Consider the following 42,946-nt stretch of genomic DNA (forward strand, 5'->3'; position numbering starts at 1 on the left):
AATCACAGTTACCCACGCATGGGAATCCCCCGCGATTCCCTCAAGGACGGAAATGCTCTAGAACCTGCGCATGACCGACGAGATTTCCCAGCCCCGCATGATCCTCTACGGGCGCCGGCGCGGCCGGCCGCTGCGCCGCCACCGCAGCGACCTGCTGGAGACGCTGCTGCCCGCCCTGCGGCTGGAGGTGCCCGCCGACGGGACCGCGATCGACCCGGCCCGGCTGTTCCCGCGGCCCGTCGCCGATCTCTGGCTGGAGGTCGGCTTCGGCGGCGGCGAGCATCTGGCGGCGCAGGCGGCGGCGAACCCCGGTGTCGGGCTGATCGGCTGCGAACCCTTCGTCAACGGCGTCGCCAGCCTGTTGCAGCATGTCGAGGCGCGCGGGCTGGAGAATGTCCGCATCGTGCCGGACGATGCCCGGCCGGTGCTGGACGCGCTGCCCGACGCCAGCGTCGGCCGTGTCTTCGTCCTGTTCCCCGATCCGTGGCCGAAGCTGCGCCACGCCTTCCGCCGCTTCATCGGCCCCGACAACCTGCCGCGGCTGTCCCGCGTCCTGAAGGACGGGGCGGAACTGCGGCTGGCGACCGACGACTGGCAGCTCTGCCGCTGGATGCTGGAGCACACCTGGCGGCATCCGGACTTCGAGTGGCTGGCCCGCCGCCCGGAGGACTGGCGCGTCCGGCCCGACGACTGGCCGCAGACCCGCTACGAGCAGAAGGCGGTGGAGGCCGGGCGCAAGCCCGTCTTCCTGCGCTTCCGCCGCCGCCCGCGCTGAGCGGCCCGCCCGACACCCGTCCTGGGTAGCCCGCCGGAGCGCATGCCCCGCGCGGCAGGGGTGTCCCGCTTGACCGGACCCGTCCCGCCGCTACCTGCGTTTTCCCGATCATCCGGCATCCCGGAACACCCGCGGACACCGGCCTCTCGGAACGGGGGAGACGCGATGGGTCACGACAAGGCGACGGCGGAGCACGACGGGGACGGGTCGCCCTACAGCGGCTTCCCATCCAACGCCGTCGGGCTGACGGTCCCCGACATCGACGTGGACCGCCTGCCGCCCGCGCTGCTGCGGGAACTGCGGGCGAGCCATGTCGGAGAGACGGTGGCCGTCGCCCTTTATGACGGCGTCGCCGCCGGCAGCCGCGACCCCGACCTGCTGACCTTCGCCCGCAGCCACCGCCTGGTGGAGCAGGTCCATCTCCGCCTCTGGTCGGCGCTGCTGCCGCCGGGACGCCGCAGCCGCATCATGCCCGTCTGGCGCGCCTCCGGGCGGCTGATGGGCTGGCTGCCGGCGCGGGCCGGACCGGAGGCGTTCTACGCCGTCGTCGGGGCGGTGGAGAGCTGGGTGGACGGGCACTATGCCGGGCAGATCGCCCTGTCCCGCCGGCTGGGTGCCCCGGAAGGGCTGATCGCCCTGATGCAGGCCTGCCGGGAGGACGAGGCCCGCCACAGCCGCGACGCCGCCCGGCTGGCCTGCCGGCCCGGCGTGGTCGCCCGGCTGCTGGCCGCACTGGCCGTCGCCGGCTCGCGCGCCGGGGTCGCCGTGGCGCGCTGGGTGTAGCCGCTACCGGCCCGTCGTCGCCCCTTCCCAGGCCAGCAGGGCGCGCTTCGTCACGGGACCCCAGCGGTAGTTGTCCAGCACGCCGGTGCCGCGGATCACCCGGTGGCAGGGGATCAGGAAGGACACCCGGTTCGCCCCCACCGCATTGCCCACGGCGCGGGCGGAGGTCGGGTGGCCGATGCTGCGCGCCACGTCGGCATAGGTGGTGACCCGGCCGAAGGGGATTTCCAGCAGCGCCTGCCAGACCTTGATCTGGAAGTTGGTGCCGCGCAGATGCAGCGTCAGCGGCCCGCCGGCGCGGCCGACGGGCGCCGTGCCGGGAGCCGCGCCGTCAGGAGCCGCACCGTCATCCGCCCCGCCATGGACCGGGGCGAAGATGGCGGCGGCGGCCGGCGCGGTGGCGGCCGGGTCCTCCGCCAGCGCAGCCCCCGGCCAGTCCTGCCGCAGCTCGGCCAGCCCGCGCGCCTCCTCCCCCACCGGAACGAAGCCCAGGAAGCAGAGGCCGCGACCCGTGGCCGCCAGCAGCACCCGGCCCAGCGGGCTGTCGTGGAAGCCGTAGCGGATCGCCACGCCGGCCCCGCCCGCCTTGTACTCGCCGGGGGTGGCGGCCTCGGCCACGACGAACAGGTCGTGCAGCCGCGACGGGCCGGACAGCCCCAGATCCAGGGACGCCCCCAGCAGCCCGCCCGCAGCCCCCTCGCGCAGCAGCCGGCGGGCATGGCCCAGGGTCACGAACTGGGCGAAGCGCTTGGGGCTGATGCCGGCCCGGCGCTTGAAGACCCGCTGGAAGTGCCCCGGGCTCATCCCCGCCTCCGCCGCCAGCGCGTCCAGGTCGGGCGGCGCCTGCCAGTCCCGCGCCAGCCGTTCGATGGCGGCGGCGACCAGCCGGTCGGCGGCCGGATCGTCCTCCGGGGCTGGCGGCAAGGGCATGGGGTCGGCGCAGGAGGGGCCGGCGCAGGAGGGGTCGGCGAGCGGGGAATCGGCGGCGGGGATCATGCGCGAGCGGGGGATGGGCTGCGGGGGGTCGATCATAGCGCAGGGCACGGGCGGGGTCCTCCCTGGGGTGGGGCCGAAGCGCCAGGATGGCCCCGGCGGCACCCCCGGCCCACCCGGAAGCTGCGCTCCGGCGCTACTCCTTCCGGTACCACCGTTGACGGACCAGCGGGGGCACCCGACACTGGCCGCCGGGGCATGTCGGGGGGTGTCGCGTGAAGGAGAAGGAACTCCGCATCGCGCTGGTCTGCTACGGCGGGGTCAGTCTGGCCGTCTACATGCACGGGGTGACCAAGGAGCTGCTGGCGCTGGTCAAGGCCTCGCAGCGCCGGCACGCCCCCGGTTCCGGTTCCCCGGGCACCGGCGGCCCGCCGGCCGGCAGCGGGGCGGTCTACCGGGACCTGCTGGACCGGATCGGCCGGCGGCTGGACCTGCGGGTGGTGGTGGATGCCGTGGCCGGGTCCAGCGCCGGCGGCATCAACGGCGTCTTCCTGGCCCGCGGACTGGCGCACGACCTGCCGCTGGACCCGCTGACCGACCTCTGGCTGGAGAATGCCGACGTCACCCGCCTGCTGGCCCCCGACCGGCGGGCGCGGGCCTGGAGCAAGTGGTTCCTGCGGCCCCTGCTCTGGCTGGCCCTGGGCCGCTCGCGCAGTCTGGCACCGGACGCGGAGGCGCGGGGCAAGCTGTCGCTGTTCGTCCGCTCGCGCTGGTTCCAGCCGCCCTTCAGCGGCGACCGGCTGCTGGAGATGCTGCTGGAGGCCGCCTGCGCCATGGGCAGGCCGGCCACGCCCGCGGCATCGCTGCTGCCGCCGGGGATGCCGCTGTCGCTGCTGGTGACGGTGACGGACTTCCACGGCTTCCGCCAGACCATCGCGGCGCACGACCCGCCCCTGATCGAGGAGCGCGAGCACCGTCGGCTGTTCCGCTTCGAGTACCGCCGCCCCGCCGAGGGCGAGGGGGTCACGGACTTCGACCTGGACAGCGTGCCGGGCCTCGCCTTCGCCGCCCGCGCCACGGCCTCGTTCCCCGGCGCCTTCCCGCCGGCGCAGCTTCCCCAGCTCGACCGGGCGCTGGCGGCGGCCGGGCTGGACTGGCCGGCCCGCGCCCGCTTCCTGGAGGCGTGCTTCCCCGCCCCGGAGGCCGGCGGCGATCCCGCCCAGGCCAGCCTGATCGACGGCAGCGTGCTGAACAACAAGCCCTTCGCGGCGGCGCTGGCGGCCATCGCCGGCCGGCCCGCCTTCCGCGAGGTGGACCGGCGCATCGTCTATGTCGATCCCAACCCGGCCCCGCCGGGCGACAACGGCCGGCGCGGACCGCCGGGCTTCTTCCGCACCCTCAAGGGGGCGCTGTCGGACATCCCCCGCAACGAGCCGGTGCGCGACGAGCTGGCCGCCATCGCCGAGCGCAACGCGCGGGTGGCGCGGCTGCGCGGCGTGCTGGAGGGGGCGCGACCGCGGGTGGAGGCGCTGGTGGCGCGGGTGCTGGGCGGCACCCCGCCGGAGGCCCCGACCTATGCGCAGATGCGCGCCTGGCGCGACGCGGCCGGCAGTCTGGCCGCGGCCGATGCCGGCTTCGCCTACGAGGCCTATCTGCGCCTGAAGATCGGCCGCGTGCTGGACGGGCTGGCCGCCCTGCTGGCCCGTCTGGCCGGGCTGGAGCATGACGGGGAGGCGGTGCCGCGGCTGCGCCGGGCGCTGGACGCCTGGGCCGCGGCCCGCGGCATCAGCGCGGACGCGACCGGCGACGGTGCGGCGGGGGGCGGGAGCGATGCCGCCGGGGCGGAGCCGCCCTGGGTCGGGTTCCTGCGCGACTTCGACGTGGAGTTCCGCCGCCGCCGGCTGCGCTTCGTCGTGCGCGAGGTCAACCGGCTGTACGGGCTGGCGGGGGACGGCGGCTTCGCCGAGACGCGCCCGCAGGACCTGGACGAGCTGAAGTCCGCCCTGTACGGCACGCTGGAGGGGCTGCACGCCCTGGCCGAGGGGCTGCCCCTGGGGCCGGAGGAGCGGGCGCTGGCGGCCCGGGCCGTGGTCGCCGCCAACGGCCCGCCGGACCCCGACCTGCTGGACCGGGTGCTCCGGGCGGTCGCCGCGGCGCTGGACCTGGAGGGGCAGTCGCGCCGGACGGACGAGCTGTTCTGCCTGATGGGTCTGAACTATCTGGGCGCGGCGGCGCGGGCGGAGCTGTTCACCGCCTATGTCGGCTTCGCCTTCTGGGACGTGCTGGCCTTCGCCACCAGCGGCTGGCGGGAGCTGGAGGAATTCCACGAGATCAAGGTGGACCGCATCGGCCCGCCCGATGCCCGCCTGCTGCGCGCCGCCGGGGCGCCGCTGCGGCTCCAGGGGGCGCGGCTGAACAGCTTCGGCGCCTTCTTCAGCCGCTACGACCGCGAACACGACTATCTGCTGGGCCGGCTGCACGCGGCGGAACGGGCCATCGACCTGCTGGCCGACGCCGCCGGGCCGGGCGTGCTGGACGCGGGCACGGTCGCCGCCGCCAAGCACCGTGCCTTCCGCGCCGTGCTGGAGAGCGAGCGCTGCCGCCTGGGCCGCCGGGTGCTGGCCCTGGCGGAGGGCTGGGTGGCGGGCTGCCGGCCGGACTGACGACGGCCGGGTTTCAGCTCACGGCGCGGACCTTGACCGCCGAGTGGCTGAGCAGCTCGACGATCTCCCGGCCGTCGTCCTCGGCCGTGGCGTTCGGGTTGACCAGCCGGTTCGCCGCGTCCTCCCCCGTGGCGGGGGCGAAGCCGGTCGGCAGGGGGATGTGGTCGGGGCGCCCGTCCGTGCCCGGCACCACCCGCCAGCCGGGCGGCAGGTGGTAGCAGGGGGTCAGCAGATACCAGCCCCCGTCGGGTTCGTCCGGGACGACCGGCACCGCCCGGTAATGGGCCGGGATTTCGATCCGGGCGGGGGCATCGCCGTCGCCGGGGCGGACCGTCAGGTCCGGCGGCACCCGGATTTCCGCGCCGCCGCCCTGGCGGTTCTGGAACGTCCAGGCGTCCTCAGTGCGCCAGACATCCTGCCGGGAGGCGACACCCAGCAGGGCCGGCCGGTCCACGATCTGCTCGAAACGGCCGAGGCTCAGGCTGACCATCTCGTTGCTGCCGGTGACCTCGACACCGAGGAACCCCCGCTCCCGCAGGGTCTCCACCGCCACGGCGACGGCGGAGTTGGGACCGGGATTGAGCGCCCCCGCCCCGTTCGCACCGCCAGACCCGTCGCCGCGGCCGGCGAAGCAGAAGCTCAGCGCCAGGGTGGTCAGCCCGGCGGTCAGGCGGCCCTCGACCGGGGTCCCCGTCTTCAGCCCGTTCATGGCGAGCCAGGCGACCAGCCGTTCCGCCCCGGCCTGCTCCGGCTGCTGGCGCCGGGCGTTCCGGGCCTCCATGCCGCCCCTGCCGTCGCCATGGCCGTTGATGCGGATCTTGCCGACATGGCCGCCGGCGCAGACCCATTCGACGGCCAGCAGGGCGTCGCCCGGCAGCGCCTTCGCCACCCGCGGCACCGGCACGGCGATGGCGACGTAGCCGGTATCCTTCCTGATCCTCGACCATTTCGGGGCGACGACCCCGCCGCCGTCCTGGACCATCTGCGGGATCGTCAGCAGGCACTGCGGGACCAGCCCGTGCCGGTCGCGCTGGTGGACCGCCATGGGCGCGATGTCCCGGGCCATGTCGTACCAGCCGCTGGAATGGATCAGGTGGATGTCCAGGAAGCGGGTATAGGCGGGCATCGCGGCTCGGCGTCACGGCGGGCTGGGCAGTCCTGTCGATGACGGTCCGGCCCGCCCGCTGTGAACCCGCCCGGCCAAGCCCGCGGGTCGGTCAGCCCGGTCAGTCGGCCCCGGTCAGTCAGCCACGAACAGCAGCCCGCGCCCAGCCGTCGCCGCATCCGCCGCGAAGCCGTCCAGCGCGCGCAGGAAGTCCGTGCCCTCCCCTGCGCTCTCTCCCGCTCCGGCCCCTGCCCCTGGCGCGAGGGCGGCCAGCAGCGCCGCCGTCTCCGCACGCAGGGCGGACAGGTCGTCCGGGTCGATCCGGACATCGCCCTCCGGCCCCCACTGGTCCTGCCAGACCCGGCGCAGCAGCGGCAGGCGGGGATCGTTCATCACCCGGTCGTAGAGGTCCGACCAGACCGGGGTCGGCAGCCAGATCTCCCCCGCCTCCGGCACCGGGGTCCCGTCCGCGTCCGTCTGGCACACGCCGCGCGCGCCCATGCTCCGTCTCCTTTCCCGCGTCTTCTTCCGCCCCGTGATCTTCCGCCCGTCGATGCTCCGGTGTCCGCTCAGGGATCGCCCGGGAACTGGGTGACGACGGTACGCCCGTCCTTTTCCAGGATCACCGTGGCCCGGCGCGTGTCGGTGCAGCCGCGGCGCTGCTTGCCGGCCACCCGGTCCAGGGTGGCGGTCGCGGCGATGCGGCCGTTGCGCTGGGTGGATGCGGTGCAGTCCGCCGCCGCCAGCACCGCCCGGCAGAGTTCCAGCGCCTCGTCCGCCCCGCCGCAGTAGGCGCCGGCGAACTCGCTGTTCTTCGGGGTCAGGCTGTCGCAGGTGCGGCAATGCCGGGCGTCGATGTGCGCCCAGGCGCGCTTGCCGATGGCGCAGGACAGGTCGGCGCAGCGTCCGTCCGCCGCGGCCACGGCCGGCGCCAGCAGCAGTGCCGCCCCGGCAAGGACGGACAACATCCGGACAGGGCGCCGGGTGATGGGCCGTGTCATGGCATGTAAAGGGGCCAGGACATGTACAGGAACAGTGTTCATGAACGACCTTTGCTGCAATGCACCTGTAATGGGATCCGCCCGCAGGGCGGGGTGCGGCAATTCTAGCGGTGACAAGACGGCCCGCCTACTCCAATCGACCGATCCGACACTTGCCCGGCCGGGTTGAGAACGGCATTTTACGGCACCTCGAAAGGCGCCCGGCTGTTCCGGCAGAAGAGTGACGCCGAAGAATGGAGAGATCCGCCAGGAGTGAACCGCATGCCGGTCGTACCGCGTTTTGAGCAGTGGCCCACGCTGCCCGCCATGTTCTTCGACCAGGCCGCGCGCATGGGCGACAGACCGATGCTGCGGGTCAAGCGTGACGGACAGTGGGAACAGTTGTCCTGGAGATCGGTGGCGGACCAGGTGGTGCGCGCCGCGCGGGGTCTGGCGGCCCTGGGCGTCCGGCGCGGCGACCGCGTCTGCCTGGTGGCGGAGAACCGGCCCGAATGGCTGATCGCCGATCTGGCGATCATGTCGCTGGGCGCGGTGACGGTGCCCGCCTACACGACGATTTCCGTGCCCGACTATGTGCACGTCCTGAAGAACAGCGGCAGCACCGTCGCCATCGTCTCCGGCCAGCAGCTCATGCGCCGCGTCTATGCCGCGGCGGCCGAGGTGCCGGGCTTCCGCACCCTGGTGGCGCTGGGCTGGAGCGAGGTGCAGCACGAGCCGCAGGTGGACCTCGTCCCCTGGGAGGAGATGCTGGCCGCGGCCGATGCCGCCCGGCCGCGCCCGCTGGCCCGGCCGCTGGCCCGCCCCGACGAGGAGGGGGAGGCGGCGATGGCCGATCCCCGCCCCACCGTCCCGCCCGCCGCCGCCCGCGAGGCCGTGGCGGCTGCCGAGGCGCAGGCCGACCCGGACGAGAGGACGCAGGCCGACCCGGACGAGAGGACGCAGGCCGGCCCCGACGGACCGGCACAGGCCGAAGCGGCCGGGACGGACCCGGAGGACGGGGCGCAGGCTGACGCGGCGGCGCAGGCCGCACCGGCCGAGGTGGTCCGGGCCGCCCCGGAAGCCGCCCCGGAATCCGCGGCCGATGCCGGCCCGGGCGCCCCGGCCGGGGAGCACTGGCCCGAGGACCCCGGCGCCCGCGCCGACACGGACGGCCCCGTGGACCCCGACGCCGATCCCCTGACGATGCCGCTGGCCGCCCCCCTGTCGGAGACGGGGCGGATGGCCGTGGCCCGGGCGGAGGCCGCCGCCGGCAGCGAGGCCGATGCCGCCGGGCCGGAGGCCGCGGCCGGGCCGGCGCCGGTCGATCCCGTGGCGCTGGCCATGGACGGTGCGCCGGACGACCTTGCCTGCATCATCTACACCTCCGGCACCGGCGGCGCGCCCAAGGGCGTCATGCTGAGCCACCGGGCGGTGCTGGCGAACTGCATCGGCGCCTATGACGTGCTGGCCGAGATCGGGCTGGAGGAGGAGGTCTTCCTCTCCTGCCTGCCACTGTCGCACGCCTACGAGCATTCCTGCGGCCAGTTCTTCCCCATCAGCCTGGGGGCCGAGATCGCCTATGTCGAAGGCGTGGAGAAGATCGGCACCAACCTGAACGAGGTGAAGCCCAGCATCGTGCTGGTCGTCCCCCGCCTGATGGAGGTCGTCCAGCAGCGCATCACCCGCGAGGTGGAGCGCCAGGGCGGCGTCAAGGAACGGCTGTTCAATCTGGCGCTGGCGCTGGGCAAGGAACGCTACCGCAACGGCGGCACCCTGCCGATCTGGAAGCAGCCGGTGGACGACCTGATGGAGACCATGGTCCGCGCCAAGGTGCGGGAGAAGCTGGGCGGCCGGATCAAGGCGCTGGTCTCCGGCGGTGCCGCGCTGAACCCGGACGTGGGGCTGTTCTTCCACGCCCTGGGCTTCCCGCTGCTGCAAGGCTACGGCCAGACGGAGGCGGCGCCGCTGATCAGCGTCAACCGCTTCGGCATGACGGCGCACCACACGGTCGGCCCGCCGGTGAAGGGCTGCGAGGTGACCATCGCCGAGGACGGGGAGATCCTGGCGCGCGGGCCCAACGTCATGCTGGGCTACTGGCAGGACCCGTCCTCGACGGAGCGGGCGCTGGCCGACGGCTGGCTGCACACGGGTGACGTGGGCCACCTGGACAGCCGCGGCCGCATCGTCATCACCGACCGCAAGAAGGACATCCTGGTCACCTCCGGCGGCGACAACATCTCCCCCGCCCGGGTGGAGGGGTGCCTGATGCTGGAGCCGGAAATCGCCCAGGCCGTCGTCTGCGGCGACAAGCGGCCCTACATCGTGGCGCTGCTGGTGCCCGATGCGGAGATCGCAGCCGAGTGGGCGCGGCGGCGCGGGCTGCCGCCGGACCTTTCCACCCTGTGCGCCGACGCCGGCTTCCGCCGGCTGATCTCCGCCGCGGTGGACCGGGCGAACAGCCAGCTCTCCTCGATCGAGCGGGTGCGCAAGTTCCGCCTGCTGCCGACCCCGTTCACGATCGAGAACGGGCTGATGACGCCGACCATGAAGGTCAAGCGGACGCTGGTCGTGCAGCAGTGCCGGGAGATCGTCGAGCAGCTCTACGACTGACGAAGGGATCGGGGCCGGGGTCTTCCCCCGGCCCCCGCATCCTGCCGCCCCGCATCCTGGCGGGGAAGGTCCGTCCGGGTCAGGCCAGCAGCGCGCGCAGCACGCCGTTCAGCCGGGTACGGCCCTCCGCCGTGGCGCGCAGGCGGCCGTCCGCCATCTCCAGCAGCCCGTGACGCAGCAGCCCGTCCAGCCTGTCCCGGTCCAGCGCCTCGGCTGCGGGCCGGCCGGACTCCGCCGCGATCCGGTCCAGCGGCACGCCCTCGCGCAGGCGCAGCCCCATCATCAGCAGCTCGACCAGCCGCTCCTGCGGCCCGATCGGCTCGAAGGGCTTCGCCGCCGTGCCGTCCCGCTCCACCCGCTCCAGCCAGACGTCGGGGGCGCGGTGGGTGCGGGTGCCGACCTTGCCGTGCGCCAGGGTCAGGCGCCCGTGCGCGCCGGGGCCGACCCCGACATAGTCGCCATAGCGCCAGTAGGTCAGGTTGTGCCGGCTCTCCTCGCCGGGGCGGGCATGGTTCGACACCTCGTAGGCGGGCAGGCCGGCCGCCTCCAGCAGCGCCTGCGTCTCCTCGTACAGCTCCCCCTGGGTGTCCTCGTCGGGCAGCACCAGCTCGCCGCGTTCGTGCAGCGTGTGGAACTGCGTCCCCTCCTCGATGGTGAGCTGGTACAGCGACAGGTGCCCCACCGCCTCGTCCAGGGCGCGGGCCAGCTCCTGCCGCCAGGCGGCGACCGTCTGGCCGGGGCGGGCATAGATCAGGTCGAAGCTGAAACGGTCGAAGGCGGCCCGCGCCAGCCGGATCGCCCCCAGCGCCTCGGCCGCGGAATGCCGCCGGCCCAGCCGGCGCAGGTCGGCGTCGTCCAGTGCCTGGATGCCCAGCGATACCCGGTTCACCCCCGCCGCGCGGAAGTCGCGGAAGCGGCCGGCCTCCACGCTGGTCGGGTTGGCCTCCAGCGTCACCTCGGTCCCCGCCGGCAGGCCCCAGTGCCCGTCCGCCCGGCGCAGGACCGCCGCCACCGTCGCCGGCGCCATCAGCGACGGCGTGCCGCCGCCGAAGAAGACGCTGGTCAGCCGCCGGCCCGGCGCCAGGGCCGCGAAATGGTCCAGCTCGCGCAGCAGGGCCGCGCGCCAGCGCTCCTGGTCGATCCCCTCCCGCACATGGGAGTTGAAGTCGCAGTACGGGCACTTGGAGGCGCAGAACGGCCAGTGGACGTAGAGCGCGAAACCGGGATCGGGCGGAACGGACATGCTCTCACGGCAGGCAGGAACGGCGGGGCGGCCAGGGCGGGCGGCCAGAGGGGGCCTCTGGGCGGACCGCGCTCCGGCCGGACCAGATGGGCATCGCCCGCGCCGCCGGCCAGGGGTCAGTCCACCAGGCTCCAGTCCACGGTGGAGACGACCCGCACGGTCTTGTCAATCTCCCGCCCTTCGAAGGTGCCGGGCACGTCGTTGCTGGCCAGGATCTGGAAGACGCCCTGGTTGGCGCGGCGGATGCCGCCCAGCCGCGCGCCGCTGTCGGCGGCGAACTGCTCGGCCGAGGCGCGGGCGTTCTTCGTCGCCTCCGCGATCATGTCGGCCTTGATGTCGTTCAGCCGGGTGAAGGCGAAGGTGGGGCCGTTGCCGCCGCCCGTGTCCCCGCCCAGCACGACGCCCTGGTCCAGCAGGCCCGCCATGTCCTGGCTGGCCTTCAGCACGGTGTCCACGTCGGCGGTGCGGACGGTCAGCGTGCGGGTGACGATGAAGCGGCTGTCCACCGGGCCCTGGCGGTACTGCTGCGCCAGCAGGTCCACCACGTCCAGCCCGCGGCTGACCACGGCGTCGGCCGGGATGGCGTGGCGCTCCAGGAAGGCCATGACGGCGGCCTCGTCGCGGGCGGTCTTGGCCTGCACCTCGGCCAGATCGTTGCCGGTGGCGACGAAGCGCAGCGGCCAGATCGCCAGATCGGCCCGCACCTCCCGCTCGGCCAGCCCCTTGACGCTGACCACCCGGTCGGCCAGCCGCATGCGGGCCACCTGCGTCCCGGCGAGATAGCCGCCGGCGGCGATGCCGAGCGACAGGAACAGGGCGGCGGCGAGAAGAACGGGGGTACGCATGATCGCCTCGAAAGGGAAAGGAACGGAGGGTCCCGATCGTGCGGGGGGATCGTGTCACCCGGATGGCGCGGCCGTGTCGGTCCCCAGGCATGGCAGCGCCGGTCCCGGGGCCGCAGGGGGTGATCCGCCGGAAGACGGAACTGCCGTCCGTGATCTTCAGGTCCGGCGGTCCCCAAGGATGCCGGTTCCCGTCGCCGCCGGATGACGCCCCCGCCGGCCGGGTGCCCCGCCGTCAGGCGAAGCAGCGGGCCAGGAGCTGGCGGAAGGCGTCGGCGCGGTGGCTGATGGCGTGCTTCTGCGCCGGGTCCAGCTCCGCATAGGTGCAGGCGTGGCCGTCCGGGATGAAGATCGGGTCGTAGCCGAAGCCCTTGCCGCCGCGCGGCGGGAAGCTCAGCGTGCCGTGGGCGGTGCCTTCCACCGCCTCGACATGGCCGTCCGGCCAGGCCAGCGCGAGGGCGCAGACGAAGCGGGCGCGGTCGCCGCGGCGGTCGGCGGCCGCCTCCAGCTCCCGCCGCACCCGCTCCATGGCGGCGGCGAAGTCCTTGGCCGGCCCGGCCCAGCGGGCGGAATAGATGCCCGGCGCGCCGTCCAGCGCATCGACCCAGAGCCCGCTGTCGTCGGCCAGCGCCGGCAGGCCGGAGGCGAGTGCCGCCGCCCGCGCCTTCAGCGCCGCGTTGCCGACGAAGGTCGCCTCCGTCTCCTCCGGCTCGGGCAGGTCCAGCTCGGCGGCGGAGGGGAAGTGCCGGACATGGGCGGCGAGCAGATCGGCGATCTCCCGCACCTTGCCCCGGTTGTGGCTGGCGATGACCAGCGTATCCCCGGCGAAGCGGCGCGGCGCGGTCATCGGGCCAGCGCCGCCGCCTGGAGCGCCGTCAGCTCGCCGATGCCCTTGCGCGCCAGCGCGAGCAGCGCCAGGAACTCGGCCTCCTGGAAGGGCGTCTTCTCGGCCGTGCCCTGGATCTCCACGATGCCGCCCTTGCCGGTCAGCACGAAGTTGGCGTCGGCCTGGGCGCTGCTGTCCTCGGCATAGTCGAGGTCCAGCACCGGCGCGCCCTGGTACAGCCCGCAGGAGACGGCGGCGACGCTGTCGGTCAGCGGCTGCGCCTTCAGGAAGCCGATCGAGGTGAGGTGCCGGAAGGCCAGCGCCAGCGCGACATAGCTGCCGGTGATGGCGGCCGTGCGGGTGCCGCCGTCGGCCTGGAGCACGTCGCAGTCGATCTTCACGGTGATCTCGCCCATCGCCTTCACGTCGGTGACGGCGCGCAGCGAGCGGCCGATCAGGCGCTGGATCTCCTGGGTGCGGCCGGTCTGCCGGCCCTTGGCCGCTTCGCGGTCGGTGCGCTCGGCCGTGGCGCGGGGCAGCATGCCGTATTCGGCCGTCACCCAGCCCTGGCCCTGGCCGCGCAGGAACGGCGGCACGCGGTCCTCGACGCTGGCGGTGCAGAGGACATGCGTATCCCCGAACCGCACGAGGCACGAGCCCTCGGCATACTTGGAGACGTTCGTCTCCAGGCTCACGGGGCGCATCTGGTCGAGGGAACGGCCGGAGGGGCGGGACATGGCAGGGTCTCGGGATGGGGAACGGGCCGACCGTGGATAGGCCACGCCCGCCCCGCTTACAAGTCCGAAAGCCCCGTGATCCGGACCGGCGGCCGGCCGGGGAAACGGACCGTCAGTTCCAGCCGGCCCCCCATGGCTTCGACATAGCCGGACAGGGTGGACAGCAGCATGTCCGTCTGGCGCTCGATGCGCGACACGGTGTCCTGCCGCACGTCGAGGCTTTCCGCGATCTTCGCCTGCGTCAGGTCGAGCGCCTTGCGCAGGCCCTGGAGGGTCAGTTCCTCCGCCTCCAGCGCGTCCGCCCTGGCCTCGATCCGCTCCCGGCGGTCGGGCGGCAGGGAAGCGAGCCAATCGTCCAGCGTCCTGGTTCCGCTCATCGCCGTCGTCCTTTCCCGGCCGTCAGTTCGTCCTGCACCGGGGTCCGGAGGTCCAGAAACTCCGGCCAGAACTCAGGATGGAACAGGACGGTCCAGGGCATGACGAAATATGGATCGGAATCCATGCCGGCGCAAGCGGACGCCCTTCATCGCCCGCCCGGGCCCCTGGCGTCGGGCCCCTGGCGTCGGGCCCATGGCGTCGGGGTGGGGGGCCTCGGAGCCACGGGACACGGATGGACACGGATGCCGGCTGCGCCGGCCCACGGATGGCACAGATCAGGGAAGGCATCGGAAGACATCATCCGTGGTCATCCGTGGAAATCCGTGTTCATGGCAGTTCCGCCCCGTCCGCCCCCCGTTCCCCCGGTCGAGCCGGCTGCCGCAGCAGCCGGCATCGTGCGCCCTGTGGTCGAAGCTTCGGACGCCAGACGCTGCTCGGGCCGGCACGGAACGGTGGGCGAGACTACCGCCCTCGCCGGCCAAGCCGTCACTCTGGCTTGGCTACGCTTCGGCACGCTCCAGGACGCTGATCTGGCCAGGACGCTGATCCGGCCAGGACGCTGATCCGGCCAGGACGCTGATCCGGCCAGGACGCTGATCCGGCCGCCCAGCGCATGGTTCTTCCCGGTCAGCGAAGACGCCAACCTTGACCGGCACAGGTGCGCGATCGTATAGTGATTTCACTATAATCGGTTGGCCCCGATGACCTCAGACCGCAGCCTGGATATCCGCGTCGTGCGCTTCCTGCCAGCGGGCACGGCGGCCGAGTATGACGGGATGCCGGAGGAGGTGCGCGACCAGGCCGATGCGGCGACGACGCTGTTGCAGAACAACCGGATGCCGGCGGACGCCGAACCCCTGAAGGGGCGCTGAAAGGCATCACGGAGATCCGGATCGATCACGACACCAACACCTACCGGGTCTACTACGTCGCCGAGTTCGAATGCTGTCTCTACATCATCGATGCCGGCATGAAGAAGTCGCCGCGGAAGGGAGAGATTCCGCGGCCGCAGGTGGAGCGGCTGACACTGCGCCGCGCCCAGGCCGAGGCACATTACCGGGCCAATGAATCCTGGTTCCGGAAGACCTACGAGGCCCGTAAGGCGGCACGCAGGCTGCTGGAAGGCCGCGACCCCCGCGAGGAGCCGAAGCAATGACGACCGATCGGACGCCCGCCGGAGTTCCCGGCGTGGATCATGAGATCACCGAGGTGGACGGCGTGGTCACTGCCGGGTCGGACAGTTTCCTGGCCGACAGGGGGCACAGGAACCCGGCCGAGCATCGCGCCAAGGTGCTTCTCGCCGACGACTTCCGTCGGCTCATGCAGGCGCAGGGGCTGACACAGGCCGAAGCCGCCATGCAGGCCGGCCTTGCCCAGACCGACATCTCCCGCATCGTTCGCGGCCTGGTGCGCGGCTACTCGGTCTGGAAGCTGGCAAAGGCGCTCAACGACCTGGGCGCGGCCACCGAGATCGTCGTCCGCCTGCCGGAAGGGGAAACCCACGCCATCGCCGTTGGATGAGCATTGCCGCGGTCACCGACGACCTCGACGGCTGAAGGCGGCAGCCGCGCCGTGGGACCGGTTGTCACCCTGCGCCGCGGGGACCCGGCTGCACCCGTGGTCCCCATGCAGCCCCCCCTGATCCGCCTTTCCCCGGCCCGGCGCGATCCGCCCGCCCCGCCCGCATTGATTAGACCCGGACCAGACACTAGACTCAGGGAAGCAAGGGCGGCCGGGGCCGCCCGGTGGAGCGAAGGGCGAAGCGTCCGCACGCGGCATGATCGTCGAGCTGAACCAACGGACCCGCGATATCTTCCGCCATATCGTCGAGGCGTATGTGGAGACGGGGGAACCCGTGGGCTCCCGCACCGTCTCGCGCCGGCTGGGCATGCAGCTTTCCCCGGCCACCATCCGCAACGTCATGGCGGACCTGGAGGAGCTGGGCCTGCTGATGGCGCCGCACACCTCGGCCGGGCGGGTGCCCACCGATGCCGGGCTGCGCATGTTCGTGAACGGCATCCTGGAGATCGGCGACCTGTCGGAGACGGAGCGGGAGGCCATCGAGGCGCAGTGCGCCAACCGGGGCCGCTCGCTGCCGGACGTGCTGGAGGAGGCGATCACCATGCTGTCCGGCCTGTCCTCCTGCGCCGGGCTGGTGCTGGCGCCGAAGACGGACCGGCCGCTGAAGCACATCGAGTTCGTGAACCTGTCCCCCGGCCGCGCCCTGGTGGTGATGGTGACGGAGGACGGGCTGGTGGAGAACCGGGTGGTGGAGGTGCCGGTGGGCATGCCCGTCTCCGCCCTCACCATGGCGTCCAACTATCTGACGGCGCGGCTGACCGGCCGCACCCTGACGGAGGCGCGGACCGACATCCTGGCCGAGATCGAGGAGCGCCGCGCCCAGCTCGACCAGCTCACGGCCAAGGTGGTGGCGGCGGGGCTGGCGACCTGGGGCGGCAGCCAGGGCCAGCAGGGCTATCTGATCGTGCGCGGCCAGGCCCGCCTGCTGGAGGACGTCTCCGCCCTCTCCGACCTGGAGCGCATCCGCGCCCTGTTCGAGGCGCTGGAAACGCGCGAGGCCATGGTGCGGCTGCTGGACGCCACCGGCAAGGCGGAGGGGGTGCAGATCTATATCGGCGCCGAGAACGAGCTGTTCCGTCACGCCGGCTGCTCCCTGATCGTCTCCCCCTACACCAACGCGAAGGACCAGATCGTCGGCGCCATCGGCGTGATCGGCCCGACCCGGATCAACTATGCCCGCATCATCCCCATGGTGGACTATACGGCGAAGGTGGTGGGCCGCCTGATCGGTTGAGGGGGCCGCTCCGCCCCCGCGCGCATCCCATCTCGACAGGCGCCGCGATCCCGCCTAAACGTCCGCCGACCGGGGCGGCGGTCCCGCCGCCCCGTTCCAGCCCCGCAGACTGCATCCGAGGCAAGACGTCATGAGCGAAACCATGCCCAACGGCGAGCAGCGGCCGCAGACCGACGCGGCCGCCGAGGCCCCCGAGACCAACACCGCCGCCACGACCGGCCAGGGCGGCCAGACGGCCCCCGGCCAGACCGCCGCTGGCCAGACCGCCGCCGGCCAGACCGCCACCTCGCCGGGCGACAGGGCCGGCGCGGGCGGGGCACCCGCGGACGACCGCGCCGCGTCGCTGGAGGCGGAGATCCAGGTGCTGAAGGACCAGCTCCTGCGCGCGCTGGCGGAGACGGAGAATGTCCGCCGCCGCGCCGAGCGCGAGCGCGAGGACACGGCGAAGTACGCCATCGCCAAGTTCGCCAAGGACCTGCTGGCCGTGGCCGACAATCTGCGCCGCGCCGTCGAATCCGTGGCGCCGGACCAGCGCCAGGGCAACGAGGCGGTGAACAGCCTGCTGACCGGCGTCGAGGCGACGGAGCGCCAGCTCGCCGCCGCCTTCGACCGCGCCGGCATCCAGAAGATGGAACCGCTGGAGAAGCCGTTCGACCCCAACTTCCATCAGGTGATGATGGAGATGGAAGGCACCGGCAAGGCCCCGGGCACCGTGGTCGCCGTGCTCCAGGCCGGCTACACGCTCCAGGGCCGGCTGCTGCGTGAGGCCATGGTCGGCGTCGCCAAGGGCGGCGAGACCCACAACCTCAACACCAGCGCCTGACCCCCCGCCCCGGGCGGGCTCCCCCGGCGGGGGGGCCCGTGGGGGACCGGGTCATGGGGGCGGCGACCCGGATGCGCGCCTCCCACAACACGCGGGACACCTCGAAATCTCCGACCGCCAAAAATCACTCCGGCAGAGCACCGCTCTCTGAATCAGTTCCGCGCAGCGGCCCTGAAGATTGAACAGCCCGCTTGCGCGCAAATGGCGTGGTCGTGTCCCACCCGGTGGTGTGAATCTGTGGGGAACCGGCCCGCCGCAACGTCATCGAGCGTCTGTTCGATCGGTTGAAAACTGGCGGCGGATCGCCGCCCTCTTCTGCTGCGGCTGGATCTCTCTCAATGAGTTCCCAACCTAGACCAGGAATCCACGAGGGTTGCTGATAGTCATTCAGCCTGCCCCTCCGACTCAGCCCAAGCGAACCGAACCTTGAGGTGGTTCAGCCTCGAAGAATACGGAATCAGACCATTAAACTGGAGTTGCCCCACCACGATCCCAGGCGCGATGCCGATCTCGTCCGCAAAGGCGCGGATGGCCCGCTCACTGAAATGCCCACCACCCACAAAGCGCGTCCACGCAGATCGAGGCACGAGGGTACTGGTGGCGAATTGATTAGCCTCCTGCTCCTTTGCGTCCGCCTCAAGGCCGTTCTCGTCAATAAAAACATCCTTCTTCCCGTGCAGCAAGATGTGAGCCGCTTCGTGGAAGAAGGTGAACCAGAGATGGTCGTCCGACTTGTGCCGCAGACTTAGCAGAATTACGGCCTTTTCCTTGCCGACCCACTTGGTTGCCCCGCTGGCGCAGGTCTTAGGGAGCTCTGGCACGAAAACTACAGCAACACCCGCACTCGCGCATAGCGGGACAAGGCGCTCCTGGATCTTCTCCGGTGGAATGCGGGTCATGGCACGAGCCTGCCCCAGGGTATCCCTGAATCTGCTTGCGTTGAACGGGGCGCATTCGATGCTCTCGGCGAGCCGTTCACCCCAGCGCAGCCATGCGGCGACGGCGAACGGCTCGCTCTTTAGCTTCTGTGAACGCCGGAAAGCATACTGGCCCTCCTGCGCTTCGAACATGGAACCCCAAGCCTCGACCGACCCAGTCCCAAAGAAATCCAGCAGCTTGCGCACCTTGTCGACGGCGTCGACCGGCTTCGGGAAAATCCCAAGCTTCACCATCTTCGTGACGGGGAACTTGTCTGCCCATGCCCCTGCGGCCTCGAGCCGCTGCCGCTCCTCTTGCTCGCCACGTCGAGTGTCGTACAGAGCCTGGAGGTTGATCCAGTAAGCGGCCGGCCGACCGAGCACGCGCTCGAACTCGTAGGCCGTCCTGGCCAGTATTGGAGCCTTCCCAGCGATGATTTCGCTGACCATCTTCGCGGAATGCCCGCAACGCTCCGCAAACTCGGTTTTGGACATCCCCTTCGCCGCCAGAATCTTCTCCAGGATGCGGCCCGGTGGGACGGCATAGTCCGGCGTAAATCCAAGTTTCTTAGCCACGATGCGTGTCCCCCACAAAAACTATCTCAATCTCGGTGACCTGCTCGACGTCCACCTCCCCGTTTGGCAGCAGCGGCAAGGGGTCATTTGCGGGCTTGAAGCAGAGCCTCACCCCTCCGTGCCCATCGACGGACCATTGGCCTTTCCTATCGGCATAGAGCTTGTGGCGCCGCTCGGGCGGTTCGGAGGGTACGTCGACTAGACGCGGCATCGCCTCCAGGGTCGCCATGCGGTCCATGAGCTCCTCGGCACACTTTTTTCCGAACCTCCGGACCAACTCCTTCTCGCTGGAAAGGAGCTTCTGGAGCTTCGACGAGGCGAACCAGACCTGCACTTCACACCACCAACTTAACGTTACAGGTAAAGGCTTTTGTGGGAAAGTCAAGTCTTCAGGCGCACCGCAGCCTCCACGAGAACGGGGAGCGAGCCCCCGTCCGTCTCACCGATCAGGGCTATCCAACCAGTATATCTAGGCATTTAAGGCTAGCCATTGGCGGTATTTCCGTCAACATCTTTTGGTAGAGATTCGCCACAGTTCTGCATATTGAAAAGCAACACAGGCGGTAGCGCCAGGGCTGGTGACCGCAGTCCCTGCGTCCAGGCCGCCGATGTCTTGCCTGAGGATGGCCCCCTACCGCGGTGCAAGGCGGCGGTAGCTGAGGGCTTCGGCGATGTGAGGGCGGCGGACGGTGGGGCTGTCGTCCATGTCGGCCAGGGTGCGGGCGACGCGCAGCACGCGGTGGTAGCCGCGGGCGGACAGGCGCAGCCGCTCCGCCGCCTCGGTCAGCAGCGCCCGGCCCTGGGCGTCGGGGGCGGCGACCTGTTCCAGCAGGGCGCCGTCGGCCTCGGCATTGGTGCGCAGGGCCGCCCCGCCCGGCCCGGCCCCGGTTCCAGTCCCCGTACCGGCCAGCGCGGCATAGCGCCGACGCTGCACCTCGCGCACCCGGGCCACGCGGGCGGCGACCTGGGCGCTGTCCTCCCGCGGGGGCGGCAGCGACAGGTCGGCGGCGCTGACGGCCGGCACGTCCACATGCAGGTCGATACGGTCGAACAGGGGGCCGGAGATGCGCGACTGGTAATCGGCGGCGCATTTCGGCGCGCGCGAGCAGGCCAGGGCGGCATCGTCCAGATGGCCGCAGCGGCACGGATTCATCGCCGCCACGAGCTGGAAGCGGGCGGGATAGGCGATGTGGGCGTTGGCCCGCGCGATCACGGCCCGGCCGCTCTCCATCGGCTGGCGCAGCGCCTCCAGGGTCTGGCGCGCGAACTCCGGCAGCTCGTCCAGGAACAGCACGCCCTGGTGCGCCAGACTGATCTCCCCCGGCCGGGCGCGCAGCCCGCCGCCGACCAGGGCGGGCAGGCTGGCGGAATGGTGCGGGTCGCGGTAGGGGCGGCGGCGCAGCAGCCGGCCCCCCTCGAGCTGCCCGGCGACCGAGTGGATCATCGACGCCTCCAGCGCCTCCGCCGGGTCGAGCGGCGGCAGGATGCCCGGCAGGCGCGCGGCCAGCATCGACTTGCCCGACCCCGGCGGGCCGATCATCAGCAGGTTGTGGCCGCCGCTGGCCGCCACCTCCAGCGCGCGCTTCGCCGTCTCCTGCCCCTTCACGTCCTTCAGGTCCTTGTGGCCCGGCCCGGCGTCGGGCGGTTCCAGCCGCGGCTCCGGCCGCGACAGCACCTGGGTCCCCTTGAAATGGTTGATGATGGCCAGCAGGCTGGGCGCGGCCAGCACCTCCAGATCGCCGGCCCAGGCCGCCTCCCCGCCGCAGGCCGCGGGGCAGATCAGGCCGCGCCCGTGGGCGGCGGCGTTGATCGCGCTGGGCAGCACCCCGGCCACCGGGGCCAGCGCCCCGTCCAGCCCCAGCTCGCCCAGGGCGTAGAAGCGCGCCACCTCCTCCCCCGGCAGCACGCCCAGGATCACCAGCAGGGCCAGCGCGATCGGCAGGTCGAAGTGAGAACCCTCCTTCAGCACGTCCGCCGGGGCCAGGTTGACGGCGATGCGCCGCGGCGGCAGCGACAGGCCCAGCGCGTGCAGCGCCGCGCGCACCCGCTCGCGGCTCTCGGCCACCGCCTTGTCGGGCAGGCCAACGACGATGAAGGCCAGCTCGCCGCCGGACATCTGGACCTGCACGTCGATGTCCAGCACGTCGATGCCCTGGAAGGCGACCGTACTCACCCGTGCGACCAAGCGATCCTCCCCCCGCCGGGCCCCCACCGGGCACCCTCCTGCGGAGTGTAGGGGAGGCGTTCCGCACGCGCCAGCGGGCAGAGCGCCGCCGCGCCTCCCGCTCCGGTGGCGTCCGCCCGGCAGTGGGGCGTCGGAAGAAAGGCCGACTGGCCCGGCCGGACCGGGCAGGGTATCCAGGACAGGCTACCGGAAGAGGAGGACCAAATGGCGTGGCTGGTGCTGTTCGTGGCCGGGATTCTGGAGATCGGCTGGGCGATCGGGCTGAAATACTCCGAAGGCTTCACCCGCCCGCTGCCCACGGTGGTCACCCTGGTGGTGGCCTGGGCCAGCTTCTTCCTGCTCTCCATCGCCATGCGCAGCCTGCCGGTCGGCACGGCCTACGCGGTCTGGACCGGCATCGGCGCCGTCGGCACGGCGCTGCTGGGCATCGTCCTGTTCGGGGAGCCGGCGACGGCGGCGCGGCTGGCCTGCATCGCCCTGATCGTCGCCGGCATCGTCGGGCTGAAGGTGTTCGGCGGCGGCTGAGGCCGCCCGCCCTCGCGGCTACGCCCGCCCCTGGCGCTCCGCCAGTTCCCGCGTCACGGCCGCGATCAGGGCGCGGGCGGCCTCCTCCACCATCGCCGCCGGTTCCTGCGGAACCGTGCCGGGCTCGCCCGACGGCGGCGGCCGCCAGAGCAGGCGGTGGCCGGGCGCCGGCTCGAAACTCGCCAGGACGTCCGCCTCCGGTTCCGCCCCGGTGACGATGGCGATGTCGGGCACGGGGAAATCGCCCAGCCGGCGGAATCCCGCCAGGGTGCAGTCGATCAGCCAGTCCCCGGCCAGGGTGACGACATGGCCGTTCCACTGTCCTTCCGGCGGCGTGTCCAGATAGCCCAGGGCGAAAGTGCCCGTCTCCGCCCGCAGCAGCGCCTGACACGGCATCGGCCGCGCCGCGACCCCGAACTGCGCCAGGACCCGGCAGTTGATGGCGGTGGTGAAGGCGCAGTATGTCCGGTACGTCTCGCCGATGATCCTGAAATAATCGCGGAAGATGAGCTGGACAAGATCGGCCGTCAGAGCCTGCGGCGCGAGTGGACGCCCCTCCGGGCCGATACCATCGATCGATCCGGAATGTCCTGAATTTGCCGGATAATCCCCAGCATGACCGAACATCATGATTTCCGCCGCATCGGGAGCCGCTGCGACTCTTCATGATCCCGGTTACCAAATCGTTTATTCATCCATCTGGAGTAGGCACGCCTAGACCGAAGGGTGTAGGCACGGTCCCGCGGGGAGCCCCGCGGGACCGGAAGGGGAGAGCGCCGGGAAGGCGGTGTCAGTCCGCCATGCGGCGCCCCCCTGAACGCCGCTCAGACGCCCGGTGACGTCCCCGCCGCCCGGGATCGAAGCCACGCCAGCCCCGCGGACACCAGCAGCGCCATCGTCGTGGCGTAGCAGACCACGGGCCATGCCGTGTCGCCGTTCAGCAGCGTCGCCGCCGCGGTCCCCGCGATGCCGACGATCAGGCTCTGGATGCAGAAATAGACCGCGACGGCCGATCCCGCGATGTCGTCGAACGGCGCAAGGGCGCCGTTGGCGGTCACGGACACCGTGAAGACGATGCCGACCGCCATGACCCACATCGGCAGGATGTAGCCGGGGAAGGACGGCGGGCCGGAAAGCTCGCCGAGCGCCAGCAGGGCCGCCCCGCAGACAAGCAAGGCCATCCCGCGCGCCACGCATCCCGCGATGCCCCAGCGGGTGACGAAGGATTTCACGAACCGGGTGGTCCCGATCATGACGACCGCGACCGTGGCGAAGGCCAGGCTGAATCCGATCTCCGACCAGCCCGCCTTGTCTATCAGCACGCGGGGGGCCGTCGAGAAGAAGACGAAGAAGGTGCCCATGCCGGCGCTGAAGCCGGCCGTGTAGACCCAGAAGGCCGGGCTGGCGAAAACCCGCAGAACGGACCGGCGCGTCGTCGCCTCATCCGGCAGGCGGGTTGCGATCGGCCGGGTTTCGGGCCATCTGAGGCCGGCATTCAGGAGGGCGGGCACCGCCAGGGCGGCCAGCGCGACGAAGATCGCCCGCCATCCGAGGGCCCCGCCGATCACCGCTCCGGCGATGGGGCCGAGGGCGGGGACGAAGGCCAGGATCGAACTGAAAAGGCCGTAGATGACGACGCCCTCGGGCCGGCTGGCATAGACGTCGCGCACCGTCGCGAACGTCGCCACCAGCGCCGCCGATGCCCCGACCGCCTGGAGCAGACGGAAGGCGACGAAGACCGCGGCCGTCGGCGCGCCTGCCGCCCCCAGGGAAGCGACGACGAAGACCGCGCCACCCGCGAGCAGGACAGGCCGCCGCCCGAGGCGATCCGAGATCGGCCCGAAGATCACCTGCCCCACGCCGAGCATCACCATGTAGAGGCTCAAGCTGAGCTGGATCACGGCTGGCGTCGTGTTCAGGACGCCGGGCATCGCCGGAACGACGGGGAGATAGATATCCATCGCCAGCGAAGCGAGGATGTCGAAGGGCGCCATCAGCAGCAGTGCCGCCGGCAGCGTAAAGGCCCACGCGGGGCGTGTGGTGGTCATGCGAAGAAATCCGCTCGGTCAGGAATACCGGGCGGCGTCTGCGTGCCAGAAATCGGTCAGGATCGGTCTTACAGAACGCCGCAACAACAATGCCCGTTGTTGCGGCTTACCTGTCTGCGGACTTGCCGGCTCCCATGCCCCTGACCTCGCACCCGAAAAGGAAGGCCGACCTTATCCGATGGTCTCTCCCGCCGCAATGGCGCGGGCCAGACCGATGAACGCCCTGAGCGCGGCCGAGGGGTTGCGCCGTCCGGGATAGTAGAGGCAGAGCCCGGCACGCGGCGGCGTCCAGTCATCGAGCACGCGCACGAGACGACCCGCTTCGATGTCGGCACGCACGGTCTGCTCCATGAAGAAGCCGAGCCCGATCCCCTCCAGGACAGCGATGCGGGCAAGACCGGCCTCGTCCAAGGTGATCGGTCCCGCCACGTCGATCTGGGCCGCCTGTCCGTCCTTCTCGAACTGCCAGCGGTAGAGGGCGCCGTTCGGCAGCCGGACCCGGATGCACGGGTGATGGAGGAGGTCGGGCGGAACCCGTGGCGTGGCATGCCGCTGGAAATAGGCCGGCGACCCGACGACGGCATAGCGCTGGGGACGCCCCAGGGAGAGCGCGATCATGTCGCTGGGCACGAGGTCGGCCACCCGCACACCAAGATCGAACCCCTCGGCGACGATATCCACCAGCCGCCCTTCGGTGACGAGATCGACATGCACCTGCGGATGGCGGCGCAGGAACTCCAGCACCAGCGGCGAGAGGATCTCCCGGGCCGCCATGGCAAAGGCGTTGATGCGCAGTGTGCCGGACGGAACCGTCTGCTGCGCCCGCACGGCCTCCAGGGCGCCGTGGATATCCTGCAAGGCCGGACCGACCTGCTCGACGAACAGCCGCCCGGCATCGCTGAGCGAGACGCTCCGCGTCGTGCGATTGAACAGGCGGACGCCAAGGCTCGCCTCCAGCTTACCGATCGCGTTGCTGAGCGCGGTCGTGGACATCCCCAGATCGACCGCCGCGGCGCGGAACGACCCCCGGCGGGCGATGGCGATGACGGCCTCGAGATCGTGCAGGTCAGGCCGGTACATTGTCCCGTCCTTCGAAATTCCACATCCCGCTTTATCCCGGTTATCGGAACGGGTGTCCACGCCCATAGTGGAAGGACCGAGCGACCCCGATCAGAGCCTGTTTGAGAACGCCCCAGATCACTATAAGTAGCGTATCTTGCATTGATAGTTGCACTACATGCTGTGCCATATTCCAGTCTTCAAACGGCCCCTCAGCTATCCTCATCCTATTGGCGAGCAAAAAATCACAGATCGGTTCGACAATTCGGAAATCTAAACGCAGACAATCGCACACCAACCAATGCCGTGCCGCACCACAGTTTTTCAGTTTCGCTATGAAGAACATGGATTTAGCGGCGTGCTATTGTCTTCAAATTATTTATTATTCAGCAAAACTGGAAATATTTTATGATAGATGCGCAAACATACCATGGCGATATTATGCAAATCGGTGGCGGCGCTATTGGCGACCGAGGTAAAGATTCTTGCGGGCATCGTATTGAGCAGCATAAGATCAATGTCATGAACGCAGACAATTTCAACAATCTCGCCATTAAGTTCGGTGTTGCATCTTTTTAATATTTAGAAATCCCGTGACACCTGGAGTTTTTCGGTTTGGGATCACTTGTATCCGGCAGTCTAGCGGATGTGTTCGAAGATAGCCCGTCAGATGCCATGCTCGCGTATACCCAATGTGTAGCAGGCATGAGCTGATCATGCACGACACCGCCACCAGCTCCCATGACCGGCAGCGGCAAATAGACAGGAGCTTAAAATGACCAAGCAAGAGATCGCAAAAATCGCAAACATCATGAGGGGCTTTAGCGGCGGTTTGTTTCTTGGTCCAATTTTGTCATTGTTGGGCATGGGCCATACTCCTATTTATGCGCTGGCCACGATCCTTATTTTTGGTGTGTGGTTTTTAGAAAAAAAGGAAAGTTGACACGCTATTCCATAAAAGCCTGTTTGAGAACCGCTTCAGTGGCAGACTCATTCGAAGCAGCAAGCTTGCCATGGCGAGTTGTATCATGCCGCCGGAGACGTCGATCCGGGCTTCGTCGTCTCGAATCAGTCGTCTTCAGCGGGTCATCCCTCTGACGGCCTGCTCGACCACCCAGCGCCGGGGCACGACCTTGAACCCCGGCTCGGTATCGGTCCGCTGAACCACCTCGACGCTGAAGTCGAGGGAGGCAGCCTTGTCCATCAGCGTCTTACGCTCAGAGGCGCTGTCGGAGAAGAGGTGCTTCATCCACGGCCAACGCTTGCGCATCGCCTCCAGGTGAGCTGCGCGCCCGCGCTGTCGGAGATGTCGGCGATGGTCAGCTTGACCATCAGCAGGCGGCCATCGTGTCCGCCGCGATGGGCCGCTTGCGGCCGTTGATCTTCTTGCCCGCATCGTAGACACGCTCCCTGGCGGCGGGAGCCTTCACCGATTGGCTGTCCACGATCCCGGCGCTGGGACTGGCGTCGCGGCCGGCCCGCTCACGGTCGATCATCAACGCCACGTCGTGACCGTCTGGAACAGCAAGCGCCGCAGGAGATACCGGAACCACCAGTACACCGTCTGCCACGGTGGAAGGTCTTCGGTAAAAGCTGCCAGCCGCAACCCGCCCGGGCCAGCTAGCGCAAGCCGTTCAAGACCTCCCGAAGGTCAGCAGACCTTGGGCGGCCGGTGTCGGCCTTCTGCGGGCGATGACGGCATCGAGATCGTGCAGGTCAGACCGGCACATTGTCCCGCCCTTCGAAATTCCACATCCCGTTTTATCCCGATTATCGGAACGGGTGTCCATACCCATAGTGGAAGGACCGGGCGACCCCGATCAGCCCGGTCAGCCCGATCAGAAGGAATGGCGCAATGACCCTCCCTCCCCCGATCCTGGCCTATTTCGATGCCGACGAGAGGAACGATCGCGCGGCCCTGATCAAGGCCTTCGCGCCCGACGCCGTCGTCACGGACGAAGGCCGGTCCCATGTCGGCCGCGACGCCATCGGTGCGTGGTGGAGCGCGGCGAAGGCCACGTACCAGAACACGACCGAGCCGCTGGAGATGACGGAAAGGGGCGATGTCACCGAGATCCTTGCCCGGGTAGCCGGACAGTTCCCGGGCAGTCCGGTCACCTTGACCTTCGCGTTCCGGGTCGGGGACGACCGGATCACCGGCCTGGAGATCACGGCATGAGCGGCTTCCTCAGCCTGGAAGGCAAGCGCGCGCTCGTCACCTCGGGCACGCGCGGCGCGGGTGCGGCCACCGTCGCGCTGTTCCGCGACCTCGGTGCCCGTGTGCTGACCGCCGCGCGATCCCGCCCGGACACGGCGGGCGGGAAGATGTTCGTCGCCGCGGACCTGACGACCCCGGAAGGCTGCGCCGCGCTCGCCGCCGCGGTGCGCGACCGCCTGGGCGGGGTTGATGTGATCGTCCACATGCTCGGCGGCTCGTCCGCCCCGGCGGGCGGCTTCGCGGCGTTGGGCGACACGGACTGGGCCAGGGAGATCGCCCTCAACCTGATGCCCGCCGTCCGGCTTGACCGCGAACTCGTGCCCGCGATGGTGGCGCAGGGCCGCGGCGTCGTCATCCATGTCACCTCCATACAGGGCAGATTGCCCTTGCCGGCGGCGACGACGGCCTATGCCGCCGCGAAGGCCGCGCTCTCCACCTACAGCAAGAGCCTCTCGAAGGAAGTCTCGCCCAAGGGGGTGCGTGTGGTGCGGGTCGCGCCCGGCTGGATCGAGACCGAGGCGGCGGCGCGGCTGGTCGGGCGGGTCGCGGAGGACGCCGGCACCGATCAGGAGGGCGGCCGGCGGATCATCATGGAGTCGCTCGGCGGCATCCCGATCGGCCGGCCCTCGACGCCGGAGGAGGTCGCCAGCCTGATCGCCTTCCTCGCCTCCGATCGCGCTGGCACCATCACCGGCACCGAACACATCATCGACGGGGGCACCGTTCCCACCATATGAGCCGTGCCCGGGGCGCTTCGGCGGGGCTCCCCGACGGACGCCCTACCAGCGCGCCTTCAGCCCGACCTGCCACTGCCGGCCGGGGCCGATGTTGGTCAGCCCGTCGCTGCGCACCCCCGTCTCCACCAGACGGTCGGTCAGGTTCTCCACCGTGCCGAACAGGTGCAGGGTGCGGGACAGGTCCCAGCCGGCATAGAGGTCGGCCACGACATAGGGCGACAGGCGCCGGTCGTTCTCGCTGTTCTCATAGGCGTCGGAGGCGGCGCGGACCTGCACCCGCAGCGTCGCCGGTCCGGTCGGCCGCCATGCGGCCTCCACCGTGCCCTGGTGGCGCGGCGCCTGGCCGACCCGGTTGCCCTCCAGCGCGGGGAAGCCGGGGGCCGAGACGATCTCCGCGTCGCTGAACAGGTAGGAGAAGGACAGCGACAGGTCGGCCCTCGGCTCCAGCCGCAGTTCCGCCTCGATGCCGTCCACCTCGATCCGGTCCAGGTTGCGCCGCTGCGCCAGACTGCCGCCGGCCGGCACCACGATCCCCAGGGGGGCGTAGGCGCCGGGTGTGCGGGTCAGCACGACATTGTCCACCGCGTCCTCCAGTTCCACGTGGAACAGCGTGGCCGACAGCGTCAGCCCTGGCCGCGGCGTCAGGCGCAGCCCCACCTCCCCGCCCGCCAGCCGTTCCGGGTCCAGACCGGGGTTCGCCTCCGTGATGTCGTTGCCGACCCGGAACGGGCGGTGGAACTCGTTCAGCGTCGGCAGCCGGAAGCCGGTATAGACCGCACCGCGCAGGGCCAGGGCGTCGGTCGCCTGCCAGTCCGCCCCGGCGCGGCCGTTCAGCACCCGCCCGTCGCGGTCAGGCAGGCGGCGGTCCAGCAGCGGTGCGCCTGTCTCCCGCACCACCTCCGTGCGGAAGCCGCCGCGGTTCCACCAGCCGTCCAGCCGCGCCCCCGCCGTCAGCAGCAGGTCCGGCCGGGCGGTCCAGACGTGCTCCGCGAACAGCCCGGCGACGATCTGCTCGCCGCCGGCCCGGCGCTCGCGGGTGAAGCCGCCGTTCTGGAAGAAGAAATACTCGCGCGTCTCCCCGTCGGCCCAGCGCAGGTCCAGGCCCAGGTCGGTGCTGTGGCCGGGCGCCGGCTCCAGCCCGATCTGGACGATGCCGCCCAGCGCCGTGGCCGGGACCTTGTGCTGGTCGAGCGCCGGCGTCTCCCCGGCGCGCTCGTCGTCCACGCCGGAGAAGGTGCTGGAGAAGGTCCAGTCCCGGGCATAGAGCACGGCCTCCCAGGGGAGCGCGCCCTCCCCCACCAGCCGCAGACTGCCCTCCACCGCCTCGGTCCGGTTCCCGGTATAGGGGGTGCCGTTGCCGCGGGTCTCGCGGAAGACGGAGAGCTTCGCCGTGGCGGCGACGCTGCCGAAGCGGGCCTGCGCCACCCCGTCGGCCCAGAGCGCGTCGGAGTCGGCGTCCACGTCCACCGGGCCGCGCTGGTCGCGGCGCACGACGGGCGCGCCGCCCGTGGTGAAGGCGTTGGCGGTCAGCCCCAGCGTCACCGGACCGGCCCGGCCGGCGGTGGCGGCCAGCGCCTGCCAAGTGTCGCCGGACCCGCCGGACAGTTCCACCGCCGATCCCTCCGGCGGGGTGGTCTCGATCCGCACGGTGCCGGCCAGGGCGGCGTTGCCCCAGGCGCCGGCCCCGCCGCCGCGGGTGATGACCACCCGCTCCACCGCCCCGGTGGGCAGGCGCGACCAGTAGACCCAGCCGCCGAAGGGATCGTTGACCGGCACCCCGTCCACCAGCACCAGAGTCCGGCCCGCCCCGTTCGGGCCGATGCCGCGCAGCGAGAGGCCCTGCGTCGTGGGATTGGCCAGCCGGCTGCCGGCGCGGCGGAACAGCCCGAAGCCGGGCACCGCCCGCAGCGCCTCGTCCAGCCGCCGCTGCGGCGCCGTGGCAAGGCTGGCCGCATCCAGCACCGTAGGGCCATAGGGCCGTTCATAGGCCGGCACGCCACCGCGGCGCCCGACGATGACGATCTCCTCCACCGGCGCCGTCTGCGCCGTGGCGGCCGGAGCGGCGGCGAGGAGGCCCGCCAGCAGGGCCGCCGGCAGGACCGCCGGCAGGACCGGCGTGAGGGCGGGCAGGCAGCGGGGGGCGGACAGGCGGCGAGGGGCGTGCGGTGGGGTCATCGGCCGGGCGGGTCCTGTCGTCTGCGGCGGGTCGGGCTGCGGGCGGGGCCTGCGGGCGGAACGCTGCGGGCAAAGCTGCGAGCGGGCGGGGGGCCGGGGCCGGCCCCGCCCCCCCTGAACTGGGATAACGCCGCCCGGCGTCGATCTGCCCCGCCGCATCGTCGGTTCCTGCGTCCGCAGGGCGGCCGGCCTTGCCTCGGCGGGCAGGGCTGGGCAAAGTGCGGCCCGCGAAAGGGGACCGCCGATGAAGGTCGAACGCCATCCGGCGCTGCTGCTGCTGCTCCTGGTCGGGCTTTTCCTGCTGGGGCTGGCGCTGCGCTACGGCACGCTGAACCGCTGCGAGATGATGCGCCAGGAGGTGCGGCTGCGCTTCGAGGGCGAGGTGCCCGAGAGCGTGCGCGCGGCCCCCGGCGCGCCGCTGGTGATCGGGCTGGTGGAGAAGAGCGGATCGAAGCTGCTGACCTTCGATCTCACCCCCAACCAGTGCGCCGGCAAGCTGGTCCGGCTCTGGTTCGCGGAGGACGAGGAGGTCGGCAGCGTCCTGATGGACGACTGAGGTCCGGGCCGGCAGCCGCCCACCGCCGGGCGGCGGGGTCCGTCAGGGTGCGTCAGGCCACGGGCGCCGCCCGGAATGGCGAGGTCGCCGCCCCGGAAGCGGGCGGGCGCCGGAACCGGCCGGGCTCTGGGGGGTCAGGCGTCGGTCAGGCGGATGACCAGTTCGACCCGGGCGATCCGGGTGCCCTCCGGCGCTTCCGGCAGGCCGCTGATGACCACCCCGTTGCCGGCGATGTCCATCAGCCGGCCGCTGCCTTCGTAGAAGAAATGGTGGTGGTCCGACACGTTGGTGTCGAAGTAGGACCGCCCCGATTCCACCACCACCTCGCGCAGCAGGCCCACGCCGGTGAACTGGTGCAGCGTGTTGTACACCGTCGCCAGCGACACCCGCATGTTGGCGATCTGCGCCTCGCTGTGGAGCTGCTCCGCCGTGATGTGGCGGTCGCCCCCGTCGAACAGGAGCTTGGCGAGCGCCAGACGCTGGCGGGTGGGGCGAAGTCCGGCCTGGGACAGGCGGTCCAGAACGGGCTTGTAGGTTCGGGGCATCGTGGTCATGGCGGGCATATGGGCGTGGTTGATGACGGCGGAAGGCCCTTCCTTCCAGGGTGCGGCATGATGCTCGATCATCCAGGCGGCCTGGATCGTGTTATTTGGAACAATTCAAGGCCCGCACGCAAGTCCATAGACCAAAAGAACCACGCTGGCAATCATCCGCGACAGCCGGGCCACCTTTTCCGGCGGCCCGCTGCAATGATCGCTCCGGTCCTGCCGGGAGCCGACGGCCGCCCGGCCTCAGCCCAGGGTCACCACCCCCACCAGCATGGCCGCCGCCACCACCATGCCGCCGTCACCCAGGGGGGAGACGGCGCGGCGGCGCCAGCCCGTGCGGTCGGCGAACAGCGACGCCAGCCGGACCATGACGGCCAGGGCGAGATAGGTTCCCAGAAAGGAGGCGGCGAGGATCACGGCGACGGACGGCATGGCACCTCCGGCTCGGGCGGGGGTGCCGCCCGCTGCCGCACCCCCTGCCATAACGCCCGGAAGGCCCCGGGCGTTGCGCCGGGGCTTGCGCCGTTCCCATGACAGTCTCCCCCGCCGCGGGGGAGTGCCGGCCCGCCGCGGCCGGCCCCGGCTCAGAAGCCGGTCTGGATGCGCTCGACGAGCTGCTTCACCGTCGGCACGAACCCGTTCGCGTAGTAGGGGTCCTGGCCGAAGCGGTAGGCGTTGTGCCCGGCGAACATCAGCTCGTTCTCGCAGTCCTCGGAATGGCTGATGTTCTGGAGGGTCTTCTGGATGCAGAAGCTGCGCGGGTCGGCCTTGCGGCCGGTCGTGCCCTCCTCGTTCTGTGCCCAGTTGCTGAACATGCAGGCGGACAGGCAGCCCATGCAGTCCACCTGGTCCTTCAGGATCTCCCGGCTCTTCTCCGGGGTGACGAAGACCAGGGTGGTGTCCGGGGTGCGCAGCGCCGTGTCGAAGCCGGCGGCGACCCAGCCCTCGGCCCGCTCGCGGTCGTGCGGGGTCAGATAGACCGGGCGGCCGCGCGGGCCGACCAGGAATTCGGCCGTGTGGTCGCCCACCGGCGCGTCGGCATAGACGACCTGCCGTTCGGAGCGCTGGCGCAGCTCCTCCAGGAACGGGTTGCGCACGGCCGAGGAATAGAAGCCCGTGGGGCTGAAGCGGTTCAGATAGACGTCGCCCGGCTTCAGCGTCAGCAGCCGGCGCTTCCAGGCCCCGCTGATCGGGCTTTCCTGGGTCAGCAGCGGGCGGGTGCCGAACTGGAAGGCGATCGGCCCGATCTCCGGATTGTCCAGATAGTGCTCCCACTCCGACAGCCACCAGACGCCGCCGGCCATGATGATCGGCACATGGTCCAGGCCGAAGCCGCTCATCATGCTGCGCAGGGCGACCAGCCGGGGATAGGGGTCCTCCGGCTTCTCCGGGTCCTCGGAGTTGGACAGGCCGTTATGGCCGCCGGCCAGCCACGGGTCCTCGTAGACGACGCCGCCCAGATGCTCGGGCCACTTGGAATAGGCGCGCAGCCACAGGGCGCGGAAGGCACGGGCCGAGCTGACGATCGGATAGTACTGCACGCCATGGCGCACGGCGATCTCGGCCACCCGGTAGGGCATGCCGGCGCCGCAGGTGACGCCGTGGATCAGGCCCTTCGCCCCTTCCAGCACCCCGTGCAGGATGCTTTCGGCGCCGCCCATCTCCCACAGCACGTTCATGTGGATGCGGCCCTGGCCGTTCGAGGCCTCGTGCGCGATCCGGGCCTGGGCGATGCCGCCCAGGATGCCGTAGCGGATCAGCTCCTCGTGCCGCTCCCGGCGCGTGCGGCCGTGATAGGTCTGGACCAGCAGGTTGCCCTGCTCGTCGAAGGAATCGGCATTCACCCCCGAGAATGTGCCGACCCCCCCCGCCGCCGCCCAGGCGCCGGAACTCTCCCCGTTCGAAACGGCAATCCCCTTGCCGCCTTCCACCAGCGGCAGCACCTCCTTGCCGGAGATGACCAGAGGCTTGAGCGCCTTCACCAAGAATCCTCCACCCAACGCCGCGCCCCGCCGCGGCCGGGCACCCTCTGCCCGTCCTGCGGCCGGCGCCTGCGGCCCGTTCTGTCCCGTCCGGCCGCGCGACCGGAATGTCCCGGCGGCAGCCGCTGCACGGCATATATGAAAAAAAAACGTCGCGGAAGGCCCTCTAACCTTTTTGCGTCGTCTGCCGGGCGAACTGTCTCAGCGCCGGGGCCAGACCCTGGGGCGTGTCGGTGAACACCGAACTCACGCCCCACGAGAAGACTTCGGCCGCTGCCGGAACACTGTTCACCGTATACGCCAGGATCGGGCGCCCCAGGGAGCGGTATTCGGCGATGCTGGCGGCATCCTCCCGTCGGGCGTTGACGTTGAGGGTCGCGGCATTAAGCCGCTCCGCCTGCTCGCGCCAGTCGGGCGGGCGGCGGTCGATCAGGAAGCCCAGGGGCCAGTCCGGCACGACATGCCGCACCATCTCCAGCGCCTCGCCGTCGAAGCTGGAGACGAGCGGCGGCTGCCGGCCGTCCGGCCAGGCCGTGCGGGCAAGGCTGCACGCGATCCCCGCCGTCTCCGCGCCGCGGCCAGGGCAGGGCTTGATCTCGATGTTCACCAGCAGATCCAGCGCGATGCAGAGGTCCAGCGCCTCCGCCAGGGTCGGCACCCGCTCGCCGGCATAGGCGGGGGAGAACCAGCGCCCCGCATCCAGCCGGCGCACCGACTCGAAGTCCATGTCCTGCACCCGGCCCGTGCCGTCGGTGGTGCGCTCCAGCCGTTCGTCATGCATCAGGATCGGCACGCCGTCCGCCGTCAGCTTCACGTCGAACTCGACCATCAGGCAGCCCTGCACCGCCGCCATCCTGAGGGAGGCCAGCGTGTTCTCCGGCGCGTGCCGGGCGGCGCCGCGGTGACCGATCAGGCGGGGAAGCTGGAGCATGGGAAGGTCCGGACCATCGGGGAGAGGAAGACCGGCGCGGCAGCCGCCGACACCGCGGATATGGGAAGCGGGGCGGCCGCCCGCCAGCAAGGAACGCACACCGGAAAGGGACGCGCTAGCGCTGGAACGGGGAGGGCCGCGGCGGGTCCACGGCATGGCCCAGGGAGACGAAGTTGTCCCGCGTCGCCTCCGACACGGGCAGCCCCCGCCCGCGCACCGCGGCGGCGACGGCGGCCGCCACCCGGTCGAACCCGTCCAGGGTGGATTCCACGGCGATACGCCGGCCGGCGCCGCGCACGGTCAACTGCATCCAGCCCCCCTGCCGGTCGCGCCGGGTGGAATAGTAGCTCAGCCCCACCGTCTCCACCTGGTCCCAGCGGATCGCGCGGCCCAGCGGCCCGTGCTGGCGGATGCCGGTCGCGTCAACGGCGATGCGCTGGAAGCGGCGCTGCCCCGTGCGCAGGGCGAAGACGCCGAACAGCGCTGCCCCGGCCAGCAGGGGGGCCGCGATCAGGGGATGCGGCTGGGCGATCAGGAACGGCCCCAGGGTCAGGGCCAGCCCGGCCCCGGCCCGCAGGCCGTCGGCCTTCAGGGCCTCGGGCGGGTAGCGTCCGCTCATGCTGTCGTCTCCGGTCATGGCGCGCCTCCGGTCACGGCGCGGACTTGCCACGGCCGGCGCGCCGCTGTCCAGGCCCCATCAGGCGGGGAAGCGTCAGGCGGCCCCCCCTCAGCGGCGGCGGGCGGCGAACAGCCCCAGGGCCAGCAGCGCCAGCCCCGGCAGCAGCAGCACGATCCAGGCCGGCGCCAGCAGCAGCGGCACGGCCGCCCCGTCCCAGAGGTCCGGGCTCAGATAGCGCTGCGTCACCGCCTGGAGCAGGTTCAGGCTGCCGGGGTCCAGCCCGTACCAGACATCGCCCAGCGCCGCGGCCCGGTCGCGCACGGCCAGGACACCGCCGGCCAGCACCAGCGCCAGTCCGGCAAGCCCGAGAAGCAGGGTCAGAAACCGTCGCATCGCCGCCCCCTTCCTGTTCCTGTTTCAACCGCCCGGCACGACCAGCCGGTCGCCCGGCCGGCAAAGGGCCAGCAGGGCCAGCAGATCGTCCCGCGCCAGGGCGACGCAGCCGGCCGTCGGTTCGTAGCCCGGCTTCGCCACATGCAGGAACACGGCGCTGCCCAGCCCCGGCACCGGCGGGTCGTCGTTGTGGCCCGGCACGACGATCAGGTCGTAGATCGCGTCCTCCCGCCACAGCACCTCGTGCCCGGCGGCGAAGGGCAGCCGGACCGGCCGGTTGTAGGCGGGATGGGCGGGGTCGTCGCACCAGCCGTCGTCCAGGGCGATGGCGGCCAGGGGAAGGCCGGTGGCGGGCGGCGCCAGCCGGTCCGGGCGGTAGAGCAGGCGGCGGAGCGGGAAGGCGCCCACGGGCGTGGCGCCGTCGCCCTCGCGCTTGTCGGGGCGGATGCCGCCGCGGCCGACGGCGCAGCGGGCGGACCCGCCGGGCCAGCGCAGCCGGTGGGTGCCGTCGGGCAGGGAATCGATGATCAGGTCCATGCCCGCGACATAGGACGGGCGACCCGGCTTGTCGAGAGCCGGAAGGCGGGGGCCGGAAGGCGGGGGCCGGAAGATCGGGGGGGGGGATCAGTGCCGCGTATCGACGCTGCTGCCGGGGGCCTGACGGCTGCGGGCCTGGGCCTCGTACTTGTTCATCGCCAGCATCATCATGTCCGCGACGAACTCGCGGGGCAGCGCGGCCGGCCCGGACGGCGGCCAGGGGCCGCCCGCAGGCGCGCCGGCAGGAGCGGCGGCGGCAGAGGCGGAAGCGGCAGAGGCAGCGGCAGACGCGGTGGCAGGGGCGGCGGCAGCGGCAGGAGGAACGGCGGAAGCGGAGGAAACGGCGGCGGGAGGAACGGCGGAGGCCGGGGCGGAGGTCGGGGCGGAGGGACGGGCCGCCGGCGGGGGATGTGCCGTGGCGGCGACGAAGGCGGCGCCCTGGGCGCTCTGCACCGGGGTCGGCGGCACGATGGATTTCGGGGCGACCGGCCCGCCGGCCTCGGCCAGCCGGCGGTAGCGGGACAGGTCCATGCCGCGCGGGGCGTCGCGACCCGCCGCCTCCTTGGCGCCGGCGGCCAGTTCCGCGAGCTGGGCGCCGTCGCCCGGTGCCGGCAGGCTGCCGACGGCGGCCGCGGCCGGCAGACCGGAGAGCGCCATGGCGGCGGCGGAGCCGGCGGGCATCGCCGCCAGCCCGCGCGCCTGTCCCGGCAGGGGGGCCGGAGCGCCAGCGGTGTACGGTACGGGAGCAGCAGCGGTGAGCGGTTCGGGCACGGCGGCGCGGCGCAGTTGCCCGGCCGGCGCCTCCGCCGGGTCGGCCGCGGCCAGCAGCACCTGCTCCTCCTCCTGTCCGTCGGGTGCCGCGTCCTTGCCCTTGAACAGGGAGGCGACATGGGTGAAGGCGTCGCTGCCCGTCTCCTTCTCCAGCACCATGTCGGCCGCGGCCACGGCCAGCCCCACCGGGCCGAACAGCAGGGCGCTGCCGGCCAGCCGGGCCGGCTCGCGGATCTCGTCGCCGGTGACGGCGCGGTAGAGGCGGTTGACGATGGGGATGTGCTGCAAGGGATTGATCACGTCCAGCACGTCCCAGAAGGACAGGCCGTGCTCATCCTCGGCCGCAGCCGTCGCCTCGCGGGTGGCGCGCGCCGCGGACTCCGCCGCCGCGGTCCCGTCCCCGGCAGCGCCAGGGACTGCCCCGGAGGCAACGCCCCCGGAGACGGCGCCCCCGGTCTCCGGGGCGGCCCCGCCGGCATGCTGGTGCCGGGGGCTGCGTGCGATCTGGTCGTACCGGCCTATCTGCATGGTCCCGCTCCTCCCTGCCCGACGGGAGGCAAGCAGCGTGCCAGCGCCGGAGGGCCGGGGAAGTGCCGGAAATCGCGGGACAACCGACCCGGCAGGGCCTGTCCCCCGCTGGCCCCCGCCCCGCCACCCGGCGGAATCTGCCCGGCAGCTTCGTCTACCCCGTCCGCGCGGGGGGCGGCCGACCGGTGAGCGGCTGACCCGGTGAGCCGGCGATGGCCGCCGGACCGCATCACAGGCCGCCCGCTTGACCCTGGCGCGGCGGCGACGGAGGATACGGGGCCGCGCCGCCGGCCCGCCGGCGAGCGGTCCGGTGGCCGGGAAAACCCGGGAACCGCTCGCAGACCGGCAAGCCTCTGGACTCGCTCCGGTTCTTGGACAGGGTGAAGATCGAACGGACCGTCCGGAGCCCCCCCGGCCCTGCCGCCGCCGGACCCGCTCGCAGCGGCACCGGTTCCGCGTTATGTTCCAAGGGCCTCCGAGGGGGGCACTTTCCCCGGCAGAAATGCCGGGGCCTCATTGAAGCAAGTCTATCGCTGTCTCTGAGGATCTGGAAGACCTCCTCCTTTCCCCGGCAGAAATGCCGGGGCCTCATTGAAGCTCATAGCGGCCCCCAGCCACGAAAAAGCCCGCCGCGGCTCTTTCCCCGGCAGAAATGCCGGGGCCTCATTGAAGCTACTCGGCGGGCGGGTCGATCAACACGAGCGCGATGCTTTCCCCGGCAGAAATGCCGGGGCCTCATTGAAGCATCCCGGCTCCCACCGCATTCGCGACGAACGCCTGGACTTTCCCCGGCAGAAATGCCGGGGCCTCATTGAAGCATAATAACCACCGTCCCACTAAGGCCGAGATGCGCAAGGCCTTTCCCCGGCAGAAATGCCGGGGCCTCATTGAAGCCTGGTCGGCTATGCTGGCCGCCTGTTCCGCGTCGAGTACTTTCCCCGGCAGAAATGCCGGGGCCTCATTGAAGCAAAGACTATTACGTACACGCACCAAGGCAGTGATGGAGCTTTCCCCGGCAGAAATGCCGGGGCCTCATTGAAGCGTCTTTGAAGAGGTGCTGTAATGGCTGTCCAGCCCGCAGTCTTTCCCCGGCAGAAATGCCGGGGCCTCATTGAAGCGGCGGCCGCTTCCCGGTGGCGGCTGGGAACGTGGCGCGCCTTTCCCCGGCAGAAATGCCGGGGCCTCATTGAAGCTCGCACCCCACGAATAGCCCCTCGGCCCCCGCCAGCGGCTTTCCCCGGCAGAAATGCCGAGGCCTCATTGAAGCTCCCGATAGCACACCAGCGCCCTCGTGGGGGAGAGCGCCCTTTCCCCGGCAGAAATGCCGGGGCCTCATTGAAGCGTGTCGTTGCCGCCGTTCGCTACGCCGGTCGCGCGGGAGTTTTCCCCGGCAGAAATGCCGGGGCCTCATTGAAGCGACTGGGGCGGTATCCGCTGGCGGCGCTACCGGGGCGCTTTCCCCGGCAGAAATGCCGGGGCCTCATTGAAGCTGCCGTACTGCCTCCAGGCAGAGATCCCGGTCCCGGAGCTTTCCCCGGCGGAAACGCCGGGGCCTCATTGACGCGCGGGGCCTGTTCGGGAACCCGTCCGGGGCGCCGCTTCGCGTCCGCCCGGTCCGCTCAGAACAGGTGGCCGGCGCGGTCTGCCTTGGCGCGGAGATAGGCTTCGTTGTGGCCGTTGGAGGGGAAGATGTGCGGGACCCGTTCCACCACCTCGATGCCGCAGGCGGCGAGCTGGGCCAGCTTGTCGGGGTTGTTGGTCATCAGCCGCACCCGGTCGAAGCCCAGCGCCTTCAGCATGGCCGCGGCCGGCAGATAGACCCGCTCGTCCGCGTCGAAGCCCAGGGCCGTGTTGGCGTCCAGCGTGTCCAGCCCGCCGTCCTGGAGGCGGTAGGCGCGCAGCTTGTTCACCAGCCCGATGCCGCGCCCCTCCTGGGCGAGGTACAGCAGCACGCCCGCGCCGGCACGGGCGATCTCCTCCACCGCGCCGCGGAGCTGCGGGCCGCAGTCGCAGCGCAGCGAGCCCAGCAGGTCGCCGGTGAAGCATTCCGAATGCAGCCGGGCCAGCACCGGCCGGCCGGGGGCGGGGTCGCCGATCACGATGGCCAGATGCTCCGGCCCGCCGTCGGAGGGGCGGAAGGCGACCAGCCGCGTCTGCTCCGCCGCCTCCAGCGGCACCGCGGCCTCCGCCACGCGGTAGAGGGTGCGGGCCGACTGCCGCCGGTATTCCGGCACGTCCGCCCCGCGCACGGCCAGCAGGTCGTGCCGCCGGGCGAAGGCGCCGGCATCGCGCACGCCGGGCAGCGGCGCCACCACGGCCGCCGGCAGCAGCCGGGCCAGCTTCGCCAGCAGCACGGCCAGCCCCTCGGCCGTGTCGTCGGGCGCGTGCGCCGTGGCGATGGCGCGGCGCAGCCGTTCGGCCGGGGTGCCGCGCGTCGGGTCGGCCAGATCGCGGGCCAGCTCCGCCGTCAGCCCGCCGGGCACGGTCAGCAGCACCGCCTGCTCCTCCGGCAGCTCGATCCCCAGGGCGCGGGCGCGCCGCCCGGCCAGCGCCAGCGCCGGGGCCGTGCCGGCGAGGGCGGCCAGGGCGGCGAGGCCGGCAGCCGTCGCCGTCTCCGCCGCCTGGACCAGCAGGCAGCGCCCGTCCGGCCCGGCCAGCACCACCGCCTCCCCCCGCCGCAGGTCCGACAGCGCGCGGTCGACGGCGCGCTGCGCGGCGCGGTCCAGCGTAAGCTCGGCGTGGGAGAGGTCGAGGGCCATGGTGGGGCAGTGTCCGCTGCGTTCAGGTCCGGGTCCGGCCGGCATGGCGGAAAAGCCAGACCGTATCGGCCGCGAAGGAGAAAAGCAAAACCCCAAGGGCTGCACCGACCGCAAGGCGGCTCAGCGGCGGTTCCAGCAGGGGCGTCAGCGCCGCCGCCAGCACGGCGATCTGCACGACGCAGACAACGCGGCGGCGCAGGCTGTAGGGCAAGGGCGCATTCAGCCAGCCCCGGAAGACCCCCGCCGCCACGAACAGGGGCCGCAGCAGCCCCGTCAGGAGCACCCAGGCCCCGGCCTCCCCCAGCCGCCAGAGCAGCGCCGCCAGCAGCAGCGTCAGCAGCGTGTCCAGGTCCATGTCGAAGCGCGCGCCGTAGGCGCTGGCCACGGCCTGCCGGCGGGCGATCCAGCCGTCCACCCCGTCCAGCGCCAGCGCCACCAGCGCCAGCCCGGTCAGCAGCCAGAGCGCCCCCGGCCCCAGCAGCCCGGCCGCCGGCAGCGCCCCGCCGGCCAGCGCGATCAGGCAGCCGCGGAACAGCGTCACCCGGTTGGCGTTGCCCCAGCCGGTGGCGGCCGGATGCCCGCCCAGCCCGTGCAGCGCGCTGGCCGCGACCAGGGCGAAGGTCGCGGCCGTGGCGGCCATGCACCGGGCCAGGACCGGGTCCGGCAGGTCCAGGGCGCGGCCCGCCGCCAGGGCGGCCGTCAGGGTCGCCACGGCCGCCGCCGCCAGATGCGCCGCCACCTCCAGGCGCAGACCGGGCCGGCGCAGACCGGACCGGGCGGCGGGAGAAGCGGTGACGGGAGGCGTCGTGGTGGAAGCGGACGGGACAGGAGCGGACGGGGTGGCCGGGCGGGACATGCGACATAGGTTGGCTGGGGGCCGGCTGGAACAAGCTCTCCGGACGGGGCTCCCCGTCCGGTGGAGCCGGCCCCTGCCCTGCCTCCTGCCGAGCCCACTGCCCCGCCCCCTGCCCCGCCCCCTGCCGTGTCCCCTGCCCTGCCCGGAACCCAGGCCCGCCCGATGACCGCCCCGCCCCCGGAAACCACGGCCGGCACTGCCCGCGCCTTCTGGATCGCCGCCCCCGGCCGGGGGGAGATCCGGGCGGAGCCGCTGCCCGCCCCGGCGCCGGGTCAGGTGCTGCTGCGGGCGCTGGCGGGCGCCGTCAGCCGCGGCACGGAGAGCCTGGTCTTCCACGGCCGGGTGCCGCCGGCGCTGGCGGCGGAGATGCGCTGCCCCTTCCAGGCGGGCGACTTCCCCGGCCCCGTCAAGTACGGCTACAGCCTGGTGGCGCGGGTGGAGCGGGGACCGCCGGCGCTGGAGGGACGCCGGGTCTTCGTCCTGCACCCGCACCAGGACCGCGCCGTCGTCCCGGCCGACGCCTGCCGGCCCGTGCCCGATGCCGTGCCGACCGACCGCGCCGTGCTCGCCGCCAATGCCGAGACGGCGCTGAACGCGCTGTGGGACGGCGCTGCCCTGCCCGGCCAGCGGATCACGGTGGTGGGCGGGGGCGTCGTCGGCTGCCTTGCGGCGTGGCTGGCCGCGCGGCTGCCGGGAGCGGAGGTGGAGCTGGTGGACGTGGAGCCCGCCCGCGCGTCCGTCGCGGCGCGGCTGGGCGTGCCCTTCCGCGAGCCCGACGGGGCGGCCGGCGGGCGCGATCTGGTGCTGCACGCCAGCGGCACGCCCGAAGGGCTGGCGACGGCGCTGGAGCTGGCCGGGACGGAGGCGACGGTGGTCGAGGCGTCCTGGTACGGCGACCGGCCGGTGCCGGCCCCGCTGGGAGCGGGCTTCCACCCGAAGCGGCTGCGCCTTCTCTCCAGCCAGGTCGGCCGCGTGGCGCCCGCCCAGCGCCCGCGCTGGAGCCCGGCCGACCGGCTGGATCTGGCGCTGCGGCTGCTGGAGGACCCGCGGCCGGACGCGCTGCTGGACGGAGCGACCGGGTTCGGCGAGCTTCCCGTGGCGATGCCCCGGCTCGCCTCCGGGCGGGGGCTCTGCCATCTGATCCGCTACCGGGAACAGGAAGGGACGGAATGTACAGCCTGACCGTGCGCGACCACATGATGATCGCCCACAGCTTCGTCGGCGCCGTGTTCGGCCCGGCGCAGGAGCTTCACGGCGCCACCTTCTTGGTGGATGCGGAGTTCCGCCGCCCGTCCCTGTCGGCCGACGGGCTGGTGGTGGATATCGGGCTCGCCGCCGCCCTGCTGAAGGAGGTGCTGGCGCCCCTGACCTACCGCAATCTGGACGAGCTGCCGGAGTTCCGCGGCCGCAACACGACGACCGAGTTCCTGGCCGGGGAGGTCTTCCACCGGCTGCGGGCGCGCATCGCCGACGGCGCCCTGGGGGAGGACGGGCGCGCCCTGGCCGGGCTGCGGGTGGAGCTGCACGAGTCCCACGTCGCCCGCGCCGCCTTCGAGGGGCCGCTGCCATGAGCCTGGGCCGGCCGCTGCATGTCCTGGTGCCCGGCCCGATCGGGCAGGCGACGGGGGGCTACGGCTATCTGCGCCGGGCCGTCGCCGGGCTGCGCGCCCGCGGAGAGACGGTCGTGGTGCATGAGCTGCCCGGCAGCTACCCGGTGCCCGACGACGAGGGCCGCGCCGGCGCCGACCGCGCCCTGGCGTCCGTCCCGGACAACGCGCTGGTGCTGACCGACGGGCTGGCCCTGCCGATGGCGGCGAACGCGCTCTGGGTGGAGCGGCACCGGTTGCGGCTGGTGGCGCTGGTCCACCATCCGCTGCACCTGGAGACGGGCCTGACGCCGGTGCAGGCGGCGCTGCTGCGCCAGCTTGAACGGGTGGCGCTGTCGAAGATGCGGCGGGTGGTGGTGCCCAGCCACGCCACCGCGGCCGACGTGGTGGCGCTGGACGTGCCGGCCGGACGCATCGGCATCGTGCCGCCCGGCACCGACCCCGCCCCGCCGGCGGAAGGCTCGGCAGACGGGGTGCCGACCCTGCTGACGGTGGCGACCCTGACCCCGCGCAAGGGCCATGCCGTGCTGCTGGAGGCGCTGGCGACCCTGGCCGCCCTGCCCTGGCGGGCGGTGCTGGCCGGCAGCGACGAGCGCGACCCGGCGGAGACGGCGCGCCTGCGGGCCGCCGTGGCGCGGCTGGGGCTGGGGGAGCGCGTGACCCTGACGGGGGAGGTGACCGCCGACCGGCTGGAGGCGCTCTGGCGCGGCGCCGACCTGTTCGTGCTGCCCAGCTTCCACGAAGGCTACGGCATGGCGGCGGCCGAGGCCCTGGCCCGCGGCCTGCCGGTGGTGGCCAGCCGCGCCGGCGCCCTGCCGGAGCTGGTGCCGGAGGCGGCGGGGGCGCTCGTGCCGCCGGGCGACGAGGCGGCGCTGGCCGCGGCGCTGCGGCCCCTGCTGGCCGATG

43 protein-coding genes, 2 pseudogenes and 1 CRISPR repeat array are annotated in these 42,946 nt (G+C 71.9%); of the genes and pseudogenes, 18 read left to right on the forward strand and 27 right to left on the reverse strand.

Annotated features, from left to right (window positions below; translation table 11 throughout):
- Positions 1–70 precede the first annotated feature (70 nt).
- Both trmB and ACFQPS_RS16635 read left to right on the forward strand, forming a co-directional pair.
- Positions 71–775 carry a tRNA (guanine(46)-N(7))-methyltransferase TrmB gene (gene trmB / locus ACFQPS_RS16630; RefSeq protein ID WP_377360340.1) on the forward strand — a complete coding sequence of 235 codons (705 nt, stop codon included), beginning with the start codon at positions 71–73 and terminating at the stop codon, positions 773–775.
- A 165-nt stretch (positions 776–940) separates the two neighbouring features.
- Complete coding sequence (locus tag ACFQPS_RS16635; RefSeq protein ID WP_377360341.1) at positions 941–1,558, forward strand: demethoxyubiquinone hydroxylase family protein; 618 nt, start codon at positions 941–943, stop codon at positions 1,556–1,558.
- A 3-nt stretch (positions 1,559–1,561) separates the two neighbouring features.
- Here the strand turns inward: ACFQPS_RS16635 and ACFQPS_RS16640 are convergent, their stop codons facing one another.
- Complete coding sequence (locus tag ACFQPS_RS16640; RefSeq protein WP_377360342.1) at positions 1,562–2,590, reverse strand: methylated-DNA--[protein]-cysteine S-methyltransferase; 1,029 nt, start codon at positions 2,588–2,590, stop codon at positions 1,562–1,564.
- 176 nt (positions 2,591–2,766) lie between these two features.
- Here ACFQPS_RS16640 and ACFQPS_RS16645 point away from each other — a divergent pair, with 176 nt between their 5' ends.
- Positions 2,767–5,154, forward strand: a complete 2,388-nt coding sequence (locus ACFQPS_RS16645; RefSeq protein ID WP_377360343.1) for a patatin-like protein — start codon at positions 2,767–2,769, stop codon at positions 5,152–5,154.
- Between the two features lie 13 nt (positions 5,155–5,167).
- On the opposite strand, the gene ACFQPS_RS16650 is transcribed toward ACFQPS_RS16645, so the two are convergent.
- The 3 genes from ACFQPS_RS16650 to ACFQPS_RS16660 all read right to left on the reverse strand — a co-directional run bounded on the left by ACFQPS_RS16650 (position 5,168) and on the right by ACFQPS_RS16660 (position 7,227).
- Positions 5,168–6,280: a hypothetical protein gene (locus ACFQPS_RS16650; protein WP_377360344.1), complete on the reverse strand. Its 1,113-nt coding sequence runs from the start codon at positions 6,278–6,280 to the stop codon at positions 5,168–5,170.
- 114 nt (positions 6,281–6,394) lie between these two features.
- The gene (locus ACFQPS_RS16655; RefSeq protein ID WP_377360345.1) at positions 6,395–6,760 is read right to left on the reverse strand and encodes a hypothetical protein; all 366 of its coding nucleotides are present in this window, start codon (positions 6,758–6,760) and stop codon (positions 6,395–6,397) included.
- A gap of 68 nt (positions 6,761–6,828) precedes the next feature.
- Positions 6,829–7,227: a hypothetical protein gene (locus tag ACFQPS_RS16660; RefSeq protein WP_377360346.1), complete on the reverse strand. Its 399-nt coding sequence runs from the start codon at positions 7,225–7,227 to the stop codon at positions 6,829–6,831.
- Positions 7,228–7,521: 294 nt separating this feature from the next.
- Here ACFQPS_RS16660 and ACFQPS_RS16665 point away from each other — a divergent pair, with 294 nt between their 5' ends.
- Positions 7,522–9,849 carry an AMP-dependent synthetase/ligase gene (locus tag ACFQPS_RS16665; RefSeq protein ID WP_377360347.1) on the forward strand — a complete coding sequence of 776 codons (2,328 nt, stop codon included), beginning with the start codon at positions 7,522–7,524 and terminating at the stop codon, positions 9,847–9,849.
- A gap of 79 nt (positions 9,850–9,928) precedes the next feature.
- Here ACFQPS_RS16665 and hemW read toward each other — a convergent pair whose 3' ends face one another.
- From hemW to ACFQPS_RS16690, 5 genes are all read right to left on the reverse strand, one after another.
- Entirely contained in the window at positions 9,929–11,092 is a 1,164-nt protein-coding gene (hemW, locus tag ACFQPS_RS16670; RefSeq protein WP_377360348.1) for a radical SAM family heme chaperone HemW, read from the reverse strand.
- 116 nt (positions 11,093–11,208) lie between these two features.
- The gene (locus ACFQPS_RS16675; protein WP_377360349.1) at positions 11,209–11,937 is read right to left on the reverse strand and encodes an SIMPL domain-containing protein; all 729 of its coding nucleotides are present in this window, start codon (positions 11,935–11,937) and stop codon (positions 11,209–11,211) included.
- 232 nt (positions 11,938–12,169) lie between these two features.
- Complete coding sequence (gene rdgB / locus ACFQPS_RS16680) at positions 12,170–12,781, reverse strand: RdgB/HAM1 family non-canonical purine NTP pyrophosphatase (protein WP_377360350.1); 612 nt, start codon at positions 12,779–12,781, stop codon at positions 12,170–12,172.
- On the reverse strand, positions 12,778–13,497 hold the full coding sequence (gene rph / locus ACFQPS_RS16685; protein ID WP_377360351.1) for a ribonuclease PH: 720 nt from the start codon (positions 13,495–13,497) through the stop codon (positions 12,778–12,780). Before rph ends, rdgB begins: the two co-directional genes overlap by 4 nt.
- Positions 13,498–13,553: 56 nt before the next feature.
- Positions 13,554–13,874, reverse strand: a complete 321-nt coding sequence (locus tag ACFQPS_RS16690) for an XRE family transcriptional regulator (protein WP_148213463.1) — start codon at positions 13,872–13,874, stop codon at positions 13,554–13,556.
- A 702-nt stretch (positions 13,875–14,576) separates the two neighbouring features.
- Between ACFQPS_RS16690 and ACFQPS_RS16695 the strand changes: the two genes are divergently transcribed.
- The 6 genes and pseudogenes from ACFQPS_RS16695 (at position 14,577) to grpE (ending at position 17,513) form a co-directional block, all read left to right on the forward strand.
- The gene (locus ACFQPS_RS16695) at positions 14,577–14,747 is read left to right on the forward strand and encodes a hypothetical protein (protein ID WP_377360352.1); all 171 of its coding nucleotides are present in this window, start codon (positions 14,577–14,579) and stop codon (positions 14,745–14,747) included.
- A gap of 20 nt (positions 14,748–14,767) precedes the next feature.
- Positions 14,768–14,827: pseudogene (locus tag ACFQPS_RS16700) on the forward strand (hypothetical protein); the annotation flags it as partial.
- Positions 14,828–14,845: 18 nt separating this feature from the next.
- Positions 14,846–15,031 carry a hypothetical protein gene (locus tag ACFQPS_RS16705; protein ID WP_377360353.1) on the forward strand — a complete coding sequence of 62 codons (186 nt, stop codon included), beginning with the start codon at positions 14,846–14,848 and terminating at the stop codon, positions 15,029–15,031.
- A complete protein-coding gene (locus tag ACFQPS_RS16710) occupies positions 15,028–15,396 on the forward strand; it encodes an XRE family transcriptional regulator (RefSeq protein WP_377360354.1) in 369 nt (122 codons plus the stop codon). Before ACFQPS_RS16705 ends, ACFQPS_RS16710 begins: the two co-directional genes overlap by 4 nt.
- Before the next feature lie 256 nt (positions 15,397–15,652).
- A complete protein-coding gene (hrcA, locus tag ACFQPS_RS16715) occupies positions 15,653–16,690 on the forward strand; it encodes a heat-inducible transcriptional repressor HrcA (protein ID WP_377360355.1) in 1,038 nt (345 codons plus the stop codon).
- Between the two features lie 130 nt (positions 16,691–16,820).
- Entirely contained in the window at positions 16,821–17,513 is a 693-nt protein-coding gene (gene grpE, locus ACFQPS_RS16720; RefSeq protein WP_377360356.1) for a nucleotide exchange factor GrpE, read from the forward strand.
- 383 nt (positions 17,514–17,896) lie between these two features.
- Here grpE and ACFQPS_RS16725 read toward each other — a convergent pair whose 3' ends face one another.
- The 3 genes from ACFQPS_RS16725 to ACFQPS_RS16735 all read right to left on the reverse strand — a co-directional run bounded on the left by ACFQPS_RS16725 (position 17,897) and on the right by ACFQPS_RS16735 (position 21,191).
- On the reverse strand, positions 17,897–19,006 hold the full coding sequence (locus ACFQPS_RS16725; protein ID WP_377360357.1) for an ImmA/IrrE family metallo-endopeptidase: 1,110 nt from the start codon (positions 19,004–19,006) through the stop codon (positions 17,897–17,899).
- Positions 18,999–19,340: a killer suppression protein HigA gene (locus tag ACFQPS_RS16730; RefSeq protein ID WP_377360358.1), complete on the reverse strand. Its 342-nt coding sequence runs from the start codon at positions 19,338–19,340 to the stop codon at positions 18,999–19,001. The genes ACFQPS_RS16725 and ACFQPS_RS16730 overlap by 8 nt, the downstream gene beginning before the upstream one ends.
- Before the next feature lie 297 nt (positions 19,341–19,637).
- On the reverse strand, positions 19,638–21,191 hold the full coding sequence (locus ACFQPS_RS16735) for a YifB family Mg chelatase-like AAA ATPase (protein WP_377360359.1): 1,554 nt from the start codon (positions 21,189–21,191) through the stop codon (positions 19,638–19,640).
- A 204-nt stretch (positions 21,192–21,395) separates the two neighbouring features.
- Here ACFQPS_RS16735 and sugE point away from each other — a divergent pair, with 204 nt between their 5' ends.
- Positions 21,396–21,716: a quaternary ammonium compound efflux SMR transporter SugE gene (gene sugE / locus ACFQPS_RS16740; RefSeq protein ID WP_377360360.1), complete on the forward strand. Its 321-nt coding sequence runs from the start codon at positions 21,396–21,398 to the stop codon at positions 21,714–21,716.
- Positions 21,717–21,734: 18 nt separating this feature from the next.
- On the opposite strand, the gene ACFQPS_RS16745 is transcribed toward sugE, so the two are convergent.
- The 3 genes from ACFQPS_RS16745 to ACFQPS_RS16755 form a co-directional block, all read right to left on the reverse strand.
- Positions 21,735–22,343, reverse strand: a complete 609-nt coding sequence (locus ACFQPS_RS16745) for a hypothetical protein (protein ID WP_377360361.1) — start codon at positions 22,341–22,343, stop codon at positions 21,735–21,737.
- 197 nt (positions 22,344–22,540) lie between these two features.
- Entirely contained in the window at positions 22,541–23,764 is a 1,224-nt protein-coding gene (floR, locus tag ACFQPS_RS16750) for a chloramphenicol/florfenicol efflux MFS transporter FloR (RefSeq protein WP_377360362.1), read from the reverse strand.
- Between the two features lie 171 nt (positions 23,765–23,935).
- A complete protein-coding gene (locus tag ACFQPS_RS16755) occupies positions 23,936–24,844 on the reverse strand; it encodes a LysR family transcriptional regulator (protein WP_377360363.1) in 909 nt (302 codons plus the stop codon).
- Positions 24,845–25,598: 754 nt separating this feature from the next.
- Here ACFQPS_RS16755 and ACFQPS_RS16760 point away from each other — a divergent pair.
- Complete coding sequence (locus ACFQPS_RS16760; protein WP_377360364.1) at positions 25,599–25,766, forward strand: hypothetical protein; 168 nt, start codon at positions 25,599–25,601, stop codon at positions 25,764–25,766.
- Here ACFQPS_RS16760 and ACFQPS_RS16765 read toward each other — a convergent pair.
- Positions 25,746–26,512, reverse strand: a pseudogene (locus ACFQPS_RS16765) (IS5 family transposase); the annotation flags it as partial. The gene ACFQPS_RS16760 and the pseudogene ACFQPS_RS16765 sit on opposite strands and share 21 nt — an antisense overlap.
- 166 nt (positions 26,513–26,678) lie before the next feature.
- Here ACFQPS_RS16765 and ACFQPS_RS16770 point away from each other — a divergent pair.
- Both ACFQPS_RS16770 and ACFQPS_RS16775 read left to right on the forward strand, forming a co-directional pair.
- Positions 26,679–27,002, forward strand: a complete 324-nt coding sequence (locus tag ACFQPS_RS16770) for a nuclear transport factor 2 family protein (RefSeq protein ID WP_377360365.1) — start codon at positions 26,679–26,681, stop codon at positions 27,000–27,002.
- On the forward strand, positions 26,999–27,778 hold the full coding sequence (locus tag ACFQPS_RS16775) for an SDR family oxidoreductase (protein WP_377360366.1): 780 nt from the start codon (positions 26,999–27,001) through the stop codon (positions 27,776–27,778). Before ACFQPS_RS16770 ends, ACFQPS_RS16775 begins: the two co-directional genes overlap by 4 nt.
- Before the next feature lie 42 nt (positions 27,779–27,820).
- Here ACFQPS_RS16775 and ACFQPS_RS16780 read toward each other — a convergent pair whose 3' ends face one another.
- Entirely contained in the window at positions 27,821–29,953 is a 2,133-nt protein-coding gene (locus tag ACFQPS_RS16780) for a TonB-dependent receptor (protein WP_377360367.1), read from the reverse strand.
- 244 nt (positions 29,954–30,197) lie between these two features.
- Between ACFQPS_RS16780 and ACFQPS_RS16785 the strand changes: the two genes are divergently transcribed.
- A complete protein-coding gene (locus ACFQPS_RS16785; protein ID WP_377360368.1) occupies positions 30,198–30,509 on the forward strand; it encodes a hypothetical protein in 312 nt (103 codons plus the stop codon).
- A gap of 134 nt (positions 30,510–30,643) precedes the next feature.
- Here ACFQPS_RS16785 and irrA read toward each other — a convergent pair whose 3' ends face one another.
- The 10 genes from irrA to ACFQPS_RS16835 form a co-directional block, all read right to left on the reverse strand.
- Positions 30,644–31,072, reverse strand: coding sequence for an iron response transcriptional regulator IrrA (gene irrA / locus ACFQPS_RS16790; RefSeq protein WP_377360381.1), 429 nt, complete (start codon positions 31,070–31,072; stop codon positions 30,644–30,646).
- Positions 31,073–31,300: 228 nt separating this feature from the next.
- The gene (locus tag ACFQPS_RS16795) at positions 31,301–31,489 is read right to left on the reverse strand and encodes a hypothetical protein (RefSeq protein WP_377360369.1); all 189 of its coding nucleotides are present in this window, start codon (positions 31,487–31,489) and stop codon (positions 31,301–31,303) included.
- A 152-nt stretch (positions 31,490–31,641) separates the two neighbouring features.
- Positions 31,642–33,039: an NAD(P)H-dependent flavin oxidoreductase gene (locus ACFQPS_RS16800; protein ID WP_377360370.1), complete on the reverse strand. Its 1,398-nt coding sequence runs from the start codon at positions 33,037–33,039 to the stop codon at positions 31,642–31,644.
- A gap of 166 nt (positions 33,040–33,205) precedes the next feature.
- Positions 33,206–33,970, reverse strand: coding sequence for a glycerophosphodiester phosphodiesterase (gene ugpQ, locus ACFQPS_RS16805; RefSeq protein ID WP_377360371.1), 765 nt, complete (start codon positions 33,968–33,970; stop codon positions 33,206–33,208).
- A 115-nt stretch (positions 33,971–34,085) separates the two neighbouring features.
- The gene (locus ACFQPS_RS16810; RefSeq protein WP_377360372.1) at positions 34,086–34,589 is read right to left on the reverse strand and encodes a hypothetical protein; all 504 of its coding nucleotides are present in this window, start codon (positions 34,587–34,589) and stop codon (positions 34,086–34,088) included.
- A 108-nt stretch (positions 34,590–34,697) separates the two neighbouring features.
- Positions 34,698–34,982: a hypothetical protein gene (locus tag ACFQPS_RS16815; RefSeq protein ID WP_377360373.1), complete on the reverse strand. Its 285-nt coding sequence runs from the start codon at positions 34,980–34,982 to the stop codon at positions 34,698–34,700.
- Positions 34,983–35,006: 24 nt separating this feature from the next.
- Entirely contained in the window at positions 35,007–35,519 is a 513-nt protein-coding gene (locus ACFQPS_RS16820; RefSeq protein ID WP_377360374.1) for a L,D-transpeptidase family protein, read from the reverse strand.
- 87 nt (positions 35,520–35,606) lie between these two features.
- Positions 35,607–36,818 (reverse strand): hypothetical protein, encoded by a 1,212-nt coding sequence (locus ACFQPS_RS16825; protein WP_377360375.1) that lies wholly within the window; start codon positions 36,816–36,818, stop codon positions 35,607–35,609.
- 487 nt (positions 36,819–37,305) lie between these two features.
- Positions 37,306–38,382: a CRISPR direct-repeat array (repeat unit 36 nt; unit sequence CTTTCCCCGGCAGAAATGCCGGGGCCTCATTGAAGC).
- Positions 38,383–38,437: 55 nt separating this feature from the next.
- Entirely contained in the window at positions 38,438–39,577 is a 1,140-nt protein-coding gene (gene ribA, locus ACFQPS_RS16830) for a GTP cyclohydrolase II (RefSeq protein ID WP_377360376.1), read from the reverse strand.
- 22 nt (positions 39,578–39,599) lie between these two features.
- A complete protein-coding gene (locus ACFQPS_RS16835) occupies positions 39,600–40,433 on the reverse strand; it encodes a CDP-alcohol phosphatidyltransferase family protein (RefSeq protein WP_377360377.1) in 834 nt (277 codons plus the stop codon).
- A gap of 162 nt (positions 40,434–40,595) precedes the next feature.
- On the opposite strand from ACFQPS_RS16835, the gene ACFQPS_RS16840 reads away from it, so the two are divergent.
- From ACFQPS_RS16840 to ACFQPS_RS16850, 3 genes are all read left to right on the forward strand, one after another.
- On the forward strand, positions 40,596–41,615 hold the full coding sequence (locus ACFQPS_RS16840; RefSeq protein ID WP_377360378.1) for a zinc-dependent alcohol dehydrogenase: 1,020 nt from the start codon (positions 40,596–40,598) through the stop codon (positions 41,613–41,615).
- Positions 41,603–42,004, forward strand: coding sequence for a 6-pyruvoyl trahydropterin synthase family protein (locus ACFQPS_RS16845; RefSeq protein WP_377360379.1), 402 nt, complete (start codon positions 41,603–41,605; stop codon positions 42,002–42,004). Before ACFQPS_RS16840 ends, ACFQPS_RS16845 begins: the two co-directional genes overlap by 13 nt.
- Positions 42,001–42,946: glycosyltransferase family 4 protein (locus tag ACFQPS_RS16850; RefSeq protein ID WP_377360380.1), on the forward strand; the 946-nt coding region annotated here is incomplete at its 3' end. The genes ACFQPS_RS16845 and ACFQPS_RS16850, both read left to right, overlap by 4 nt.

Source organism: Rhodocista pekingensis, assembly GCF_042665545.1.
Lineage (GTDB): Bacteria > Pseudomonadota > Alphaproteobacteria > Azospirillales > Azospirillaceae > Rhodocista > Rhodocista pekingensis.

Coding starts and splice junctions, on each gene's coding strand:
- trmB (WP_377360340.1), top strand. CDS start 71: ATGACCGACGAGATTTCCCAGCCCCGCATGATCCTCTACGGGCGCCGG.
- ACFQPS_RS16635 (WP_377360341.1), top strand. CDS start 941: ATGGGTCACGACAAGGCGACGGCGGAGCACGACGGGGACGGGTCGCCC.
- ACFQPS_RS16640 (WP_377360342.1), bottom strand. CDS start 2,590: ATGATCGACCCCCCGCAGCCCATCCCCCGCTCGCGCATGATCCCCGCC.
- ACFQPS_RS16650 (WP_377360344.1), bottom strand. CDS start 6,280: ATGCCCGCCTATACCCGCTTCCTGGACATCCACCTGATCCATTCCAGC.
- ACFQPS_RS16655 (WP_377360345.1), bottom strand. CDS start 6,760: ATGGGCGCGCGCGGCGTGTGCCAGACGGACGCGGACGGGACCCCGGTG.
- ACFQPS_RS16660 (WP_377360346.1), bottom strand. CDS start 7,227: ATGTTGTCCGTCCTTGCCGGGGCGGCACTGCTGCTGGCGCCGGCCGTG.
- ACFQPS_RS16665 (WP_377360347.1), top strand. CDS start 7,522: ATGCCGGTCGTACCGCGTTTTGAGCAGTGGCCCACGCTGCCCGCCATG.
- hemW (WP_377360348.1), bottom strand. CDS start 11,092: ATGTCCGTTCCGCCCGATCCCGGTTTCGCGCTCTACGTCCACTGGCCG.
- ACFQPS_RS16675 (WP_377360349.1), bottom strand. CDS start 11,937: ATGCGTACCCCCGTTCTTCTCGCCGCCGCCCTGTTCCTGTCGCTCGGC.
- rdgB (WP_377360350.1), bottom strand. CDS start 12,781: ATGACCGCGCCGCGCCGCTTCGCCGGGGATACGCTGGTCATCGCCAGC.
- rph (WP_377360351.1), bottom strand. CDS start 13,497: ATGTCCCGCCCCTCCGGCCGTTCCCTCGACCAGATGCGCCCCGTGAGC.
- ACFQPS_RS16690 (WP_148213463.1), bottom strand. CDS start 13,874: ATGAGCGGAACCAGGACGCTGGACGATTGGCTCGCTTCCCTGCCGCCC.
- ACFQPS_RS16695 (WP_377360352.1), top strand. CDS start 14,577: ATGACCTCAGACCGCAGCCTGGATATCCGCGTCGTGCGCTTCCTGCCA.
- ACFQPS_RS16705 (WP_377360353.1), top strand. CDS start 14,846: ATGAAGAAGTCGCCGCGGAAGGGAGAGATTCCGCGGCCGCAGGTGGAG.
- ACFQPS_RS16710 (WP_377360354.1), top strand. CDS start 15,028: ATGACGACCGATCGGACGCCCGCCGGAGTTCCCGGCGTGGATCATGAG.
- hrcA (WP_377360355.1), top strand. CDS start 15,653: ATGATCGTCGAGCTGAACCAACGGACCCGCGATATCTTCCGCCATATC.
- grpE (WP_377360356.1), top strand. CDS start 16,821: ATGAGCGAAACCATGCCCAACGGCGAGCAGCGGCCGCAGACCGACGCG.
- sugE (WP_377360360.1), top strand. CDS start 21,396: ATGGCGTGGCTGGTGCTGTTCGTGGCCGGGATTCTGGAGATCGGCTGG.
- ACFQPS_RS16745 (WP_377360361.1), bottom strand. CDS start 22,343: ATGTTCGGTCATGCTGGGGATTATCCGGCAAATTCAGGACATTCCGGA.
- floR (WP_377360362.1), bottom strand. CDS start 23,764: ATGACCACCACACGCCCCGCGTGGGCCTTTACGCTGCCGGCGGCACTG.
- ACFQPS_RS16755 (WP_377360363.1), bottom strand. CDS start 24,844: ATGTACCGGCCTGACCTGCACGATCTCGAGGCCGTCATCGCCATCGCC.
- ACFQPS_RS16760 (WP_377360364.1), top strand. CDS start 25,599: ATGACCAAGCAAGAGATCGCAAAAATCGCAAACATCATGAGGGGCTTT.
- ACFQPS_RS16770 (WP_377360365.1), top strand. CDS start 26,679: ATGACCCTCCCTCCCCCGATCCTGGCCTATTTCGATGCCGACGAGAGG.
- ACFQPS_RS16775 (WP_377360366.1), top strand. CDS start 26,999: ATGAGCGGCTTCCTCAGCCTGGAAGGCAAGCGCGCGCTCGTCACCTCG.
- ACFQPS_RS16780 (WP_377360367.1), bottom strand. CDS start 29,953: ATGACCCCACCGCACGCCCCTCGCCGCCTGTCCGCCCCCCGCTGCCTG.
- ACFQPS_RS16785 (WP_377360368.1), top strand. CDS start 30,198: ATGAAGGTCGAACGCCATCCGGCGCTGCTGCTGCTGCTCCTGGTCGGG.
- irrA (WP_377360381.1), bottom strand. CDS start 31,072: ATGCCCGCCATGACCACGATGCCCCGAACCTACAAGCCCGTTCTGGAC.
- ACFQPS_RS16795 (WP_377360369.1), bottom strand. CDS start 31,489: ATGCCGTCCGTCGCCGTGATCCTCGCCGCCTCCTTTCTGGGAACCTAT.
- ugpQ (WP_377360371.1), bottom strand. CDS start 33,970: ATGCTCCAGCTTCCCCGCCTGATCGGTCACCGCGGCGCCGCCCGGCAC.
- ACFQPS_RS16810 (WP_377360372.1), bottom strand. CDS start 34,589: ATGAGCGGACGCTACCCGCCCGAGGCCCTGAAGGCCGACGGCCTGCGG.
- ACFQPS_RS16815 (WP_377360373.1), bottom strand. CDS start 34,982: ATGCGACGGTTTCTGACCCTGCTTCTCGGGCTTGCCGGACTGGCGCTG.
- ACFQPS_RS16820 (WP_377360374.1), bottom strand. CDS start 35,519: ATGGACCTGATCATCGATTCCCTGCCCGACGGCACCCACCGGCTGCGC.
- ACFQPS_RS16825 (WP_377360375.1), bottom strand. CDS start 36,818: ATGCAGATAGGCCGGTACGACCAGATCGCACGCAGCCCCCGGCACCAG.
- ribA (WP_377360376.1), bottom strand. CDS start 39,577: ATGGCCCTCGACCTCTCCCACGCCGAGCTTACGCTGGACCGCGCCGCG.
- ACFQPS_RS16835 (WP_377360377.1), bottom strand. CDS start 40,433: ATGTCCCGCCCGGCCACCCCGTCCGCTCCTGTCCCGTCCGCTTCCACC.
- ACFQPS_RS16840 (WP_377360378.1), top strand. CDS start 40,596: ATGACCGCCCCGCCCCCGGAAACCACGGCCGGCACTGCCCGCGCCTTC.
- ACFQPS_RS16845 (WP_377360379.1), top strand. CDS start 41,603: ATGTACAGCCTGACCGTGCGCGACCACATGATGATCGCCCACAGCTTC.